Here is a 57,671-nt window from a genome sequence, read left to right as displayed (position 1 = left end):
AAAAAACGCTGGCGGCATACGTTGTTCCTCAGGGCGAGGCTTTTTGCGTTACCGATCATCGGAACCCGGCACTGCCGCAGGCGTGGCACACGCTTGCGGGAACGTTGCCCTGTTGCGCCATCTCGCCAGAGATCTCCGCAGAACAGGTAGCCGATTTCCTTCAGCATCGCCTGCTAAAACTGAAGCCGGGTCACACCGCTGGCGCCGATCCTCTCCCCCTGATGAACTCACTCGCTATCCAGCCGCGCTGGCAGGCCGTGGTGGAACGCTGGTTAGCATTTCTGGTGACACAACGGCGACTGAAGCCCGCTGCTGAAGGTTATCAGGTCTGCGCTGGTGAAGAACGCGAGGATGAGCACCCGCACTTCAGCGGACATGATTTAACGTTATCGCAAATTCTTCGCGGTGCCCGTAACGAACTGTCGTTACTGAACGACGCGCAGTGGTCGCCGGAAAGCCTGGCCTTTAACCATCCGGCCAGCGCCCCGTATATTCAGGAACTGGCGACAATTTGCCAACAGCTTGCACAGCGCTTACAGCGCCCGGTGCGCCTGCTTGAGGTGGGAACCCGCACTGGCCGCGCCGCAGAATCGCTGTTAGCACAGCTCAACGCCGGACAGATTGAGTATGTCGGGCTTGAGCAGAGCCAGGAGATGCTGCTGAGCGCCCGGCAGAGGCTCGCCCCCTGGCCTGGCGCCCGTCTGTCCCTCTGGAATGCAGACACGCTGGCGGCGCACGCTCACTCGGCGGACATTATCTGGCTTAATAACGCCCTGCATCGTCTGCTGCCGGAAGATCCCGGGCTCCTTGCGACATTACAACAGCTTGCCGTTCCCGGCGCGCTGCTCTACGTGATGGAGTTTCGCCAGTTAACGCCGTCCGCCCTACTCAGCACGCTCCTGTTAACCAATGGGCAGCCGGAGGCCTTGCTGCATAACAGCGCCGACTGGGCGGCATTATTTAGCGCGGCCGGCTTCAACTGTCAGCATGGCGATGAGGTCGCGGGGTTACAACGCTTCCTCGTACAATGTCCTGACAGGCAGGTGCGCCGCGATCCCCGTCAACTTCAGGCCGCCCTCGCCGGGCGTCTGCCGGGGTGGATGGTGCCGCAACGGATCGTCTTCCTCGACGCCTTACCGCTGACGGCTAACGGGAAAATTGACTACCAGGCGCTGAAGCGTCGTCATACCCCTGAAGCGGAAAACCCGGCCGAAGCGGATTTACCCCAGGGCGACATTGAAAAACAGGTTGCCGCCCTCTGGCAGCAACTCTTATCAACTGGCAATGTCACCAGAGAAACCGACTTCTTCCAGCAAGGCGGCGATAGCCTGCTGGCGACCCGTCTGACCGGGCAACTTCATCAGGCAGGTTATGAAGCGCAATTAAGCGACCTGTTTAATCATCCCCGGCTGGCGGATTTTGCCGCCACGCTGCGGAAAACCGACGTCCCGGTCGAACAACCATTCGTCCACTCCCCTGAAGATCGCTACCAGCCCTTTGCGCTTACCGACGTGCAGCAGGCTTACCTAGTGGGGCGTCAGCCGGGCTTTGCCCTGGGCGGCGTCGGCTCACATTTCTTTGTTGAATTTGAAATTGCCGATCTGGATCTCACCCGGTTGGAGACGGTCTGGAACCGATTAATCGCCCGCCACGATATGCTACGCGCCGTCGTGCGTGATGGACAGCAACAGGTGCTCGAACAGACGCCTCGCTGGGTAATACCCGCACACATCCTCCATACGCCTGAAGAGGCGTTGCAGGTGCGCGAAAAACTGGCCCATCAGGTACTCAACCCCGAAGTCTGGCCGGTATTCGATCTCCAGGTCGGTTACGTTGACGGGATGCCCGCCCGCCTGTGGCTGTGTCTGGATAACCTGTTACTTGACGGGCTGAGCATGCAGATTCTGTTGGCGGAGCTGGAGCACGGCTACCGCTACCCGCAACAGCTGCTTCCGCCGCTGCCCGTCACCTTCAGGGATTATCTGCAACAACCCTCGCTACAGTCGCCCAATCCAGATTCTCTGGCATGGTGGCAGGCGCAGCTTGATGATATTCCTCCGGCGCCTGCGTTGCCGCTGCGCTGCTTGCCTCAGGAGGTTGAAACACCGCGCTTCGCCCGCCTGAACGGCGCACTGGACAGCACGCGCTGGCATCGGCTGAAAAAACGGGCGGCTGACGCCCATCTCACCCCGTCGGCCGTACTGTTGTCGGTGTGGTCAACGGTTCTCTCTGCATGGAGTGCACAGCCTGAGTTCACGCTTAACCTTACGCTTTTCGACAGGCGACCGCTGCACCCGCAAATCAACCAGATTCTGGGCGATTTCACCTCGCTGATGCTGCTGAGCTGGCATCCCGGCGAAAGCTGGCTGCACAGCGCGCAGTCACTACAGCAGCGGCTGAGCCAGAACCTCAACCACCGCGATGTGTCAGCCATCCGCGTGATGCGTCAACTGGCGCAACGGCAAAACGTGCCAGCCGTTCCGATGCCCGTCGTCTTTACCAGCGCGCTGGGCTTTGAGCAGGATAACTTCCTCGCCCGGCGTAATCTGCTCAAACCGGTCTGGGGCATCTCCCAGACGCCGCAGGTCTGGCTCGATCACCAGATTTATGAATCCGAAGGCGAACTGCGCTTTAACTGGGATTTTGTCGCCGCGCTGTTTCCTGCCGGGCAGGTGGAGCGCCAGTTTGAACAGTATTGCGCATTGCTAAACCGAATGGCCGAGGATGAAAGCGGCTGGCAACTGCCGCTCGCCGCGCTGGTGCCTCCCGTTAAACACGCAGGGCAATGCGCAGAGCGCTCACCGCGCGTATGCCCTGAGCACTCTCAGCCACACATTGCGGCGGACGAGAGCACCGTCAGCCTGATTTGCGACGCCTTCCGCGAGGTGGTTGGCGAGTCTGTCACGCCCGCAGAAAACTTCTTTGAGGCGGGCGCAACGTCGCTGAATCTGGTGCAACTGCACGTTTTGTTACAACGTCACGAATTTTCCACCCTGACGTTGCTTGACCTCTTCACCCACCCTTCTCCTGCTGCCCTGGCCGATTATCTGGCCGGCGTCGCCACGGTGGAGAAAACAAAACGACCTCGCCCTGTTCGCCGTCGTCAGCGGCGGATATAGCGCGAAGCAAACTGATTTTCCCCGGAACGCCATCGCGAACGCATGGCGTTCCATTGACTTTGTGAATCTTAGGAAACGGGACCGATTATGGATAACTTGCGCTTCTCTTCTGCGCCGACAGCAGATTCCATTGATGCATCGATCGCTCAACACTACCCGGACTGCGAACCTGTCGCGGTTATCGGCTACGCCTGCCATTTTCCTGAATCGCCGGATGGCGAAACGTTCTGGCAAAATCTGCTGGAAGGTCGTGAATGCAGCCGACGCTTTACGCGCGAAGAGCTTCTGGCCGTCGGTCTGGATGCCGCCATCATTGACGATCCTCATTATGTCAATATCGGTACGGTGTTAGACAACGCCGACTGCTTCGACGCCACCCTGTTTGGCTATTCGCGACAGGAAGCGGAGTCGATGGACCCGCAGCAGCGCCTGTTTTTGCAGGCGGTCTGGCATGCGCTGGAACATGCCGGTTATGCCCCGGCGCCGTCCCCCATAAGACCGGCGTTTTCGCCTCTTCCCGGATGAGTACCTACCCCGGTCGCGAAGCATTGAACGTGACAGAAGTCGCGCAGGTAAAAGGTCTGCAATCTCTGATGGGCAATGATAAAGACTATATTGCCACCCGCGCCGCGTACAAACTCAACCTGCACGGCCCGGCGTTATCGGTACAGACCGCCTGCTCCAGCTCGCTGGTTGCCGTGCATCTGGCCTGTGAAAGCCTGCGCGCAGGCGAATCCGATATGGCGGTTGCCGGCGGCGTGGCGCTCTCTTTCCCCCAGCAGGCAGGCTACCGCTACCAGCCCGGAATGATTTTCTCTCCTGATGGTCACTGTCGTCCCTTTGACGCCTCGGCTGAGGGCACCTGGGCCGGTAACGGTCTCGGCTGCGTGGTGCTGCGTCGCCTGAGAGACGCGCTGCTGTCAGGCGATCCGATTATCTCGGTGATCCTCTCCAGCGCGGTCAACAACGACGGCAACAGAAAGGTCGGCTATACCGCCCCTTCCGTCGCAGGGCAACAAGCAGTCATCGAAGAGGCGTTAATGCTGGCGGCCATCGACGACAGGCAGGTAGGTTACATTGAAACCCACGGCACCGGCACACCGCTGGGCGACGCGATTGAAATTGAAGCGTTACGCAACGTCTATGCGCCTCGCCCGCAGGATCAGCGCTGTGCGCTCGGTTCCGTGAAAAGTAACATGGGCCATCTGGATACCGCGGCGGGCATTGCCGGACTGCTGAAAACCGTTCTGGCAGTCAGTCGCGGGCAAATTCCTCCCTTACTGAATTTTCACACCCCCAACCCGGCGCTGAAACTTGAAGAGAGCCCCTTTACCATACCGGTGTCGGCACAGGCATGGCAGGACGAAATGCGCTATGCGGGCGTCTCCTCCTTTGGTATTGGCGGCACCAACTGCCATATGATCGTCGCCTCGCTGCCCGACGCGCTCAACGCGCGCCTCCCCAATACGGATAGCGGCAGAAAAAGTACCGCGCTGCTGCTCAGCGCCGCCAGCGACAGCGCGTTGCGGCGGCTGGCGACGGATTATGCCGGGGCGCTGAGAGAGAATGCGGATGCCAGCTCTCTGGCCTTCACAGCCCTGCACGCGCGCCGTCTCGATCTCCCCTTCCGCCTGGCGGCGCCATTAAACCGTGAAACCGCCGAGGCGCTCAGCGCCTGGGCCGGTGAGAAATCGGGGGCGCTGGTTTACAGCGGCCACGGCGCCAGCGGCAAGCAGGTGTGGCTGTTTACCGGCCAGGGCTCGCACTGGCGCACTATGGGTCAAACGATGTACCAGCACTCAACGGCGTTTGCCGACACGCTGGATCGCTGTTTTTCCGCCTGTAGCGAAATGCTCACGCCGTCACTGCGCGAAGCGATGTTTAACCCCGATTCGGCGCAGCTGGACAATATGGCCTGGGCGCAGCCGGCGATTGTCGCGTTTGAAATCGCGATGGCGGCGCACTGGCGTGCTGAAGGACTGAAGCCAGACTTCGCCATTGGGCATTCCGTCGGTGAATTTGCCGCTGCCGTTGTCTGCGGACACTATACGATTGAACAGGTCATGCCACTGGTTTGTCGGCGCGGCGCGCTAATGCAGCAGTGCGCAAGCGGCGCGATGGTGGCGGTATTTGCAGACGAAGACACGCTGATGCCGCTGGCTCGCCAGTTTGAGCTGGATCTCGCCGCCAACAACGGTACGCAACATACGGTATTTTCCGGGCCGGAAGCCCGTCTCGCGGTATTTTGCGCCACGCTCTCGCAGCATGACATTAACTATCGTCGCCTGAGCGTAACCGGTGCGGCGCACTCCGCTTTACTGGAGCCGATACTCGATCGGTTCCAGGACGCCTGCGCGGGACTGCACGCGGAGCCGGGGCAAATACCGATTATTTCCACGCTCACCGCCGACGTCATTGATGAGTCAACGCTCAACCAGGCGGATTACTGGCGCCGACACATGCGCCAGCCGGTGCGTTTTATCCAGAGTATTCAGGTGGCGCATCAGCTCGGCGCCCGCGTTTTTCTGGAGATGGGGCCCGATGCCCAGTTGGTTGCTTGCGGGCAGCGCGAATACCGCGATAACGCATACTGGATAGCCAGCGCCCGGCGTAACAAAGAGGCGAGCGATGTCCTCAATCAGGCCCTGCTCCAGCTTTACGCTGCCGGCGTCGCCCTACCGTGGGCCGACCTGCTGGCGGGCGATGGACAACGTATCGCTGCGCCATGTTATCCGTTTGATACTGAACGTTACTGGAAAGAGCGCGTCTCCCCGGCCTGCGAGCCTGCCGACGCAGCGCTGTCTGCCGGGCTGGAGGTGGCGAGTCGCGCCGCGACAGCGCTCGATCTCCCTCGCCTGGATGCGCTTAAACAGTGCGCCACGCGACTGCACGCCATCTACGTCGATCAACTGGTACAACGCTGTACCGGCGATGCCATTGAGAACGGCGTGGACGCCATGACCATCATGCGCCGTGGACGTCTGCTGCCCCGCTACCAGCAGCTACTCCAGCGCCTGCTGAATAACTGCGTGGTCGACGGCGATTACCGCTGCACCGACGGGCGATACGTCCGCGCCCGCCCCATTGAACATCAACAGCGGGAATCACTGCTGACGGAACTTGCCGGTTATTGTGAAGGTTTTCAGGCTATTCCCGACACCATCGCCCGTGCCGGCGATCGGTTATATGAAATGATGAGCGGCGCGGAAGAACCGGTGGCGATTATCTTCCCGCAAAGCGCCTCCGACGGCGTGGAAGTGCTGTATCAGGAATTCAGCTTTGGCCGCTATTTCAACCAAATCGCCGCCGGGGTATTACGCGGCATTGTCCAGACGCGTCAGCCCCGCCAGCCGTTGCGTATTCTTGAAGTTGGCGGCGGAACCGGCGGCACCACCGCGTGGCTGCTGCCGGAACTCAACGGCGTTCCGGCACTGGAGTACCATTTCACCGATATCTCGGCGCTGTTCACCCGTCGCGCCCAGCAGAAATTCGCCGACTATGATTTTGTGAAGTATAGCGAGCTGGATCTCGAAAAAGAGGCGCAGTCTCAGGGTTTCCAGGCACAGTCTTACGATCTTATCGTGGCAGCGAACGTGATTCACGCCACCCGCCATATTGGCCGCACGCTCGATAATCTGCGCCCCCTGCTCAAGCCGGGCGGGCGCCTGCTGATGCGCGAAATCACCCAGCCAATGCGTCTGTTTGACTTCGTTTTCGGCCCGCTGGTTCTTCCGCTACAGGATCTCGACGCCCGCGAAGGTGAGTTATTCCTCACCACCGCTCAGTGGCAACAACAGTGCCGCCACGCCGGATTCAGCAAAGTGGCGTGGCTACCGCAGGATGGCAGCCCGACCGCCGGGATGAGCGAACATATCATTCTCGCCACGCTGCCCGGTCAGGCGGTTAGCGCCGTAACATTCACCGCGCCATCAGAACCCGTGTTGGGGCAGGCGCTGACGGATAACGGTGATTATCTCGCCGACTGGTCTGATTGCGCAGGTCAGCCCGAACGGTTTAACGCCCGCTGGCAGGAGGCATGGCGTCTGCTTTCACAGCGTCATGGCGACGCTCTGCCTGTGGAACCGCCCCCCGTCGCCGCCCCGGAGTGGCTGGGGAAGGTTCGCTTAAGCTGGCAAAACGAAGCCTTTTCCCGCGGTCAGATGCGCGTTGAAGCCCGTCATCCTGCTGGCGAGTGGCTGCCGCTATCGCCCGCCGCGCCTCTTCCTGCGCCGCAAACGCATTATCAATGGCGCTGGACGCCCCTCAACGTCGCCAGCATTGACCATCCGCTTACCTTTAGCTTCAGCGCCGGTACGCTTGCGCGCAGCGACGAGCTGGCGCAATACGGCATCATTCACGATCCGCACGCCTCTTCACGACTGATGATTGTTGAGGAGAGCGAGGATACGCTGGCCTTAGCGGAGAAAGTGATAGCAGCGCTCACCGCCAGCGCAGCCGGATTGATTGTGGTTACTCGCCGCGCGTGGCGAGTCGAGGAAAATGAAGCACTCTCTGCATCCCATCACGCGCTATGGGCCTTGCTTCGCGTCGCGGCCAACGAACAGCCGGAACGGTTGCTTGCCGCCATCGATCTCGCCGAAAACACCCCGTGGGAAACGCTGCATCAAGGGTTGAGCGCAGTCTCACTATCACAGCGCTGGCTCGCCGCACGGGGTGACACCCTTTGGCTCCCTTCACTGACGCCCAATACGGGATGCGCCGCTGAATTACCGGCAAACGTGTTTACCGGCGATAGCCGCTGGCATCTGGTGACCGGAGCGTTTGGCGGATTAGGCCGCCTTGCCGTGAACTGGCTCAGAGAAAAAGGGGCGCGACGCATCGCCCTGCTGGCACCGCGCGTGGATGAGTCATGGCTACGCGACGTGGAGGGCGGGCAGACGCGCGTCTGCCGTTGTGATGTGGGCGATGCCGGGCAACTGGCCACGGTTCTTGACGATCTGGCGGCCAACGGCGGCATTGCCGGAGCGATTCATGCCGCTGGCGTATTGGCTGACGCGCCCTTGCAGGAGCTTGATGACCACCAGCTGGCTGCCGTTTTCGCGGTAAAAGCGCAGGCGGCAAGCCAACTGTTGCAAACCCTGCGCAACCACGACGGACGCTATCTTATTCTCTACTCTTCCGCTGCCGCCACCCTCGGCGCGCCGGGTCAGAGCGCCCATGCGCTGGCCTGCGGCTACCTGGACGGGCTGGCCCAGCAGTTTTCCACCCTTGATGCGCCGAAAACGCTCTCTGTCGCCTGGGGCGCATGGGGAGAAAGCGGTCGGGCGGCCACGCCGGAAATGCTGGCGACGCTCGCCAGCCGAGGTATGGGCGCGTTAAGCGATGCCGAAGGCTGCTGGCACCTGGAACAGGCGGTGATGCGCGGCGCCCCGTGGCGACTGGCGATGCGCGTTTTTACCGACAAAATGCCCCCGTTACAACAGGCTCTGTTTAACATCAGCGCCACAGAAAAAGCCGCAACGCCGGTCATTCCTCCTGCTGATGACAACGCCTTTAACGGCAGCCTGAGCGATGAAACAGCGGTGATGGCATGGCTGAAAAAGCGGATTGCGGTTCAGCTAAGGCTGAGCGATCCGGCGTCACTGCATCCAAACCAGGATCTGTTGCAACTCGGCATGGACTCGCTGCTCTTCCTTGAACTCAGTAGCGATATTCAGCACTACCTGGGTGTACGCATCAATGCGGAACGGGCGTGGCAGGATCTGTCTCCTCATGGACTCACGCAGCTTATCTGTTCTAAGCCAGAGGCGACGCCTGCCGCTTCGCAGCCGGAAGTATTGCGGCACGACGCCGACGAGCGTTATGCGCCCTTCCCTTTGACGCCCATTCAGCACGCCTACTGGCTGGGGCGAACCCACCTCATTGGCTATGGCGGCGTCGCCTGTCACGTCCTGTTTGAGTGGGATAAACGCCACGATGAGTTCGATCTCGCCATACTGGAGAAAGCATGGAACCAGCTCATCGCACGCCACGATATGTTGCGTATGGTGGTTGATGCCGACGGGCAGCAGCGAATCCTGGCGACAACGCCGGAGTATCACATCCCGCGTGACGATCTGCGCGCGCTTTCCCCGGAAGAACAGCGCATCGCACTGGAAAAACGGCGGCATGAACTGAGCTATCGCGTTTTGCCTGCCGACCAGTGGCCTCTTTTTGAGCTGGTGGTCAGCGAAATCGACGATTGCCATTACCGTCTGCATATGAACCTCGACCTTTTGCAGTTTGATGTGCAGAGTTTTAAAGTCATGATGGACGACCTGGCGCAGGTCTGGCGCGGTGAAACGCTGGCGCCGCTCGCTATTACCTTCCGTGATTATGTGATGGCTGAACAGGCGCGCCGACAGACATCGGCATGGCACGATGCCTGGGATTACTGGCAGGAAAAACTGCCGCAACTGCCCTTAGCGCCAGAGCTGCCGGTGGTTGAGACGCCCCCGGAAACGCCACACTTCACCACCTTCAAATCGACGATCGGCAAGACAGAATGGCAGGCCGTGAAACAGCGCTGGCAGCAGCAAGGCGTCACACCGTCTGCCGCGCTGCTCACGCTGTTTGCCGCCACCCTTGAGCGCTGGAGCCGTACCACAACATTTACGCTGAACCTGACGTTCTTCAATCGCCAGCCGATCCATCCGCAAATCAACCAGTTGATTGGTGATTTTACCTCCGTCACGCTGGTTGATTTTAACTTCTCAGCGCCGGTGACGTTGCAAGAGCAGATGCAACAGACCCAACAGCGCCTCTGGCAAAACATGGCGCACAGTGAAATGAACGGTGTTGAGGTGATCCGTGAGCTGGGCCGCCTGCGCGGATCACAACGTCAACCGCTGATGCCGGTAGTGTTTACCAGTATGCTGGGGATGACGCTGGAAGGCATGACTATCGATCAGGCGATGAGCCATCTGTTCGGCGAACCCTGCTATGTATTCACGCAAACGCCGCAGGTCTGGCTGGATCATCAGGTCATGGAGAGCGACGGCGAGTTGATGTTTAGCTGGTACTGCATGGACAACGTGCTGGAACCCGGCGCTGCCGAGGCGATGTTTAATGACTATTGCGCCATCCTGCAAGCCGTCATCGCCGCCCCTGAAAGCCTGAAGACTCTCGCCAGCGGCATCGCCAGGCACATTCCCCGCCGACGCTGGCCGCTGAACGCGCAGGCGGACTACGACCTGCGGGATATTGAGCAGGCGACGCTCGAATACCCCGGCATCCGGCAGGCCAGAGCGGAAATAACCGAACAGGGCGCGTTGACGCTGGATATCGTGATGGCCGACGATCCTTCGCCATCAGCGGCGATGCCTGATGAGCACGAACTTACCCAACTGGCGCTGCCGTTGCCTGAGCAGGCGCAGCTTGATGAGCTGGAGGCGACCTGGCGCTGGCTGGAGGCGCGTGCGCTACAGGGGATCGCGGCTACGCTAAATCGTCACGGCCTGTTTACCACGCCGGAGATCGCCCATCGCTTTAGCGCAGTAGTACAGGCGCTGTCCGCGCAAGCGTCTCACCAGCGTCTGCTGCGCCAGTGGCTACAGTGTCTGACGGAAAGAGAGTGGTTAATCCGCGAAGGTGAAAGCTGGCGCTGCCGCATTCCGCTCAGCGAGATTCCTGAGCCTCAGGAAGCGTGCCCGCAAAGCCAATGGAGCCAGGCGCTGGCGCAGTATCTGGAAACCTGCATCGCCCGGCACGACGCCCTCTTCTCCGGGCAGTGTTCTCCGCTGGAATTGCTGTTCAACGAGCAGCATCGCGTTACCGACGCGCTGTATCGCGACAACCCCGCCAGCGCCTGTCTGAATCGCTATACCGCGCAGATTGCCGCCTTGTGCAGCGCAGAACGGATTCTGGAGGTTGGCGCCGGAACCGCAGCCACTACCGCGCCGGTGCTGAAGGCCACGCGGAACACGCGGCAGTCGTACCACTTCACGGACGTCTCCGCGCAGTTCCTCAATGACGCCAGAGCCCGTTTCCATGATGAATCGCAGGTGTCTTATGCCTTGTTCGACATCAACCAGCCGCTGGATTTCACCGCCCACCCGGAGGCGGGTTACGACCTGATCGTTGCCGTCAATGTGCTCCACGACGCCAGCCATGTCGTCCAGACGTTGCGCAGATTAAAACTGTTGCTGAAAGCCGGCGGACGTTTGCTGATCGTTGAAGCGACGGAGCGAAACAGCGTATTCCAGCTGGCGAGCGTGGGCTTTATTGAGGGATTAAGCGGATACCGCGATTTCCGCCGCCGGGATGAGAAACCGATGCTCACCCGCTCCGCATGGCAGGAGGTTCTCGTTCAGGCCGGGTTTGCAAACGAGCTGGCGTGGCCCGCGCAGGAATCGTCGCCGCTGCGCCAGCATCTGCTGGTAGCGCGTTCGCCTGGCGTAAATCGCCCGGATAAAAAAGCCGTGAGCCGCTATTTACAGCAGCGCTTTGGCACCGGTCTGCCCATTTTACAGATCCGGCAAAGAGAAGCGTTATTTACGCCGCTGCATGCCCCGTCTGATGCGCCGACTGAGCCAGCCAAACCCACGCCAGTTGCCGGGGGGAATCCGGCACTGGAAAAACAGGTGGCTGAACTCTGGCAATCGCTGCTGTCTCGCCCCGTGGCAAGGCATCACGACTTTTTCGAACTGGGCGGCGACAGCCTGATGGCGACAAGGATGGTCGCGCAGCTAAACCGGAGAGGGATTGCCAGGGCTAACCTTCAGGATCTGTTCAGCCATTCGACGCTGAGCGACTTCTGCGCCCATCTACAGGCGGCTACGTCAGGAGAGGACAACCCGATACCCCTTTGCCAGGGCGACGGTGAGGAAACCCTGTTTGTCTTCCACGCTTCAGACGGCGATATCAGCGCCTGGCTGCCGCTCGCTAGCGCGTTGAACAGGCGCGTTTTCGGCCTGCAAGCAAAATCGCCGCAGCGCTTTGCCACGCTCGACCAGATGATCGATGAGTATGTCGGGTGCATCCGTCGTCAGCAGCCTCACGGCCCTTATGTGCTGGCGGGTTGGTCGTATGGCGCGTTTCTTGCGGCGGGCGCCGCACAACGCCTGTACGCCAAAGGCGAGCAGGTTCGGATGGTGTTAATCGATCCCGTGTGCCGACAGGATTTCTGTTGCGAAAACCGGGCGGCCCTGCTGCGCCTGTTAGCCGAAGGACAAACGCCTCTGGCACTGCCCGAACATTTCGACCAGCAGACGCCCGACAGCCAGCTTGCCGACTTTATCAGCCTCGCTAAAACGGCCGGTATGGTGTCGCAAAACCTGACGCTGCAAGCGGCAGAAACGTGGCTCGACAACATCGCGCATCTGCTGCGTTTACTGACTGAGCATACGCCGGGCGAAAGCGTTCCGGTCCCCTGTCTCATGGTGTATGCCGCCGGGAGACCCGCGCACTGGACGCCAGCAGAAACCGAGTGGCAGGGCTGGATAAACAACGCCGACGACGCTGTGATTGAAGCCAGCCACTGGCAAATCATGATGGAAGCCCCCCACGTTCAGGCTTGTGCGCAACACATTACGCGCTGGCTTTGCGCAACCTCAACGCAACCGGAGAACACGTTATGATGCCGTCCGCCTCCCCAAAACAACGCGTACTGATTGTGGGCGCCAAATTTGGCGAAATGTACCTGAATGCCTTTATGCAGCCCCCGGAGGGGCTGGAACTGGTCGGCCTGCTGGCGCAGGGAAGCGCCCGTTCAAGAGAGCTGGCTCATGCGTTTGGCATTCCGCTGTATACCTCGCCGGAACAGATAACCAGGATGCCGGATATCGCCTGTATTGTCGTGCGTTCGACCGTCGCCGGAGGAACCGGTACGCAGCTTGCCAGACACTTTCTGACGCGCGGCGTACACGTCATTCAGGAGCATCCCCTCCACCCGGATGACATCAGTTCCTTACAAACGCTGGCGCAGGAACAGGGCTGCTGCTATTGGGTAAACACGTTTTATCCGCATACGCGCGCGGGACGCACATGGCTTCGCGATGCGCAGCAGCTGCGTCGCTGTCTGGCTAAGACGCCGCAGGTGGTCCACGCCACCACCAGCCGACAGTTGCTCTACTCCACTCTGGATTTGTTGTTGCTGGCTCTGGGCGTTGATGCCGCCGCCGTGGAGTGCGACGTGGTTGGCAGCTTTAGCGATTTTCACTGTCTGAGACTCTTCTGGCCGGAGGGAGAAGCCTGCCTGCTGCTTCAGCGCTATCTCGATCCTGACGATCCAGATATGCATAGCCTTATCATGCACCGCCTGCTGCTGGGCTGGCCGGAAGGTCATCTTTCGCTGGAGGCGAGCTACGGCCCCGTCATCTGGTCATCCAGCCTGTTTGTCGCAGACCATCAGGAGAACGCCCACAGCCTCTACCGCAGACCGGAGATCCTGCGCGATCTGCCGGGTCTGACGCGCAGCGCGGCGCCCCTGAGCTGGCGCGACTGCTGCGAAACCGTCGGGCCGGAGGGCGTCAGCTGGTTGCTACACCAGTTGCGCAGCCATCTGGCGGGCGAACATCCACCAGCGGCCTGCCAAAGCGTACATCAGATCGCGTTATCACGTTTATGGCAGCAGATTTTACGTAAGACCGGCAATGCGGAGATCAGACGCCTGACGCCGCCGCACCACGACCGGTTAGCCGGTTTCTACAACGATGATGATAAGGAGGCGCTGTGACGCAATCTGCAATGTGCATCCCGCTGTGGCCCGCCCGGAACGGCAATACTGCGCATCTGGTCATGTGCCCTTTCGCTGGCGGCAGCAGTAGCGCGTTTCGCCACTGGCAAGCTGAGCAACTGGCTGATTGCGCGCTTTCTCTGGTGACCTGGCCGGGGCGCGATCGCCTTCGCCATCTGGAACCGCTCAGAAACATTACACAACTGGCGGCACTGCTGGCGAACGAGCTGGAAGCATCCGTATCGCCTGACACGCCGCTTTTACTCGCCGGGCACAGCATGGGGGCGCAGGTGGCGTTTGAAACCTGCCGACTTCTGGAGCAACGGGGGCTTGCGCCACAAGGACTGATTATTTCCGGGTGCCATGCCCCGCATCTGCATTCTGAACGCCAGCTCAGCCATCGCGATGATGCCGACTTTATCGCTGAGCTGATAGACATTGGCGGATGTTCTCCTGAACTGCGGGAAAACCAGGAATTAATGTCGCTGTTTCTTCCTCTTCTGCGCGCTGATTTTTACGCCACCGAGAGCTATCACTACGACTCGCCCGACGTCTGTCCGCCGCTGCGCACGCCTGCGCTGTTATTGTGCGGCAGCCACGATCGCGAAGCCTCCTGGCAGCAGGTCGATGCCTGGCGTCAGTGGCTGAGCCACGTTACAGGCCCGGTGGTGATTGACGGCGATCATTTCTATCCCATTCAACAAGCCCGGTCCTTTTTTACGCAGATTGTCCGCCATTTTCCCCACGCATTTTCTGCAATGACCGCGTGGCAAAAACAGCCCAGTACTTCAGAAAGGTGACGCATGAATTCTTCCTTTGAATCTCTGATTGAACAGTATCCCTTACCCATTGCCGAACAGTTGCGCCACTGGGCGGCCCGTTATGCCTCGCGAATTGCCGTCGTTGATGCAAAGGGGTCGTTAACCTACAGCGCGCTTGATGCACAAGTTGACGAACTTGCCGCAGGTCTGTCATCACTGGGTTTGCGTTCGGGGGAGCATGTAATTGTGCAGCTTCCCAACGACAACGCGTTTGTTACCCTGCTGTTCGCCTTGTTAAGACTGGGCGTTATCCCCGTGCTGGCGATGCCCTCGCAACGGGCTCTGGATATCGACGCGCTGATTGAGCTGGCGCAACCCGTCGCTTACGTTATTCACGGGGAAAACCTCGCAGAGCTGGCCCGACAGATGGCGCACAAACACGCCTGCTTGCGTCATGTTCTGGTCGCTGGAGAGACCGTGAGCGACGATTTTACGCCGCTCTTCTCCCTTCACGGTGAGCGACAGGCATGGCCGCAGCCTGATGTTTCCGCCACCGCGTTGTTGTTGCTCTCAGGCGGCACAACCGGCACGCCCAAACTCATCCCGCGCCGACATGCCGACTATAGCTATAACTTCAGCGCTTCTGCTGAACTGTGCGGCATCAGCCAACAGAGCGTGTATCTCGCCGTCCTCCCGGTGGCGCATAACTTTCCGCTGGCCTGCCCCGGTATTCTGGGAACGCTTGCCTGCGGCGGAAAAGTGGTGCTGACCGACAGCGCCAGCTGTGATGAGGTGATGCCTTTAATCGCGCAGGAAAGAGTGACTCACGTCGCCCTGGTTCCGGCGCTGGCGCAATTATGGGTGCAGGCCAGGGAGTGGGAAGACAGCGACCTTTCGTCGCTGCGCGTCATTCAGGCAGGCGGCGCCCGGCTCGACCCGACGCTTGCTGAGCAGGTTATCGCCACCTTTGACTGTACCCTGCAACAGGTTTTCGGTATGGCGGAAGGCCTGCTCTGTTTTACCCGGCTGGACGATCCGCATGCCACCATTCTCCACAGCCAGGGGCGCCCGTTGTCCCCTCTGGATGAAATCCGCATCGTTGATCAAGACGAGAACGACGTCGCGCCGGGCGAAACCGGGCAATTGTTAACGCGCGGCCCTTATACCATTTCGGGCTATTACCGCGCCCCTGCCCACAACGCGCAGGCCTTTACCGCGCAAGGGTTTTACCGCACAGGCGACAATGTCAGGCTGGATGAGGTGGGGAACCTGCACGTTGAGGGACGCATAAAAGAGCAGATCAACCGCGCCGGAGAAAAAATAGCCGCGGCTGAAGTGGAATCGGCACTGCTGCGTTTAGCGGAAGTGCAAGATTGCGCGGTGGTCGCCGCGCCGGACACGCTGCTTGGCGAGCGGATTTGCGCGTTTATCATCGCGCAGCAGGTGCCAACTGACTATCAGCAGTTGCGTCAACAACTGACCCGTATGGGGCTCAGCGCGTGGAAAATTCCTGACCAAATCGAGTTTCTGGACCACTGGCCGCTCACCGCCGTCGGCAAGATAGACAAAAAACGCCTGACGGCTCTCGCCGTCGACCGTTATCGCCATTCTGCCCAATAAGCGCAAACCGACCCGAAACAGGTTGAAATAAACCCGTTTCGGGTAGCACCACTATTAGAAATAGTTATCATTTTCAATTCACCATTGTCGGTATTTTTGGCGTTTCGCCGTCTTACAGGGACTCACAACAATGAAAATGACACGGCTTTATCCTCTGGCCTTGGGGGGATTATTGCTCCCCGCCATTGCTAATGCCCAGACTTCACAGCAAGACGAAAGCACGCTGGTGGTTACCGCCAGTAAACAATCTTCCCGCTCGGCATCAGCCAACAACGTCTCATCTACTGTTGTCAGCGCGCCGGAATTAAGCGACGCCGGCGTCACCGCCAGCGACAAACTCCCCAGAGTCTTGCCCGGGCTCAATATTGAAAATAGCGGCAACATGCTTTTTTCGACGATCTCGCTACGCGGCGTCTCTTCAGCGCAGGACTTCTATAACCCCGCCGTCACCCTGTATGTCGATGGCGTCCCTCAGCTTTCCACCAACACCATCCAGGCGCTTACCGATGTGCAAAGCGTGGAGTTGCTGCGAGGCCCACAGGGAACGTTATATGGCAAAAGCGCTCAGGGCGGGATCATCAACATCGTCACCCAGCAGCCGGACAGCACGCCGCGCGGCTATATTGAAGGCGGCGTCAGTAGCCGCGACAGTTATCGAAGTAAGTTCAACCTGAGCGGCCCCATTCAGGATGGCCTGCTGTACGGCAGCGTCACCCTGTTACGCCAAGTTGATGACGGCGACATGATTAACCCCGCGACGGGAAGCGATGACTTAGGCGGCACCCGCGCCAGCATAGGGAATGTGAAACTGCGTCTGGCGCCGGACGATCAGCCCTGGGAAATGGGCTTTGCCGCCTCACGCGAATGTACCCGCGCCACCCAGGACGCCTATGTGGGATGGAATGATATTAAGGGCCGTAAGCTGTCGATCAGCGATGGTTCACCAGACCCGTACATGCGGCGCTGCACTGACAGCCAGACCCTGAGTGGGAAATACACCACCGATGACTGGGTTTTCAACCTGATCAGCGCCTGGCAGCAGCAGCATTATTCGCGCACCTTCCCTTCCGGTTCGTTAATCGTCAATATGCCTCAGCGCTGGAATCAGGATGTGCAGGAGCTGCGCGCTGCAACCCTGGGCGATGCGCGTACCGTTGATATGGTGTTTGGGCTGTACCGGCAGAACACCCGCGAGAAGTTAAATTCAGCCTACGACATGCCGACAATGCCTTATTTAAGCAGTACCGGCTATACCACCGCTGAAACGCTGGCCGCATACAGTGACCTGACCTGGCATTTAACCGATCGTTTTGATATCGGCGGCGGCGTGCGCTTCTCGCATGATAAATCCAGTACACAATATCACGGCAGCATGCTCGGCAACCCGTTTGGCGACCAGGGTAAGAGCAATGACGATCAGGTGCTCGGGCAGCTATCCGCAGGCTATATGCTGACCGATGACTGGAGAGTGTATACCCGTGTAGCCCAGGGATATAAACCTTCCGGGTACAACATCGTGCCTACTGCGGGTCTTGATGCCAAACCGTTCGTCGCCGAGAAATCCATCAACTATGAACTTGGCACCCGCTACGAAACCGCTGACGTCACGCTGCAAGCCGCGACGTTTTATACCCACACCAAAGACATGCAGCTTTACTCTGGCCCGGTCGGGATGCAGACATTAAGCAATGCGGGTAAAGCCGACGCCACCGGCGTTGAGCTTGAAGCGAAGTGGCGGTTTGCGCCAGGCTGGTCATGGGATATCAATGGCAACGTGATCCGTTCCGAATTCACCAATGACAGTGAGTTGTATCACGGTAACCGGGTGCCGTTCGTACCACGTTATGGCGCGGGAAGCAGCGTGAACGGCGTGATTGATACGCGCTATGGCGCACTGATGCCCCGACTGGCGGTTAATCTGGTCGGGCCGCATTATTTCGATGGCGACAACCAGTTGCGGCAAGGCACCTATGCCACCCTGGACAGCAGCCTGGGCTGGCAGGCGACTGAACGGATGAACATTTCCGTCTATGTCGATAACCTGTTCGACCGTCGTTACCGTACCTATGGCTACATGAACGGCAGCAGCGCCGTCGCGCAGGTCAATATGGGTCGCACCGTCGGTATCAATACGCGAATTGATTTCTTCTGATTATTGTAAAAGGGATACCGAAAAGGTATCCCTTTTACACCACTAGTTAAAACCAGTAACTCAGCAGAGTCGCAAAAATATTAATCCATAGTGATTATTTAAACAATGAAATTGCGATTAGGATAAATAGATTTAACTTTCTCGTTCCTTTCTCTCCTTATACTAAAGAAATAATCATATCAAAATAAAAATTCACAACAGTGCAACATTAAAAAATACAACCAACAAACAATCCTATATACAAGGCACATCTCCAGAATATAAAAGCACAGACAAACAACCTAAAAAAACAACCCCATACATATAAATTATTTTATAGGTAAAATAGATTATATATTCTCATAGCTACCATAAACTATACTAGCCTGAACTATATTTATTCTGCTACAATCAATGCATACATAACACAAATATCACTCAGGTACACTACTCAAACCACGCTGGGATTTTTCCTCAAGTTATAATCATCACCCCGAAAATCATTCGGCATTTACTCATTAAATAGTCACCCCATAGGCCTGTACATGTTTACTCAGAAATATACATCCTTTTCTCTGTCATAAACCCTCTGATTAATCATAAATAAATACTTGTGACACCAATCTTTTTCCTTAACGGAACGAATTGTTGTGTAGAAGGAGATAATATTATGTCAAAAAAATATCAGCCATTGCTTATAACTCATTATATGTCAACATGGGTCACTATAACGGAAGCAGTTGAGATCACTACCAAAGCCATAAAACAAAAAATTACTCCTAGCGATATTTATCGTCATGCCTTGAGTGGCAACATCCTACTATCGATCTATTTCCAGTCTCCTGTGATACTTAAGAAGATACAAACTTTTAATGGAAAAATAAAATTCAGGCAGTTTGTGGGAGACCTACTTGATAAACTATGCATGCTTGACAGTGACGGTTTTATTTATGGTCAAAATTTAAGACTCTGTACAGAAGCCAGATATATTTGTCCTGTGCAACAAATTATAGATACCCCCCTGTTACGCAAACTCAACCAGTTTCGTACGTTTGTTCGTAATGTCCGCCCGGGTGATGAACTGGATGTCCAGGCACAAGTTAGTGAAAAAAATTTAACCCCGCCGCCGGGTAACAGCAGTGGCAACCTTGAGCAACAGATAGCCAGTACTTCACAGCTAATTGGATCTCTGCTCGCCGAAGATATGAACAGCGAGCAAGCGGCAAACATAGCACGTGGATGGGCCTCTTCTCAGGCTTCAGGGGTAATGACAGACTGGTTAAGCCGCTTCGGTACCGCAAGAATCACGCTGGGCGTGGATGAAGATTTCAGCCTGAAGAACTCCCGTGACGGCAACCCTCGAAAATGGCGATTCGATGCAACAAACAGTGAACTATGTGCCGAACGTCACGAATGCTGAAATCACGCTGGCAGCCTCGAAGGATCCGGTGATTGCCGACAATAACGATCTCACGACACTAACAGCACCGTCGCTGATACAGAGGGCAATGCGATAGCCAACACTGAGGTAACATTTACTCTACCGGAAGATGTGAAGGCGAACTTCACGCTGAGCGATGGCGACAAAGCGGTTACTGATGCCGATGGCAAAGCGAAAGTCACGCTGAAAGGTACAAAAGCAGGCGCTCATACCGTGACAGCATCGATGGTTGGCGGTAAGAGTGAGCAGTTGGTGGTGAACTTTACTGCGGATACGCTCACTGCGCAGGTTAATCTTAACGTTACCGAGGACAATTTCATCGCCAATAACATTGGAATGACCAGGCTACAAGCAACAGTGACTGATGGAAACGGCAACCCAGTAGAAGGTATAAAAGTTAATTTCCGTGGAACCTCCGTCACGCTAAGCAGCACCAGCGTTGAAACGGATGATCAGGTTTTTGCTGAAATTCTTGTGACAAGCACCGAGGTCGGACTAAAAACAGTTTCAGCCTCTCTGGCAGATAAACCTACTGAAGTCATCTCGCGATTACTGAATGCCAAGGTAGATGTTAATTCTGCGACGATTACCAGTCAGGAGATACCTGAAGGTCAGGTCATGGTCGCACAAGACATAGCAGTTAAAGCTCACGTTAACGACCAGTTTGGCAACCCGGTGACGCATCAACCCGCGACATTCAGTGCAGCGCCATCCTCGCAAATGATCATCAGCCAGAACACGGTCTCTACTAATACGCAGGGAGTAGCCGAGGTCACCATGACGTCTGAAAGAAACGGCTCGTATACTGTAAAAGCATCCCTAGCGAATGGAGCTTCACTTGAGAAACAACTGGAGGCTATTGATGAAAAACTGACACTCACGTCCAGTCCGCTTATCGGTGTCAATGCTCCTAAAGGCGCTACTCTGACGGCAACGCTAACCTCTGCAAATGGCACTCCAGTGGAGGGTCAGGTCATCAACTTTAGCGTAACGCTAGAAGGTGCGACGTTAAGTGGCGGAAAAGTGAGAACCAACTCTTCAGATCAGGCTCCAGTCGTTCTGACCAGCAATAAAGTCGGTACATATACGGTGACTGCATCGTTCCATAACGGCGTCACAATACAGACACAGACAACCGTGAAGGTTACTGGCAACCCAAGCACCGCACATGTTGCTAGCTTTATCGCTGATCCGTCGACTATCGCCGCCACCAACAGTGATTTAAGTACCTTAAAGGCAACGGTTGAGGATGGCAGTGGTAACCTGATCGAAGGTCTCACTGTGTACTTCGCCTTAAAAAGCGGCTCCACCACATTAACGTCATTAACAGCCGTGACCGATCAAAACGGAATCGCGACAACAAACGTGAGATGAGCGATAACAGGGAGCGTCACTGTAAGCGCAGTCATAAGCGCAGGTGGAATGCAAACAGTAGATATATCGCTAGTGGCAGGCCCAGCAGACGCCTCGCAGTCCATCCTTAAGAACAACCAGTCATCACTGAAAGGGGACTTTACCGATAGTGCTGAGCTACATCTTGTTCTGCACGATATATCAGGCAATCCGATCAAAGTTTCTTAAGGGATAGAATTTGTGCAATCAGGTACAAACGTGCCCTATATGAAAATTAGCGCAATTGATTACAGTCAAAATATCAACGGTGATTACAAAGCTACTGTTACAGGAGGCGGAGAGGGTATCGCAACGCTGATCCCCGTATTGAATGGTGTTCATCAGGCGGGTCTGAGTACCACGATAGAATTCATTAGCGCGGAAACCAGACCAATGACGGGTACAGTGTCAGTGAATAGTGCAAACCTACCGACAGCTTCATTCCCTTCGCAGGGATTTACCGGGGCGTATTATCAGTTGAATAATGACAACTTTGCACCAGGAAAAACGGCGGCTGATTATTCGTTTTCAAGCTCGGCCTCCTGGGTAGGCGTTGATGCTACTGGTAAAGTGACATTCAAAAATGACGGTGATAGCAATACTGTAATAATCACAGCGCCCCCAAGATCCGGTGGTGCTATTTACCAAACAGTTCCTCCTGAATCGCGTTCGGTGTGACTATGATCATTTTCGGTGAGTATTGCTTTGATCCAAAGGCTGGTTTTCTGTGATGATTGACCAGCCTCAGAGTATTGATGACACCACCGTTCATAACAGATCGGCATTACTATGCATAAGTACTGCCTCAAATTCTCGCCAAAACACTTTTTAATGCCTTTGCGAATTCATCCAGACTTATATTGTCAATTTTTTGCCCAACGACGACTGACTCCGAAACATCGGCCATTGCGGGCCATCGCGTTTTGTAATCAGCATAAATTGCAACAACAGGGGTATTATAGGCACTTGCCATATGTAATATTGAGGTGTCAGGAGTTATTGCAATATAAGCATCTTTTATGATTGCTGCTGAACGTTTAATCGAGGGTGATAAGGATAAACGGTAGACATTATTATAACAATCCACTAATGCCCTGGCTTTATCTTCCCCTTTGGGTCCATAAACGATCACTATTGGAATATCTGTTTCACTTTGAATTTTTGCTATTAGATTTTCTGCAATCGATAATGAAAATGTACGTTCCTGCGAGCTACCTTCTAAATTGAGCGCAATGTAAGATCCTAACGATCGCATTTCCTCGCGTACCTCATCGAGTACATCATCGCTTAATGGCAATTCATATATTGACCTGACTGCCGGAAAACCCGCCTCACGCATCATAAATGCCCATGTCATGGGTACAGGAGCCCGGAGATTCTGATCCATCCGGGACGCGTTCTTACACAAAGGGGAATAGCACTTCATGGTTAAACCGACGACCTGGAAATTCGTTTTTGCTTTCAACTGACTGATAAATATCATCGTTTTCAGGTTCTTTTTACGCATCGCCTCTATACAAAGATCCGGCGTACCATATTGCAGTGTTATGTTCTTCGCTAAATCTTTTATTTCTTTTAATGTTGCGTGATCCTGCATAGTCATTGTGACTAATGTTAATTTAGTCTGTTCAAGTTTGAGCGCATTAAAGACTTCTAAATTAATTGTCGACGTAACAATTAATAGATGCTTAATTTTATGCAATTCAAGCGCCCGAATAACAGGAAAGATGGCCATAGCATCGCCAATCTGATCGGGAATATGTATGACAACAAAGTCTGTTTTTTCAATATTAAAATTATAAGTTTTATAATCGTAGTAACTAAATGCAATACGTCTCAACAATGATACTAAAAACATAACTAACCTCGCCTCCCTACTGGTTATAATGCAATGCAGTCTATCAGAATCATCAGGGTGCAATTTTGTGCATATGCGGACTTTTATGTTTCATATCTCGAACCTGTGGGCCCTCTGCTTAATCCTTAAACAACACCAGCAACTCCTGCGCTTTCATCTTCCATCGAATTTTTCATGTTGCCGCTAATCAGCCATAAAATCATTTGCAGATGCGCTCTGTCGAGGTAGTCTCATAAGGTTCGTTTATAGATCGACGGCAATGTGAGTTACCTTTTCCATACTAATTATAAAAAGACAGTACAAACAGGATCATTATGGACTCCACGCTCATCTCCACTCGTCCCGATGAAGGGACGCTTTCGTTAAGTCGCGCCCGACGAGCTGCGTTAGGCAGTTTCGCTGGTGCCGTCGTCGACTGGTATGATTTTCTACTCTATGGCATTACCGCCGCACTGGTGTTTAATCGCGAGTTTTTCCCGCAAGTAAGCCCGGCGATGGGAACGCTCGCCGCATTTGCCACCTTTGGTGTCGGCTTCCTTTTCCGACCGCTCGGCGGTGTCATTTTCGGTCACTTTGGCGACCGACTGGGACGTAAGCGCATGTTAATGCTGACCGTCTGGATGATGGGCATCGCGACAGCCTTAATTGGTATTCTTCCTTCATTCTCGACCATTGGGTGGTGGGCACCTATTTTGCTGGTGACACTGCGTGCCATTCAGGGATTTGCCGTCGGCGGCGAATGGGGAGGCGCAGCGTTGCTTTCCGTTGAAAGTGCGCCGAAAAATAAAAAAGCCTTTTACAGTAGCGGTGTACAAGTTGGCTACGGTGTAGGTTTACTGCTTTCAACCGGACTGGTTTCATTGATCAGTATGATGACGACTGACGAACAGTTTTTAAGCTGGGGCTGGCGCATTCCTTTCCTGTTTAGCATCGTACTGGTACTGGGAGCATTGTGGGTGCGCAATGGCATGGAGGAGTCCGCGGAATTTGAACAACAGCAACATAATCAAGCGGCCGCGAAAAAACGCATCCCGGTTATCGAAGCTCTGTTACGACATCCCGGTGCTTTCCTGAAGATTATTGCACTACGACTGTGCGAGTTGCTGACGATGTACATTGTTACTGCCTTTGCACTTAATTATTCAACCCAGAATATGGGGTTACCGCGCGAACTTTTCCTTAATATTGGTTTGCTGGTAGGTGGATTAAGCTGCCTGACAATTCCCTGTTTTGCCTGGCTTGCCGATCGTTTTGGTCGGCGCAGGGTTTATATTACAGGCGCGTTGATCGGAACGTTGAGCGCATTTCCTTTCTTTATGGCGCTTGAAGCACAATCTATTTTCTGGATAGTTTTCTTCTCCATAATGCTGGCAAACATTGCGCATGACATGGTGGTGTGTGTGCAACAACCGATGTTTACCGAAATGTTTGGTGCCAGTTATCGCTACAGTGGTGCTGGAGTCGGTTATCAGGTTGCCAGTGTGGTTGGCGGTGGATTTACACCTTTTATTGCCGCTGCACTCATCACTTACTTTGCCGGGAACTGGCATAGCGTCGCCATTTATTTGCTGGCTGGATGCCTGATTTCTGCAATGACCGCTTTATTGATGAAAGACAATCAACGCTCGTGATAGCCTGGCGAAGATCATCCGATCTTCGCCTTATACTTTTGTTTCACATTCCTGTGACATACTATCGGATGTGCGGTAATTGTATGGAACAGGAGACACACATGAATAATAAGGGCTCCGGTCTGACCCCAGCTCAGGCACTGGATAAACTCGACGCGCTGTATGAGCAATCTGTAGTTGCTTTACGCAACGCCATTGGCAAATATATTACAAGTGGCGAATTACCTGATGAAAACGCCCGCAAACAAGGTCTTTTTGTCTATCCATCACTGACCGTAACCTGGGACGGTAGCACAACTAATCCCCCCAAAACGCGCGCATTTGGTCGTTTTACCCACGCAGGCAGCTACACCACCACGATTACTCGCCCTACTCTCTTTCGTTCGTATCTCAATGAACAACTTACGTTGCTGTATCAGGATTATGGTGCGCATATCTCGGTGCAACCCTCGCAGCATGAAATCCCTTATCCTTATGTCATCGATGGCTCTGAATTGACACTTGATCGCTCAATGAGCGCTGGGTTAACTCGCTACTTCCCGACAACAGAACTGGCGCAAATTGGCGATGAAACTGCAGACGGCATTTATCATCCAACGGAATTCTCCCCGCTATCGCATTTTGATGCTCGCCGGGTTGATTTTTCCCTCGCACGGTTGCGCCATTATACCGGTACGCCAGTAGAACATTTTCAACCGTTCGTCTTGTTTACCAACTACACACGTTATGTGGATGAATTCGTTCGTTGGGGATGCAGCCAGATCCTCGATCCTGATAGTCCCTACATTGCCCTTTCTTGTGCTGGCGGGAACTGGATCACTGCCGAAACCGAAGCGCCAGAAGAAGCCATTTCCGACCTTGCATGGAAAAAACACCAGATGCCAGCATGGCATTTAATTACCGCTGATGGTCAGGGTATTACTCTGGTGAATATTGGCGTGGGACCGTCCAATGCTAAAACCATCTGCGATCATCTGGCAGTGCTACGCCCGGATGTCTGGTTGATGATTGGTCACTGTGGCGGATTACGTGAAAGCCAGGCCATTGGAGATTATGTCCTTGCACACGCTTATTTACGCGATGACCACGTTCTTGATGCGGTTCTGCCGCCCGATATTCCTATTCCGAGCATTGCTGAAGTGCAACGTGCGCTTTATGACGCTACCAAGTTAGTCAGCGGCAGGCCTGGTGAAGAAGTCAAACAGCGGTTACGTACTGGCACGGTGGTAACCACAGATGACAGGAACTGGGAGTTACGTTACTCAGCTTCTGCACTTCGTTTTAACTTAAGCCGGGCCGTAGCAATTGATATGGAAAGTGCAACCATTGCCGCGCAAGGATATCGTTTCCGCGTGCCATACGGGACACTACTGTGTGTTTCAGATAAACCGTTACATGGTGAGATTAAGCTTCCCGGCCAGGCTAACCGTTTTTATGAAGGCGCTATTTCCGAACACCTGCAAATTGGCATTCGGGCGATCGATTTGCTGCGCGCAGAAGGCGACCGACTGCATTCACGTAAATTACGAACCTTTAATGAGCCGCCGTTCCGATAATAAGTTATGAACCTTCTTATCAGAAATAGATGTGAAGGATTAAGTAAGACATCTGGCAAATAGCCTGCAATAAACGCGGGCTGTTTGCTTCCTTGGGCAGATGCGAGTTTTATTATCGTCTTAATGATTTCCACATATTAAAAGCAAGTATGCTTTCAAAACACAATTATAAAAAATCCCGCCAACAACATTAGTTTTTATAAAATTAAATATAAGATTATGGCTTTAGAATATTTTTATTTCTAATAGACGAGATTTTTCCTGTTATGATATAATATGCCGAATTAACACATGTTAACGATTTACCAGTAATGTAAATAAATTTTCGAGGAGATCATTCCAGTGGGACGTAAATGGGCCAATATTGTTGCTAAAAAAACGGCTAAAGACGGTGCAACGTCTAAAATTTATGCAAAATTCGGTGTAGAAATCTATGCTGCTGCCAAACAAGGTGAACCCGATCCAGAATTAAACACATCTTTAAAATTCGTTATTGAACGTGCAAAACAAGCACAAGTTCCAAAGCACGTTATTGATAAAGCAATTGATAAAGCCAAAGGCGGCGGAGATGAAACGTTCGTGCAGGGACGTTATGAAGGCTTTGGTCCTAATGGCTCAATGATTATCGCTGAGACATTAACTTCAAATGTTAACCGTACGATTGCTAACGTTCGCACAATTTTCAATAAAAAAGGCGGCAATATCGGAGCGGCAGGTTCTGTCAGCTATATGTTTGACAATACGGGTGTGATTGTATTTAAAGGAACAGACCCTGACCATATTTTTGAAATTTTGCTTGAAGCTGAAGTTGATGTTCGTGATGTAACTGAAGAAGAAGGTAATATTGTTATTTATACTGAACCTACTGACCTTCATAAAGGAATCGCGGCGCTAAAAGCAGCTGGAATCACTGAGTTCTCAACAACAGAATTAGAAATGATTGCTCAATCTGAAGTTGAGCTTTCCCCAGAAGATTTAGAAATCTTTGAAGGGCTTGTTGATGCCCTTGAAGATGACGACGATGTACAAAAAGTTTATCATAACGTCGCAAATCTCTAATTATATGTTAAAGAAATCTGTCTTTATGGCAGATTTCTTTAATCTCATATAATCCTTATAAAAATATAATGTTTAACTCGTCATATTGCTTATAAAAAATCCCCGTTCCCAGAGAAATAATATTTATTAAAATGGCAGGTCTTCTTTTTCTGATTACCGAAGACAAAGTGGCAATTACGTATAGTTTCCCGATAAAGACGCGACAGCTACATCCCGCATAAGGCATTTTTCTCTTTATCTTTGTACGGTACTTCATGGAACAGAATTTTTGACCTTGTGAATCGTGATGTCTGTTGGGGAGGGGCAATTTGCTCACTGAAGCGTGAGACTCGATTAAGCGCACGAAACACAGAAATCAAAAACCCGGCCACTTTTTTACAAAGTGACCGGGTAAAAATAATTTTTATTTTTTAACTGTCCTGAGACTCATAGAGATGTCTCAAAACTAAAATTTGGCTCCTCTGACTGGACTCGAACCAGTGACATACGGATTAACAGTCCGCCGTTCTACCGACTGAACTACAGAGGAATCGTGAGAACGAGGCGAATATTAGCGATGCCCACCCACAATGTCAAAGCCTGTTTTTTAAATTTGAAATCGTTTGCTGAAATAATCTGCATTTTGTCGTTTATTCCGACACAACTGGCTTTTTTTCACACTTTTGCGGCTCGGATCGAGGGTATTTCCATAGCCAACGTCCAGTAACCATTCGCCAGTAAAACAGCACGGCCCGCACAGCCCAGTCGGCAAACATTCCCATCCAGACACCAACCACACCCCAGCCAAGCATGATTCCCAGCACATAACCGACTACAACCCGACAACCCCACATGCTCAACATCGAAACCCACATGGCGTAACGGGCATCACGAGCACCTTTAAATCCAGCGGGTAGCACCCATGAGGCGGACCAAATAGGCATAAATAAAGCATTTAGCCAAATCAGAATCACAACGACGTGTTTAACCTGTGGATCCTGGGTGTAAAACGATGCCATAACCCCGGCAAAGGGAGCCGTTAGCCAGGCGATGGCCGTTAATCCAAGAGTGGACAGCCAGAACACATGCCGCAACTGAATCTCTGCTTGCGCTATCTGCCCTACCCCCAACCTTCGGCCTGTAATGATCGTAGAAGCAGAACCGAGCGCACTTCCGGGTAAGTTGATAAGAGCCGCAATTGAGAACGCGATAAAATTTCCGGCAATAACGCTGGTCCCCATCCCGGCAACGAACATTTGGGTTAATAACCGACCACTGGTAAATAACACTGATTCGACACTCGCTGGAATACCAATCCCCATGACTTCCCAGATAATGCTAAAATTCAGCGGTTTAAAATAGCTCTTTAACGAAATCCTTAGCGCAGGATTAAAACCAATCGCCAGCACCCACAAAATTGCAACTGCGCCAATATAACGAGAAATGGTTAAACCCAACCCAGCCCCGACAAATCCCAGTCCCGCCCAGGAGAAAAGGCCGTAAATCAATATGCCGCTAATAATAATATTAAGAATATTCAGGCTACCGTTAATCAGTAGCGGTATTTTCGTATTCCCTGCACCACGAAGTGCCCCGCTACCAATAAGAGTGATGGCAGCTGCTGGATAACTGAATACGGTCAGCTCCAGATAAGTCAACGCCAGTGCTTTAACGTCTGTCGTGGCATCACCCGCGACGAAATCAATAATTTGTTCGCCAAAATGATGAATTAGCGTTGCCAACAGTACGGCAAACAACGTCATGATCACCAATGACTGCCGCGTCGCCACCCTCGCTCGTCGTCGATCTCGCTTACCGAGACTAAATGCTACAACGACAGTAGTACCAAGATCGATAGCTGCAAAAAAAGCCATAATGACCATATTGAAGCTGTCCGCCAACCCCACGCCGGCCATCGCATCTTTTCCCAGCCAGCTGACCAGAAAAGTGCTCAGGACCCCCATCAACAGGACACAGGCGTTCTCCATGAAGATAGGAACAGCAAGCGGGGTTATCTCGCGCCAGAACAACACTTTGTAGCTCTTGCGTTTAGAGTGCCAGCGAGTGCCGTGAACAACCTGGCGTAAAGCAGAGGAGATATTCAAAGCCGACCTTAATTGCAGAAAGTGAAACCACATTTCAAATGATGAGGGAGAATCAGCAAAGCTGCAAAGATTTTCGCCAACAAATTGTCTGCAAATGCAACAAACTGTTGATAGAAACGGCAAACAGTTGGGAAATTTAAAAATCGGGTTTGACAAAATATTTTTCGCCGTTAAGATGTGCCTCAACAGCGATTCCTCTGTAGTTCAGTCGGTAGAACGGCGGACTGTTAATCCGTATGTCACTGGTTCGAGTCCAGTCAGAGGAGCCAAATTTCTGAAAAGCCCGCTTTTATAGCGGGCTTTTTGCTATATCTGATAATCAATTTCCTCTTCACTGTTTTCCATCACCTGGCGCTTGATATCCTCAACTGACAGTCCTGCATTACAAAGTTCCAGAAAGCGCCAGACATAGTTACGCTGAAGTTGCCCTCGCTTCAGTCCCAACCAGACAGTATTAGCATCGAAAAGATGCCGCGTATCCAGGCGGATTAAATTCTTTTCCTCTTGTTCGCCGCTGGATTGTTCGGCAACTAATCCGATCCCAAGCCCAAGAGCAACATAGGTTTTAATGACATCAGAATCCTGTGCACTTAATACAATATCTGCCGGCAAACCTTTGCGGGCAAATGCGTCATCAATGCGTGAGCGCCCCGTAATCCCCTGTCGGTAAGTAATTAACGGCCACTTCGCTATTGATTCCAGCGTCAACGGTGTAATTTGCGTCAAGGGATGATCGAGTGGAACAAGCAAACTATGGTGCCAACGAAACCACGGGAAGGCGACGAGCTGCGGGTCATTACTCAAACGCTCGCTGGCGATACCAATATCAGCTTCGCCATTTTGCAACAACGTCGCAATTTCCTGTGGTGTACCCTGGATTAGCTCCAGCCGAACCTCCGGGAAAAGTTCGCGAAAAGCTTTAATGACCTCAGGCAAGCTATAACGTGCCTGAGTATGCGTCGTTGCAATAGTGAGAACGCCAGACGTATCGTTGGTAAACAGGTCTGCGAGCCGACGAACATTACTGGCTTCATTCAGAATGCGTTCTGCAATGACCAGTAATGCTTTGCCCGGTTCAGTCATGCCCAGCAGTCGCTTACCTCGTCGAACAAATATTTCGATGCCAAGTTCATCCTCCAGTTCCCGAATATGACGGCTAACGCCTGACTGTGAGGTAAAAAGCATATTCGCAACCTCTGTCAGGTTGTAATCCTGACGTGCAGCCTCGCGGATTATCTTTAGTTGTTGGAAATTCACGGTAAACTCCGGGCAGTTCAGATATCCCGTTATTGTTAAAGTCTAATGCCCGGCATAACAAATAATAAAAACCCGCATCTTATTCCATCCCGATATAACGCTTAGCTCACCAATTGCCACTGCCTTTTTTCCATCACTGGAGAACTAATCACTGACATTAACAACTCTTTCACTGCCTGTGCCTGTGGTGACAAGTTTGCTCTGGCGGGTAAATTTAAGGACAAAGAGAGACTCATTGAAGGAGTGGTAATGCGTGACATCCACCCATTTACTGCGCCACATAACGAACGCGCAGCCGATTCAGGTAATACTGCAACGCCCATGCCGCTGGCAATCGCTGCGGTAAGCGTGGCAATAGACTCAATTTCACCAATGACTTTTGCCGTGAGCCGCCGTAGGGAAAAAGCCTCATCAACACGAAGTCTAACAGCGCTGTAATCACTGGGGAGAAAAAGGTTCATTTGCGCAATAGCATTAACATCAACGCTTTGCCCCGGGCAATCTTGAGTTCCTACCAGGAAAAGATCTTCTTTCAGCAAAGCCTGACTGGATACCCCAGCCACAGGGGAATGCTCATAAATCACCGCCATATCGAGTTGGTGATTTATCAGTTTTTCGTTAAGCACTGCACCACTATTTTCATGAAGATAGATAACGACCTCCGGGAATTCAGCGCGAACCGCCTGTAATAAGGGCATGGTGATGGATGACGCAGCGGTTCCTGGCGCAAAGCCAATCGAGACTTGCCCCGATAATGACTGACCAACGTTATGCACCGCCAGTTGGGCCTGCTCACACTGACGTAAAATGGCCCGTGCATGGGTATAGAGAATTTTTCCGGCGCCTGTTGGCGTAACGCCCCGTTTTGTGCGAATCAAAAGCTGTTGATTTAACTCACCTTCCAGTGTGGCAACCTGCTGGCTGAGCGCTGGTTGTGCGATATGCAATACTTCAGCAGCCTGGGTCAGGCTACCAATATCTACAATTTTTACGAAGTATTTCAGGCGTCTGAAGTTCATGTTGCCTCCGGTTTTTAAGAATCGGCCCAAGTGCCGCCATTACTTACAACCAGAATGCAAGATGCTTGCCAGTTCTATTTTAGCGTTGATGCGCAAGCTAACCAACTGTCAAATAAGAGATTATGATAGATTCGTCATTGGCCCTTTTTATCAGCAGTCGCATTCACCTGCCCTATAAAAGGGGGGTATGCACCACGATGGTTCATTACCCAATAAGATTGAAAGCTCACCACTTTGTTGAAATTGTCAGCAAACAAACAAAAAAATGCATTTCACCCTTTGACATCACCATGCACTGCCATTAATATGCGCCCCGTTCACACGATTCCTCTGTAGTTCAGTCGGTAGAACGGCGGACTGTTAATCCGTATGTCACTGGTTCGAGTCCAGTCAGAGGAGCCAAATTCAAAAAAGCCTGCTTTCGAGCAGGCTTTTTACTTTCTAATTACCAACGCTCTTAAAACATCTGTCTTGAACCAGAACTAATTTGCACAGGCATTCCCGATCGATGTTGCAACGCAGCATTTGCGCGATTTACATCAACTTCTTGCCCGTTGATAAACGCCCGCAAAGATGGGGTTACCGGCAATGGCACTTTTCGGTCAGACTCATATTCTGCACGATTGCGCGACAGCGGCTCATGAACTTCCAGCCACTTTGAACCATCCGGTTCCGTTGTGTATTTCACTGGCTGATCAATAATTTGTACACGAGTGCCTACAGGAACATTATCAAACAGATATTTGATATCGTCATTACGCAGACGAATACAGCCCTGACTTACGCGGAGCCCAATACCAAAATTGGCATTGGTACCGTGGATGGCATACAACTTGCCAATATAAATCGCGTACAGCCCCATGGGGTTATCGGGCCCCGCAGGAACAAATGCGGGCAAACTCTCCCCTCGTTTCGCATATTCGCGCCGGGTGTTCGGCGTTGGCGTCCAGGTTGGTGCTTCTTGTTTACGTTCAACGGTAGTCACCCAGTTACGCGGGGTTTCTCGCCCAGCCTGGCCGATACCAATAGGAAAGACTTCCACTGTATTACTGTCTGGCGGATAGTAATAAAGACGCATTTCAGCGACGTTAACCACAATCCCTTTACGAACAGTGGCGGGCAAAATCAGTTGCTGCGGAATGGTGAGTTGTGAGCCAGGCTTCGGCAAAAAAACATCAGCGCCCGGATTCGCTTCCAGCATATTACTTAACCCTTGCCCGTATTGTGCGGCAAAAGTCTCCAGCGGCTGAGTATTGTGATCAGGAACAGTTACAGTAAGCGACTGCCCCACTAAACGGCTACCCTCTGGAGGTAATGGATAAGTTACCGCCAGGCTATTTTGGCTGGCAAAAAGCAGAGCAAATGAGCAAAGAATATTTACACGACGCATCATGTCCCTTTCCTAAGTCGCGAATACTATCCGATAAGTATAGCTTTTATCAGACTTTTCGTTTTTAGCTGTTCAAATCAGAAGTCGTATTCCCCGGTAGAACAATATTACTGGCAGCAAGTTCGCCCATGTTGTTGTATATCGCACAAGCAGCTTCGATGATGGACATCGCCAGAGCTGCACCACTCCCCTCACCTAAACGCATATCCATATTGAGATAAGGCTCCAGCCCCAAATGCGAGAGCGCTATACGCGCGCCTTTTTCTGCCGACAAGTGAGAAGGAATGAGATACGGTTTGATTGCAGGAGACATCTGGCAGGCTGCGAGCGCAGCAGCATAAGAAAGAAATCCATCCAGCAACACGGGTAAACCGCAGGAAGCAGCACCTAACATCACTCCAGCTATTCCGACCAAATCAAATCCACCCACTTTTGCCAGGACATCAACACCATCCTGAGGATTTGGTTGATTCAACGTAATCGCCCGACGCACAACATCAATTTTATTAGCCAGTTTATCTGTCGGCAGGTTTGCGCCAATCCCAACCACTTCTTCAGGATCCCGGCCAGTGATTGTGCTGACTATTGCCGCTGCCGGTGTCGTGTTTGCCATCCCCAGTTCACCTACACCAAACAGCGTGACACCGTTTTTTGCCAGCTCCCGCGTATAACATATGACGTCCAAAAGCAACTTTTCAGCCTGACGGCGACTCATTGCCGGAGCTGAAGCAATATTGCCGCTACCTCGTGCGACACGCATGTTGATAAGCCCGGGGATAGGCTCAGCAGTATCAATACCAACATCAATTACGTGGACGTTAGCGCCCGCTTGTGCTGCCAGCACACACACGCCGGTTGTTCCACGGGTCATATTTTCAGCCTGTATGGCTGTCACTTCTTTTGGAGAAATAGCGACCCCTTCCTCCCAGACGCCGTGATCGGCACACATAACCAGTACTGCTTTTTTGCCCACATGCGGTATGCCATTCAACCCCGGCATTCCTGCCAGTTGTATGGCAAGCGCCTCCAGCTTTCCCAGGCTACCAACAGGTTTGAGTAACCCGTCAACATGCCGTTGTGCACGCGACATAGCGGCAGAATTGATGGCTGGGATCGTATTCAGTAAATCGGCAAGTATTTGCATGTCACGTCTCTTTATAGCAGTGCCAGCAGGAAAACCAGTTCACCAAACTCTATGGCTGCTCCCAGCGTATCGCCCGTTTGCCCGCCCAGCGTACGTTTGAGAAGCTGACCGAGGATGAAAATCGCCACCATCGTCACCACCATAGCAGCCACACCATGCATACCCGGCAATAATACGGCAGCAAAAATAGCGGCTAAGCCGAGTGTGACGCAGGTTTGTCGCCCATCAATTTTGCCAATGAACACATTGCCAAGCCCTTCTTCCCGCGCATAACGATGACGATACATCAATAATGCGGCAGTCCCGCGGCTGACCGCACATGCTGCCGCCAGCGATGCAAGGATCGGTTCGCCACGCAGAGCCAACTCGCTTAACACCAGAATCTTTGCCAGTACCACAAAAATCAATGCCAGACCGCCGTGGGTGCCTAAACGGCTATCACGCATGATTTCCAACATGCGATCGCGGCTACGTGCAGAAAATACGCCATCACAGGTATCAGCGAGGCCGTCCAGATGGAATCCCCCGGTCATCAGCGCCAGCACAAGTACGCTAAACAGTGCCGCCAGTGGTACGCCACACCATGCCTGCAGCACCATGAAGACCAGCCCGCTAATCGCGCCAAGCAATAATCCAATCAAAGGAAAAGTAATAATACCGCGAGAATAATGCTCGAAATCCAGTCCCTGGGACCAGCGACGCGGTACAGGCAGACGCGTAATAAATGAGAGCATCGCCCAAAATAATTTACTCATTTGATTTTTACTCCAATACCCGAAACCACCAGCCATACTTCATTTGCCGCAGCGGCCAACTGCTGATTTACCCGCCCGGCAATATCACGAAAATGTCGTGCCAGACGACTCTCCGGCACAATCCCCATTCCCACTTCGTTAGTCACTAATACAACCTTTGCGGGGCAACGTTGGCAGGCAGCAATCAACGACTGAATCTCAGCATTAATCGCCTGTTCCATCGCCTGATAATCCCATTCATCAGGGTCTTTATCGCCGCCATAATCAAACAACAGATTAGTCACCATTGTGGTAACGCATTCCAGCAACACAGCCTCATTCGGGTTAATGTCTGCATGAATTAATTCATCAAGATGTTGCCAGCGCTCCACTGTGCGCCAGTGCTCCGGGCGGCTTTGCCGATGATGTTCTATCCGTGCAGCCATCTCATCATCAAGGATTTGCGAGGTAGCGATATACAGAACCTGTGAAGAGTCCCCAATAAGCACCTCTGCGTGGCGACTCTTCCCGCTCCGTGCGCCTCCCGTCACCAAAATCATCATACCGACTCCTGATTCAAATGTATGATGGTATTCATTGAACAGAGCAATGGATCCCCCACCGTTGCTGACCGCAAAACATTTACGCGATTAATACTGCGCGTAATATAATTAAAAATCCAGCATTCTCAATCCATTACGAAATAAGATGGCATTACGGAATAGCCAGACTTTCTCGTGTTAACGTCCGACAAAATGCGTCATTGACAGCGGTTTCTGTGGATTGACACATTTCATTCAGATAATGAATTAATGCTACTGCCGGACCAACCAGCAAACGGGCATTGTGTTCTGAAATCCAGGCTATTGATTCAACGTCAGCGACAGATCTGCGCTGTAAAAGAAGTTGTAAAACAACGCAATAAAATTATCCGGAATGGTGGCGACTATGCACTAGAACACCACAATTTCGCTCTCTCGGTAAGGCACTGTCACAGCATTCAACAGAATGTGACTTGCCAGATTTATTAGCGCCACCAGATGTTTAACCGGGTAACCACGACCCAGTCGGGGATATATTCCATCTTCTCGCTGACATCATCAAGAATAAAAAGGTTTATCACACTCAGAGCAACGTTCTTCAGCAGGCGGGATAATTCTTCAACATTTAAAAGATGTGTTATTAAAGGCATACAAACTGGACGTATTGTATTTTCTTTTGGTGGTTGACCTAAGGTAGCAGTTTATCCTGATGCGCTGAGATTTCTGTAATATCTACGTCAACATTCTCCTCGAATAGAAAATGCAGCCTCGGCAAGTGATTCACATTTTTTAACAAAGCGTTGTTAGCGTGCCATTTTCAGAAGCTCTCCAAGAAAGCGAATTCTTTTCTCAAATTCTGCATTCTCAGACACAGCTTTCTACTCCATGGCAATGGCCCAAATACGAAGTTGCTCAGGATCATTAGTGGTGCTGAGAAGTTAAATAACCATGCGGAGTACAACTCGTCATCACGTATTTATATATCATGAAGCTATTGTTGTGTTTTGTACATCAGTAGATGTATTCTGATATACTCCTTTTTCTAGACATAACCTTTCACCTGCTTGCAAAGCTTCTGTGTTCTGACATTGCCAAATTGTTGCAATTCTGTATCCAGCCTTCTTTCAGTCATAGCTTCGGGCCGCGATAAGACTCACTGATCTGACCCTGATTCCTCTTGCAGACTTTATAGACCAATTAAAATGCAGTTTCTGCAGGTCAACGTCTGACCATCATTGTCATCACTCTGGCCATTAGAGTAACCTTCTGCATTCATCCTTTTGTAAAAAGTTTATGTCAGTATCAGCAATTAACCGGACCTGATACTGATATGAGTCTTACCGCATATACGGTCAATTTCAGCAATTAATTACATTATCCACGCCAAAGTGTTTGTCATCGCAATGATGGTACCTTCTTTCAGACACCATTTTTTCAACTCCGTTTTCCACGGACCGCACTCTTATGTCAAGAGTACGGTCCGTGGATACAACCAGAGACCGACTGACACGAGTCAGAGGAAACGACGGATATGTTCAGTCGTAAAATATCTATCAAAAAACATGATTAAGGTCAAAAATGTTTGATATTTACAATTTATGAAGATGACAATAATCACAGATACATGAGAACATAAATGATAATAATTATCATTACAGCAATCATTTGTACTTTGTATTAATGAGGGATGAAATGTTATATAATATACCTTGTCGAATTTATATCCTTTCCACTCTGTCATTATGCATTTCTGGGATAGTTTCTACTGCAACCGCAACTTCTTCAGAAACAAAAATCAGCAACGAAGAGACGCTCGTCGTGACCACGAATCGTTCGGCAAGCAACCTTTGGGAAAGCCCGGCGACTATACAGGTTATTGACCAACAAACATTGCAGAACTCCACCAATGCCTCCATAGCCGATAATTTGCAGGACATCCCCGGAGTAGAGATAACAGACAACTCCTTGGCAGGCCGTAAACAAATCCGCATTCGTGGCGAAGCATCCTCCCGTGTTTTAATTCTCATTGATGGTCAGGAGGTAACTTATCAGCGCGCCGGAGATAATTATGGTGTGGGACTGTTGATAGATGAGTCTGCGCTGGAGCGTGTTGAGGTAGTGAAAGGTCCATATTCCGTACTGTACGGTTCACAGGCAATTGGCGGTATTGTTAACTTCATAACCAAAAAGGGAGGTGACAAACTTGCATCTGGAGTTGTGAAAGCTGTTTATAATTCCGCAACAGCAGGCTGGGAAGAATCAATCGCGGTCCAGGGGAGCATCGGTGGATTTGATTATCGCATCAACGGTAGTTATTCTGATCAGGGCAATCGTGATACGCCGGATGGACGTCTGCCGAATACCAACTATCGTAACAATAGTCAGGGTGTATGGTTGGGTTATAACTCCGGAAACCATCGTTTTGGCCTCTCGCTTGATCGCTACAGACTCGCGACGCAAACTTACTATGAGGATCCAGACGGAAGCTATGAGGCATTTAGTGTCAAAATACCTAAACTTGAACGAGAGAAAGTTGGGGTATTCTATGACACAGACGTGGACGGTGACTATCTAAAAAAAATTCATTTCGACGCGTATGAGCAGACCATCCAGCGCCAATTTGCCAACGAAGTAAAAACGACACAGCCTGTTCCCAGTCCGATGATTCAGGCTCTGACCGTTCATAACAAGACTGACACCCATGATAAGCAATACACTCAGGCGGTCACATTGCAGAGTCACTTTTCGCTGCCTGCTAATAATGAACTTGTTACCGGTGCACAGTACAAACAAGACAGGGTCAGCCAAAGGTCCGGTGGCATGACCTCAAGCAAATCTCTGACCGGCTTCATTAATAAGGAAACACGAACTCGCTCCTATTATGAGTCAGAGCAAAGTACAGTCTCACTATTCGCACAAAATGACTGGCGATTCGCCGATCACTGGACATGGACAATGGGAGTTCGCCAATACTGGCTTTCTTCAAAGTTGACGCGTGGTGACGGAGTATCATATACCGCAGGCATTATAAGCGATACCTCTCTTGCCAGAGAGTCTGCGAGTGATCACGAAATGGTAACATCTACAAGCCTGCGCTATTCAGGTTTCGATAACTTGGAGTTACGCGCTGCGTTCGCGCAAGGCTACGTATTTCCCACACTCTCCCAGCTTTTTATGCAGACATCTGCGGGCGGCAGTGTCACATACGGAAATCCTGATCTTAAGGCTGAACACTCCAATAACTTTGAATTAGGTGCACGATATAATGGTAATCAGTGGCTGATTGACAGCGCAGTTTACTACTCAGAAGCTAAAGATTATATTGCAAGTCTGATCTGTGATGGCAGTATAGTTTGCAATGGTAACACCAACTCCTCCCGTAGTAGCTACTATTATTATGACAATATTGATCGGGCAAAAACATGGGGACTGGAAATAAGCGCGGAATATAATGGCTGGGTTTTCTCGCCATATATCAGTGGCAATTTAATTCGTCGGCAATATGAAACTTCAACATTAAAAACAACTAATACAGGAGAACCAGCGATAAACGGACGTATAGGGCTGAAACATACTCTTGTGATGGGTCAGGCCAACATAATCTCTGATGTTTTTATTCGTGCTGCCTCTAGTGCAAAAGATGACAGTAACGGTACCGAAACAAATGTTCCGGGCTGGGCCACTCTCAACTTTGCAGTAAATACAGAATTCGGTAACGAGGATCAGTACCGGATTAACCTAGCACTCAATAACCTGACAGACAAACGCTACCGTACAGCACATGAAACTATTCCTGCAGCAGGTTTTAATGCAGCTATAGGTTTTGTATGGAATTTCTGATGACAAAAACAATCGTTATGGAATTCTTTGTCCTGATCTGCCCGCTTTGCGGGCAGGCTAACGAACGTATTGTGTTTGTTGAAGGTTTTTCGACGTTGTTTTCCATCTGGGGGTGAATATTTATTCTTCCCGCCAGCATGACTCTATAGTCATTGCTACGACAATGACTTATAAAGCTGGTTACTGAGCCTATACCTTTGTAATTCAAAAGTGATATCAGTTCACAACGCAATACTATTTTTAGATTATTTACTCTCACCCAGATACTGAATCAATGGATAATACCTTTTGATTTATCCCGACTCGGAAGAAGGTGGGATAAATATTCTCCTTCTATTGCCCCTTACTCCAACTATCATATTTTACAATATCAACGAACCGTCCATGAAGGGCTGAAATTCTCTTCCTGAAACAGCTCTGTCAGCCCGCTAATCTGTTTCAGCCTCAGCACTTCATCCTGGTCCATGCCCAACTCTGTGCCAATACGCTCATCTGTCCAGCCCAGACGCGAAAGGTCCCTGACAATGTCAGACATTGACGTTATCTGGTGTTTTCCCCTGGCACGGTTATGCCGTATGGTTGCGGCAATACGTGATGCCTGTCCCTTTCTTTCCGGATTAATACAGGTCACTGGCAGCCAACCCTTCAGACGTTTTCTCGTATCCGCTTTCCTGCCCAGCAACTGACGATGAAAACCATCCACGACCAGATAATGCTCCTTCTCTTCCGAAACCACCACAGGCTGCGTGAATCCATCCTGCTCCAGTGAATGTTTAAGCAGTTTTTTTTCACTGGAAGACATGACATTGGGATTGTAATCGTTGGCCACCACCTCATCCGCTTTCACCCACAACACACAGTCCACAGGCTCCTGTGCAAAAGGGCTGACCTCATGCAACACCCTGCGCAGATGATTAAGGGCTCGTATGGTCTCTTCTTCAGATCGTTCCTGACTGAAGTACTGTCGAATCATGTTGCTCAATACTTCCACCTCAGGTGTCACAGAATCCCCCATTCCTTCCTCCTTTCTTTCATACGCTGCAGATAACGTTCATAGTGCCGGGGTTTGTTCGGACTGAAGGAGAGGGTCCGGCACCAGAAATCATTCTTTATGAGTGTCTTACAGATACGTCGCCAAGACGGGATATCCCGGCTCCCCAGGTCATTCTCCTGTTCATCCGGGATGTCATCCGGGAAGCCCCGCGTCTGATACCAGCGCAGGTAGACAGCAATTTTATTACGGTAATGTTCTGCCGTTCTTTCCGGCATCACATCCAGCAGGAACATCGCATAGCTACGCCAGGTATGATGAGGTGGCTTCGTGATACGCTTACGCAGGGCAAAATAGGCACCGCTCTCATTGGCATAAAGCGCCCCGCTGGCAGCACCCGACACCCGCTCACACATCCTGGCCCAAGTTTCCGGCTCCAGAACATGGTAAAGCCACAGTCCCTTACGCTGTTCCGGGCCAAAAGGCTCACAGACCCGCATGTTGCGTAACGGCACGCCGGCACGGTACATCAGGTCATACAGGGGATTGTAGATAGCTCGGGTTCTGGCGTTATATATCCATATATCACGGGCTTTCCAGTCATACAACGGATACAAGGTGTAATAAAACCCTTCAGGTGACGCTGTGGTCCAGGGTTTATCATCTGCATATCTCAGTTTGCGCTGAGACACCAGTCCCATAAAGCGATTGAGCGATTCATCAGCACGAACACCAGTCAGTATTGCCACTCCACACCGGTTACCGGCAAACCAGGAAGAAAATGCCGGAACAAATTCTTCAAACGTCATGGCATACCGATAAAATGGGAAATACGACATATCTGTAATAGCGTCATCTGGTGGCTGACGAACCCACTCCACACCTGGTTCCCAGCATATCCATTCCGGCTGAAACTGAGAGACACCGTTTACCGTAGTCAGGGGGAGTGCCACCCAGTAAAAAGTCTCCGTCACATCCCGATACATCTCCCTCATCTTCAGAATGTGTGCAATTGTGCACTGGTACTGAGCTTCCCAGTCAATGAATAATACAGAGAAACGACGTTTCTTCCTGCGAGCCACATCGGCCGTAAGATGGAGCAGCACAGTAGAGTCTTTTCCTCCAGAAAAAGACAAACAAACAGATGAAAATGTCTCAAACAACCACTCAATACGGTGAATGGCCGCATATAATACATTAACATCTGTTCTTATCTTCTGTATGGTTCCCATACATATCCTAGTATAAACTATCTTGGCAGTAATATTCTGAACTACAAACTTAAACCTTCTCATCAAGAAAAAGTTCTACCTTAAGGGTATATTGTTACTATCACGAGTTCATGATAGTTAAGTTTTTAGTAAAACACGACATATGACGATACATATATTAGCAAAATTATGACAAATGAGGCTACCTTAACAAAAATTCATTAATAGCAAACACATAAATAAAGACTCTCCTACCAAAAAAACAGACTCTTCACTCCTTCTTAACTATTTTCATGAGAAATAATAAACAAGGAATTTATTACCTTTGAATACAAACTTATATATACAATGAACTTAAACTCTTGAATCATTATCCAGAGAATATCATTAATTGGTGATGACCTAGCTATGCATGGCAGCATTCATGATAATGAGTATATACTAGCCAGAATGACACAAAGAGATATTTAACTAACTAATATATTGATAGTCAATGATGACAGATCGTAGTAATATATTAATACTTAGCCCTCTGAAATATCAAGTCATGTACGATGCTCCCGTTATTTTAATTTCGTTCTAGCTGTACTTTTGAATACAACCATAACTGATTATTGCCAACTAACTGAATGAAAAATATCAATAAATACAACAAACTTACTGCCTTTTCGTTTTATTTATAAGACGTTCCAACTACAAGAACAATATAGGCACATGATTATTCCAACAATACTGGACAAAAACTCCCGTATCTGAAGATACAATAGGTGATAATTCTTTCAGGATTTTGCTCAACTATGGCCTGATGGGAGAGTCATGACGGAACTAAGGCCTTTACAAGCCAGAAGATTAGTCTTAATGCGATCACAGTTCAACTTGCTACGACTGAAATCCGTAATAGCATATAAACTCTGTTTTTTTAACAGAAATGAAGATCTTCTTGTTGCATAAATGATGCTTCTCTGCCTCTGAAAAAGTAAATATAAAGTATATTTAATAAGATTAATTTTTATGATAGTGATAATTTATGATGGGGATTCATATGGCATATCTAAAAGGATAGATTACATGTTGAATTCTACAACATCTTCGGGAAAAAGAACCGGCATTTTAGCAATTGGTGCCCATCCTGATGATATAGAATTAGGATGTGGTGCATCTCTTTCATATTATTCTAATGAAAAAGTATATATTATATCTGTTGTCATGACACCTGGTTGCTGTGGCGCAGAGTATATTGATCGTCACAAGGAATCACAAGAAGCATTAAATATGTTAGGATGCAATAAACTAATCCCTCTAAATTTTGAAGATACCAGATTATATTTGCAAATAAAAGAGATGATATCATCTCTGGAATACATAATTGAGAATGAAACGCCCCAGGATGTGGAAATTACTCGAGTTTACACCATGAATAATACTGACAGGCATCAGGATCACATTGCTGTTTATCAGGCATCAATGGTTGCCTGTCGTTATATTCCTCAAATACTAGGATACGAAACACCAAGTACATGTCTGTCATTTTTACCTCAAGTTTTTGAATCTGTAGATGAGGTCCATTTTAATAAAAAAATATTAGCATTACAAAAGCATAAAAGCCAGATCCATCGAAGATACATACAGCCAGAATACATAATTGCTCAAGCCAAATTCCGAGGACAACAGGTTAGTCATTCTATGTGTGAAGGTTTTGTTGTCCATAAGATGGTGTTGTAACGGAGTAATAGAAATGAAAACTTTGTTATTTATCTTCATGACCATAGCAATGTTGCTATGGTTTTTAAGTACGCTAAGACGTAAACCCTGTCAAAAGAAAGGCTGTATTGACGCCATTATACCAGCTTATAACGAAGGCCCGTGTCTGGCGCAGTCACTGGATAATCTGCTGCGTAACCCTTATTTTTGCCGGGTAATTTGCGTTAACGACGGATCCACGGACAATACCGAAGCGGTCATGGCGGAAGTCAAACGCAAATGGGGCGACCGCTTTGTTGCCGTCACGCAAAAAAACACCGGTAAAGGTGGCGCACTAATGCATGGACTAAAATACGCCACGTGTGATCAAGTATTTTTAAGTGATGCAGATACTTTCGTTCCACCTGATAATGATGGAATGGGCTATATGCTGGCAGAAATTGAGCGCGGCGCTGATGCCGTTGGCGGAATTCCCTCCACCGCGTTAAAAGGGGCAGGTCTGCTGCCACATATCCGCGCCACCGTAAAGTTGCCGATGATTGTTATGAAGCGCACGCTACAGCAGTTTCTGGGCGGTGCACCGTTTATTATCAGCGGTGCCTGCGGGATGTTCCGTACTGATGTATTGCGTAAGTTCGGTTTCTCTGATCGTACTAAAGTCGAAGACCTTGATCTCACCTGGACGTTGGTGGCAAACGGCTACCGTATTCGGCAGGCGAATCGCTGCATCGTATACCCACAGGAATGTAACAGTCCGCGTGAGGAGTGGCGCCGCTGGCGGCGTTGGATTGTGGGCTACGCGGTCTGTATGCGCCTGCATAAAAGACTTTTATTTAGCCGCTTCGGTATCTTCAGTATATTTCCTATGCTGTTGGTTGTGCTTTATGGCGTTGGTATTTATCTCACTACCTGGTTTAATGAATTCATCACCACCGGGCCACATGGTGTGGTGTTGGCAATGTTCCCGCTTATCTGGGTCGGCGTAGTTTGTGTTATTGGTGCATTTAGCGCCTGGTTTCATCGTTGCTGGTTGTTGGTGCCTTTAGCACCGCTTTCCGTTGTGTATGTATTATTAGCTTATGCCATCTGGATTATTTATGGACTTATTGCCTTTTTTACTGGACGCGAACCTCAGCGCGACAAACCCACCCGCTATTCCGCACTGGTGGAAGCGTCAACCGCTTATTCCCAACCTTCTGTCACAGGAACTGAAAAACTATCTGAAGCTTAATGCTAAAGAGAAAAATGTTCAGATTGCAGACCAGGTGATTATTGATGAAAGTGCCGGTGAGGTTGTTATCGGCGCGAATACCCGTATTTGCCACGGTGCCGTTATTCAGGGGCCGGTAGTGATTGGCGCAAACTGCCTGATAGGTAATTATGCGTTTATTCGTCCTGGCACAATAATCAGCAATGGCGTAAAAATTGGTTTTGCCACCGAAATTAAAAATGCGGTTATTGAAGCGGAAGCAACGATTGGTCCGCAATGCTTTATTGCCGACTCGGTAGTTGCAAACCAGGCATATTTGGGCGCACAAGTACGTACCAGTAATCATCGTCTGGATGAACAACCCGTGTCTGTTCGAACTCCAGAGGGAATTATCGCTACCGGATGCGATAAATTAGGTTGTTATATCGGGAAGCGTTCACGCCTTGGCGTACAAGTTATTATTTTGCCTGGGCGAATTATTTCTCCGAACACACAACTTGGCCCGCGCGTGATTGTAGAACGTAATTTACCTAGTGGAACTTACTCACTCCGACAAGAACTTATCCGTACAGGAGATTAAAATGATAAAGCATACGTTATTAGTGCCGTTTTTTTTTAGTGCATTGCCCGCTTATGCCGGGTTAACTTCCATTACCGCGGGCTACGATTTTACCGATTATTCTGGCGAACATGGCAACCGTAATTTAGCGTATGCTGAACTGGTAGCAAAAGTTGAAAACGCAACGCTGCTTTTTAATCTTTCCCAGGGGCGTCGTGATTATGAAACTGAACATTTCAATGCCACTCGCGGCCAGGGTGCAGTCTGGTACAAATGGAATAACTGGCTGACAACCCGAACGGGTATTGCCTTTGCGGATAATACGCCGGTCTTTGCCCGCCAGGATTTTCGACAGGATATTAACCTAGCCCTGTTGCCAAAAACGCTTTTCACGACCGGTTATCGCTACACTAAATATTACGATGATGTCGAAGTCAATGCCTGGCAAGGCGGCGTATCACTCTATACTGGCCCGGTGATCACCAGTTACCGCTATACCCATTATGACTCCAGCGATGCAGGTAGTAGTTATAGCAATATGATTTCCGTGCGTCTGAAGGACCCGCGCGGTGCTGGTTATACGCAACTATGGCTAAGCCGCGGAACAGGTGCTTACACCTACGACTGGACGCCAGAAACACGCTACGGCAGCATGAAGAGCATCAGTTTGCAACGAATTCAACCGCTGACTGAGCAACTTAATCTCGGGTTGACGGCAGGTAAAGTGTGGTTCAACACCCCAACCGATGATTATAACGGTCTGCAACTTGCAGCCCACCTGATCTGGAAATTCTAGGCAGCAGTCTATCAGTATATTTTATTCGGTAGTTTTCAGAGAAAAGCTATAACTCGGTTTGATAATAAACAATATAATTAATTTCGGGCAATAACTTATTCGTATAGAGCACCAGAGAAAAGGTGCTCTATACGAATAAGTTATTGCCCGAATCGTACATCAGTTTAATAGCTGAGATACTTTTATTTTATCATCACCGGGGTGAAGGTATCTTTATATCTCTCTAGACAGGCCCCCTGAATCTCCAGACAACCAATATCACTTAAATAAGTGATAGTCCTGATACAAGTTTTTAGAGTAGTCATTAGTGAACAGATAATTGTTAACTTAGAACCAGTAAAATGCAAACGACGCACCACGCTGGGAAAATCGCTGCTATTCAGCAGAGTTTTGTACCGAGAATTGTGGCCAGCCACTTATTGCTCTCGCGTAAGCAGGTATCCCCATCGTTTACCAGTCCAGCACATCTTGTGGTCAGGCAGAAGAAGAGCAAACTGTTACTGGACTCACTGCATGCATGGTGGAGAAAAATGCCACGCTATCCAAAAATCCAGACTGGGTGAATGGTTCAGCTGTGTACTGAATCAGTGGGGCGCACTCTGTTATTACAGTGTTGACGGTCAGGCGGAGGCAGACATAATGCCGCGGAAAAAGCCCTTTGTGCCATCTGTCTCGGAAATAAAAACTTTATGTTCTTCGGCGGCGAGCGCAGTGCACTGTTGTATGGGCTTATCGGCACTTGCCTTCTGAACGACATTGATCCGGAAGCGTATCTGCGCCATATCCTGAGCGTACTGCCGGAATAACCTTCCAACCGTATTGATGAACTCCTGCCATGGAACGTAGTTCTCACCAATAAATAAGCATCAATATGATTCTCCATTAACGCTTACCTTTTCTCAGGCTATTTTTGCTTTTTTTTGCTTTTCCCCGCCACTTTATGGTGATTATCACATCAATATACATCGATAGATATTAACGTAACTGAAGTGAGGTGAAGCATGAAATTTGAACGCCATCATGAAATATTGAAACGACTCAGTAAATTCGGTTCTGTAAAAGTATCCGATCTGTCCAATAGCCTCAATGTAACGAAAGAAACTATTCGATCAGATCTTAATGAACTTGCCAGGCTTGGCTATCTGACTCGATGTCATGGCGGTGCTTTTATCGTCCTAGACTCGCTTGATACTATTGCGAAAAATGAAATCGCTTATGCGCTTGAAAATTATGATACAGCCCAGGGAATAAAAAAAGGCCACTCAACTATGAAAAGTCAAGTATGCGTTATTGGTTCGTTTAATGTTGATATCATCAGTTATTTGCCGAGGCTTCCCACTATCGGAGAATCGCTTCTGGCAAGTAATTTTATATTTTCACCGGGGGGAAAAGGCTGTAACCAAGCGCTGGCAGCAAGCTTTGCCGATACTGATGTTTATTTCATAACAAAAGTAGGTACAGATCACTTTAGTGATTATGCGATCAACTTTATGAATTCGTCTAAGATTTATAAAAGTATAATTTATCAAACGAAAGAAACGCAAACCGGAACTGCCACGATCCTTGTTAATGAAGGTACTGGCGATAATGTTATTGCGATCTATCCCGGTGCCAACATGACAATGTCGTCCGATGAAATAACTATTCAGAAAGAAGCGATTATTAATTCTGATGTCATACTTCTGCAGCTCGAAACAAATTATACCGCTCTGCAACAAGCGATCACATTGGCGCAAAAAAACAGTATCCCGGTCATTATTAACCCGGCACCCTATAATGATATCGTCAACGAACTTATTCAGGATGTTGATTATATCACCCCCAATGAAACAGAAGCTGGTTTACTGTCCGGCATAGACGTACACGATCTTGAATCAGCTAAACGAGCTGCAGAAGCTATCCACAATAAAGGGGTAAAAAACACGGTTATCACGCTCGGTAGCAAGGGCTCGCTCGCATTTGATGGCAAAAAATTCATTCATTCGCCAGCGTTTCCAGCGGTCGTTAAAAATACGGCAGGAGCCGGGGATGCTTTTAACGGCGCTCTGGCATCAGGACTTGCGAAAGGAAAATCACTGGAATCAGCACTGTGTTATGCCAGCGCCTTTGCATCCCTAGCGGTGGAGACAAGCAATGCTTCCGACATGCCTGAACATGAATCTGTGATACATCGAATTCAGAGTATACATTATCAGCAAACTATTTTTACGCATTAAGAAGGGACAGAGAATGAATAACACCAAAAAATCACTAAAAGTGCTCTTTATTGGGGAATCCTGGCATATTCATATGATTCATTCAAAAGGATATGACAGTTTTACCTCAAGTAAATATGAAGAAGGTGCGACCTGGTTACTCCAATGTCTGAAAAATAGTCAGGTAGATGTCACCTATATGCCGGCACATACGGTACAAATTGCCTTCCCTGAAGATGTGGCACAGTTAGAACAATATGATGCCATCGTTATTAGTGATATTGGTAGTAATACTTTCCTGCTACAAAATGATACTTTTTATCAACTTCGCATAAAACCAAACGCTCTCGAACTGATTAAAGAATATGTGAATAACGGTGGTGGGTTATTGATGATTGGCGGCTATCTCTCATTCATGGGAATTGAAGCAAAAGCCAATTATAAAAATACAGTTCTGGCTGATGTGCTCCCGGTTACGATGTTAGATGGTGACGATCGTGTCGAAAAACCAGAGGGTGTTATTGCACAGCCATCACAACCTGAACATCCAGTTATTAAAGGGTTCTCTGAATATCCTTTTTTCCTAGGTTATAACCGGGCGATCGCTAAAGAAAATGCTGAGGTGGTATTAACAATAAACAACGATCCATTACTGGTCTTTGGTAACTATCACAACGGGAAAATAGCCTGCTTTATGAGTGACTGTTCACCGCACTGGGGTACACAGCAGTTTATGTCCTGGCCGTTCTATACCGCGTTGTGGGTAAATATACTGACTCATATTGCAAGATAATAATAATGGGGTAACTCCAGTTACCCCATTTACTATAATAGAAGGATTGATGTATGAAAAAGAATAAGTACTCAACTCCCTTATGGATGCTTGCCACGATTCTTGCGGGTATGCTCTCCCCTATGCAATCAGCGGTGAATGGTCAATTAGGTCACTGGTTACAGGATGGTAATGCATGCGCAGTTATCTCCTTTGCCAGTGGTTTAGTCGTGATGTTTTTTATTATTATGGCGCGAAAAGAAACCCGGCAACAATTTGCGGCAATTCCTTCTCTGATTAAAAACCGAAAAGTTCCTCTCTGGAACTGGTTTGCCGGTCTCTGTGGAGCGATGGTGGTATTTTCTGAAGGCGCATCAGCCAGCGCACTCGGGGTCGCAACGTTTCAAACCGCACTGATCTCCGCGCTATTGCTGTCTGGTTTACTTTGCGATCGCTTTGGTATCGGTGTCGACGAGAAAAAATACTTTACCCCTTATCGCATCATCGGTGCATTATTTGCGGTTATTGCTACGATTTTTGTTGTGTCACCGCAGTGGCATTCTACCTCTTTCATCTTACTTGCCATTCTTCCGTTCTTAGCTGGTTTGCTTGCAGGATGGCAGCCCGCTGGAAATGCAAAAGTAGCTGAAGCTACGGGATCCATGCTGGTTTCAATCACCTGGAATTTCATCGTTGGATTTTGTGTTTTAGGCACAGCGCTAGCTATTCGTGTCGCATTAGGGCACGTCACTGTTCAATTACCAGATGTCTGGTGGATGTATCTTGGCGGCCCGCTTGGACTAATGTCTATCGGTTTAATGGCCATTTTGGTCAGAGGTCTGGGGTTACTGATGCTGGGGGTTGCTTCAACGGCGGGCCAGTTACTGGGATCAGTATTGATTGACGTATTAATTCCATCGCTGGGCAATACCGTTTATCTGGTCACGATCATCGGAACACTGTTTGCACTGGTCGGTGCAATTGTTACCACTATTCCGGAATACAGAACCTCGAAAACAATGAAGAAAATGGAGGTATAATCATGAAAGATTATCTACAAACTGTGACGGGCCCCGTCGCCCGTGAAGATATGGGGCTAACACTTCCTCATGAACATCTGTTCAACGATCTTTCCTCTGTTGTGGATGCTCCTTGCTATCCTTTTTCACAACGGCTTGTTGATAAAAAAGTCACGGCAGAAATCCAGTGGGCATTAAAACACGATCCTTATTGCTGCGCTGATAATATGGACCGCAAACCTATTGAAGATGTGATCTTCGAAATTAATAACTTTATCTCGCTCGGTGGTCGCACCATTGTTGATGCCACAGGGTCTGAGTCTATCGGACGAGATGCGCAGGCATTACGAGAAGTCGCATTAAAAACAGGTCTGAATATTGTTGCTTCCTCCGGTCCCTACCTGGAAAAATTTGAAAGCCAGAGAATTCATAAAACGGTTGATGAACTGGCGGCAACGATCGATAAAGAATTGAATCAAGGGATTGGCGATACGGATATTCGTGCCGGAATGATCGGTGAAATAGGTGTCTCACCGACATTTACCGAAGCCGAGCATAACAGCTTGCGGGCTGCCTCGCTGGCACAGATTAACAATCCTCATGTGGCGATGAATATTCACATGCCGGGCTGGCTTCGTCGCGGTGATGAAGTACTCGACATTGTGTTAGGTGAAATGGGCGTCTCGCCAAATAAAGTCTCTCTCGCACACTCGGATCCGTCAGGAAAAGACGTGGCGTATCAGCGGAAAATGCTTGATAAGGGTGTCTGGCTGGAATTCGACATGATTGGCCTAGACATTACCTTCCCGAAAGAGGGAATAGCGCCAGGGGTGCAGGAGACTGCCGATGCCGTCGCTCATCTCATTGAGTTGGGATACGCCGATCAGCTTGTTCTCAGCCACGATGTCTTCCTTAAACAAATGTGGGCTAAAAATGGCGGTAATGGCTGGGGATTTGTTCCAGATGTTTTTCTGGCCTATCTGGCGGAGCGCGGCGTCGATAAAACGATCCTCAAAAAACTCTGTATCGATAATCCCGGACGATTATTGACCGCATAAAACCATTATCCCCCGGCACACTGCGCCGGGGGATGTCAATTAATACCCCGCCGTTAAATCATCCACCAAGCGCGAGTCGGATGCGCCGTACAACTCACCATCCGACCCAACCATAATGCTTTGCGTGCTGCCCATCGCCTCATTCAGCGCCACTTTCTGACCTTTTGCTTCCAGCAGCTTGAGCGTATCCGGACTAAACCCTTTTCAACACGCAGCTAGTCCGGCAACCACTGATGGTGGAAACGAGGCGCATTGGTCGCTTCGGCAACATTCATTCCACAATTGATGCTGTTCACCACCATTTGCAGCACGGTAGTGATGATTCAGCTACCGGTAACAAAGTGAGTACATAAAGGCCATACTGTCACGAACAGTGCAAAAGTGGCTCTTCCGCAACCTAGGTGAAGATTTTCATGCCAGTGGACTCATTACCCTCCGCCTAAGTAGTTCAAATCCGGCTCGACCATACATCTGGCGTATCAGCACCTTCAGGCGATTTACATGACCTTCGACAACACCATTACTCCAGCGACTGCTGATTGCCTCACATATAGCCGCAGCATCAGCTTCCATCCCCGCAGCTACGCACCGAAGTTCTGCTGAGCCGCTTTCGTGAACTCGAGTGAACCAGCTGCTTAGCTGTGATTTATTTTAGGTTTTCAGAATACGGTAGAACTCGAGTACCAGTTGCTGTGCTATTTTCAACTCCGGTTCTTTTTCACACATCAGACTAATAAATCGGGATGCATAATTTTCTTCGCCCCTGATTATTCTCCAGGGCATCAACCAGCGGCTTACCCGGGACACTGAAGGAAGTCTTGCGGCAGTAGTAACCGGTGGGTTCCAGCCTTTACGCCATTTGGCAACAGTATCCCTGACGATGGTTTCACTGCCTGTCCCCCCCTGGGCCACCATTTCCCGCCATATCCGGCTGGCATTATAATTACCACTTTCTCGTTGCTCTTTTAACCACTCCCTCCATGGGTCCAGAAGCCCTCGCTTTGGAGGCCGGGTTGACATTTCAGGGAATGTTCCTGAACGCACCCAGCGACTGACTGTCACTCGCGACAGGCCTGTAATACGGGATATTTCCCTGAAACTACATCCCTTGTTATGCAGGGCCATAACCTCTGTCCAATGCTGATGCCGTTTTTTGCGGGTTTGCTGTTTAAGGCGTTCCGGACGACGGAGCGATGCTACAGGCACAGATATTTCTGGCTCAGGTGATTTCTTCAGTGATAACTCTCTGACAACAAGACGTATCAGAGGCATATGTCTGTACATCATTCGTTCAGGCTCATCACCAATACTTTTTAGCAGGTGCCATCGATCGGCCACCTGTCTGGCCTGAGGTGCACCTTCACGTGCTGCTGTCGCATAGACTCCACTGCGATCACGCGAGACAACCTGTATTTCCGGATATTTTCTGAACCAGGTCGCCAGCGTACGCTGATCACGGCCGGGAAGCAGGACGAGGGGACGGTGAGTATCAAGATTGACTATTAACATACCGCAGCAGTGGCCCCGATGCCACGCCCACTCATCAATACCGACATGAGGCGCGCCTGACTGTTTCGTCTCCGGGGTATTGATAACCCTGCGAAGAAGAGTATCAGCACTGCAACGGAGACCCGCTGCCGTTGCAGCCCGTTTTCCAGCCTCACCTCCAGCTATTAATCCCAGTTGACGTTGTAAATTTTGTAACGCCTGTGAAGACTGCTGGTGTGAACCGGCGAAGGGAGCAAGCGACTCGGCAAAAATTTTACGTTAACAAGCCGGGTTACGGCAGTACCAGTGGCGGACGGAAAATACAAGCCATAGCGTCTGCCCTGAGCAGGGTAGATGCTGTATCCGGCGCCGACGACAACTATGAACAGAGTCGCTACGCTTAAAGCATTCAGGACATTGTGCTGTTTTGCGTTTTCCGTGGAGATGGAGGGTTATACCGTCAGAGCTAATAATTTGTCGACTGCATCGCCATCCGCAAGGTAACTGTAGAAGTGTCTTAAGAGAGTGCATTGCGTTGCCCATAACTTAAAACAGCTTAGATCCTTGTTCGCCAGAAAGTTTCATCCATTTTCTTCCACCCAGGTTGCGGAAGAACCACTTTTCATCCGTCGTTGACAGATGTGAAGTATGCGGGAGAAAAAGTGAATATCTAACTGTAATAACTCAGACCGGTACGAGTACCCGGGACGTCTACAATCATTCAGGGCAAAGTGCTAAAATTTCTCTATCCCGGGATGCCCCTACCAACGCAGCACTCCCGGAGATATCATTACAGCTCTACAACTGATTTCCGCGACTGAACCGCTCAGTTCCTATCCTTCCAGTTGCCTTCCTGCAGCCCCCCCTCCCTGCTGTATACCCCGGTACCACAACTCGGGCAGCACTTTTCTCCTTCATAATCTTCGTCACACATCACACAAAACCACTTTCTCACCTTCACCGTATAATCCGGAACCGTCATACCCTGCAGATGCAAACGACGGGCCTCTTTCTCTGCCGGGTCAAGCCAGGTGCATCGCAGCAGGATTTTCTCAGCGACAGTCATCTGGTCATGTTCAAACCACGGTGGTTGTCCGTCATTGCCCCGCTGAAGTGTTAACGGGCATCCACAGGACACACAGCACAAAACGTCCTGGCGGTTGTGCTTCGCTGCTTCTTTCGCCGTAACAAAATGGCCTTTGCTGTCATTCGCCATATAACAGTTCAGAATTCGCATATTTCCTCCTGAGTTGTCCGGGGAATACTGAATCCTCCGGTCTGGCAGTGTGTGCAGTACCGCTCCCCATAATAATCGTGGTGACATTGTCTGCAGTGCCAGCTGGCTTTACGCACCACGGGTAAGGCATCCGGTACGAATTGCTGCAGACGTTTAATCAACTGTATTTCTCTGCGCTCCGGCCTGACATAAGGGCACTGTTGACCGTGCTCTGTCAGCCTGTCGTCAGTGTGTTCAAACCAGGGAAGTTCAGTGTCGTATTGCGGATGGTATCTGAGTGCACTGCCACACAAGTGGCAGGTGTAGTGAGCATAAGGTGCGGCCTGTACAGTACGGGCGCCCGTCAGACGTCCGTTGCTATCAAGAGCGAGAAAGGATTTTGCGTACATAGTATATGTTCCTTACCGTCAGACGACACGCAGGCAACAGCCGTCCCGGTACGGGCAGCGTGGTCAGGTGTGAATGGCGGTTTCAGTTCAGTCTCATAAGGGAAAATCAGTGTGGTGGCCATGAACACGTCATCACACTGAAGTCAGATAACTCGTCTGTCTGGCTCAGCCACGACTGCAGCCAAAGTTGCGCTCACCGGTGCAGTGAGCTTTGGTATGCTCCTTCGCCAGATAGTCAGCACGTTCCAGCACTTGCTGAAAGCCGGTGTCATCATTACGCGCCAGCCACACCGCCGGCCAGGCCGGAAAATGCACCAGCGTGGCATGGCATCCGGCATCCACCCCCAGGGCACTGCACCAGGCCTGTTCAATCATTCCGGCCAGTGATCCCGGAGCGCGGTAATCACCGGCACGACACCAGGTATCCCGGTTGACCAGCAGCATCAGATGATAGTGTTTTTTACCTTTGCACTCCCCAAACTCCCGGGCCCAGACGTAATGCAGAGTGGTGGGATGCACGCGTTTACCTTCCCGATGCTTACGTTTCTGGTAAGCGTCGATTCGGGCTTTCAGGGCATTGATGAAGCGGGATATCACAGCTGCGTCCGTTGCTGCCGGTACATCCGGGAAACGCAGGTCAACCCGCAATGCCGTCAGGCGGGGATGAACATTCAGTGCGTGCCGCACTGTCTCACGAATACGTTGCTGCCAGAAGGGGTTGTATTTGTAGGTCATGGTTAAATCTCCGTATGGTTCATACGGAATAGCCACGTCGTAAAAAATGCGCAGAGTCCCTGAAGTGACCTCCGGCAGGGCACTGTCTCAGGCACTCTGTGATAACCCGAACGGTCGTCTCCGGACTGACGGTTGAATTTTCAGCGTTGTTTTTTTAATGTAAAAAACCGGTTACGGGTAAGGCTGTGAGGAGGGAGTGATGGTGATACGCAAAAAGAAGTGCAGGGACTGTGGAAACGCGATTACTCATAATACAGTGTGTTGCCCGTATTGTGGTTCTGTCGACCCCTTCGGCTATTACCGGAATACAGACCGTATCGTTACCATACTGCTGGCACTGATTATTGTGGTCCTGCTGACTACTGTCAGCGTCAGTGTGTATATACTGTGTAGCTGGTGAGATAACGGTTCATGTATCCCCTGAGCTGACAGTGTACCGGGTATATTAAGCGTAACCGACAGGTTCTCCTTCATACCATATTAAATTTTTCCAGGTATTGCCGCTGCCTTATTTCGTCCCATACAGGAAAACTCGTCTGGGTTTCTGACAAATACGCGAAACTCACAGCCCCTCAATATCAACCACACGCCGTAAGCCGGTAATACCTGAAAATCAGTCTATTACCGCCCGCGCCTCCGTTACCGAACGCTCAGGTGACAAGACTGAAGCCAGCACGCACTCGTAAAATTTGCGGTCAGTTCTGCCAGCCGGTTGTCAACGGCAGAGTTAAAGGCTTCCAGCTCCGCAAGGGTAAGTTTATAACGCGTGTGGGAATTCACTTTTCCCGCGTCTCCTGACGTATTACGGGCTGCCACTTACCTGGTGTCCCGCAATACAGCCTTAGTGTTCCGTTATCGGGGATCCGGACGCACCGCAACAACCGGGGAAGTATTTCTGGTTAGAGCAGTGTCAAGAGGGATTTCTCAGCCCCTCACTCACCGGCTCAGTCTCAGGGCAGGAGCATTAATACGCTCAGTTCATGTCTTATACAGGAATGGGCATAGGGGGAGCTGGCGTGTCACTGCTGATTTTACGCATCAGCGTTCATGTATTTGCACTCTGATACAGAATGCTTCACAGCGCTCTGTTACCGGAGAGATTTACTCTCTTAGGTTATTCTGGCAAATCCTTTACGTTACTCTCTGATGACTTCTTATATTTATAATACCAATCAGACAACCTTATCCCATCGGTGATATCAGTCTCCTGCTCGCCAGGAACGGGCTGACTCACTGTAACCACCTCCGAAAACAACTCTGCAATTATCAGAACGCCTGCTTCTCTCCCTGTCCTCACGAAAACTATCCCCTCTTTATCGCGCGTGCGTGCGGAAGCATCTTTTCGCACCCCCGTTACTTTATTCGTACCCCTTATAATGGGGTGTTAGCCAGCCAGACCCGGCATGATTACTGCCCCCAGTCGTCCATGATCCGGGGGGTGATGTCACCGGGTCTGGTGGGGCGCTGGTAACCGCTAATAGGGGTCAGGTCAGGCACTTTTGCCGGGACCGTCTGTAACGTGGATGCCGGTACCTGCTCCCCGTGGTTATCTGCTTAACCCATATACAAGGGAGACAGAATGACCGAATCCAGCGATTACGAATCCGTCCAGGTCTTTATCGGCGTTGATGTCGGTAAAGATACGCATCACGCTGTAGCCATTAATCGTTCAGGTAAACGCCTGTTCGATAAAGCATTACCCAACGACGAAAACAAACTCAGGTCGCTAATATCTGACCTGAAACAACATGGTCAGATACTGCTGGTTGTTGATCAGCCAGCTACCATCGGTGCGTTACCTGTCGCCGTTGCCCGCTCAGAAGGAGTCCTTGTCGGATACCTCCCTGGACTGGCCATGCGCCGCATAGCCGACTTACACGCCGGTGAAGCTAAAACTGATGCTCGTGACGCTGCCATCATTGCCGAAGCTGCCCGTACCCTGCCTCACGCGCTACGCACGCTGAAACTGGCTGACGAGCAAATCGCCGAACTCTCCATGCTCTGCGGCTTCGATGATGATCTTGCCGCACAGACAACGCAGGCCAGCAACCGTATCCGCGGCCTTCTGACCCAGATACATCCGGCACTGGAGCGCGTTCTCGGTCCGAGACTTGATCACCCGGCGGTACTCGATCTTCTCCAGCGATATCCCTCACCAGAAAAACTCGCTTCGCTGGGTGAGAAGAAGCTGGCAGCCCAGCTCTGCAAACTTGCGCCTCGTCTGGGTAAACGCCTTGCAGCAGACATAGCTCAGGCACTGGCCGAACAAACCGTCGTCGTTCCCGGCACGAATGCCGCTGCCGTAGTACTGCCACGTCTGGCACTCCAGCTCATCACGCTGCGTAAGCAAAGAGACGAGGTGGCGCTTGCGGTAGAACAGCGAGTTCTTGCTCACCCTCTTTACCCGGTCCTGACCAGTATGCCCGGAGTCGGTGTCAGGACCGCAGCCAGACTCCTCACCGAGGTCGCCTGCCGCGCCTTCGCCTCTGTCGCACATCTCGCTGCTTATGCTGGCCTTGCGCCGGTAACTCGGCGATCCGGCTCGTCAATACGCGGTGAGCATCCCTCGCGACGGGGTAATAAAGCTCTCAAACGGGCGTTGTTCCTGTCGGCCTTCGCCGCGCTCAGGGATCCGCTCTCCAGGGCTTACTACACCCGCAAAATGAGTCAGGGAAAACGACACAATCAGGCGCTTATCGCCCTGGCGAGACGACGCTGCGACGTTCTGTTCGCCATGATGCGCGACGGGACTTTTTATACCCCGCAGGCGTCATAACATGCTTGACAACTTAATAGGGGCACCCCCCGGGATTCCGCTACGGCTCTGCCATCGCAATCCCCCCGTTTATCTCCGGACAGCCAGATTCCCGATTATTTTTTACGTTTCTCCCCGGTTGTTATGCCGGTGAAGGTGGCGCGCTGTTTTCATGACCACACCGGCTGGTTTAACAACATCCGGAGGAACATTCTCATGGCTACCCCAGTTTCGCTGATGGATGACCAGATGGTCGACATGGCGTTTATCACTCAACTGACCGGCTTAACCGATAAGTGGTT

General features: G+C 50.6%; 35 protein-coding genes, 3 tRNA genes and 8 pseudogenes (2 of these 46 cut by a window edge). 26 read left to right on the top strand and 20 right to left on the bottom strand.

The window, feature by feature from the left end:
• From irp2 to ACJHX4_RS06825, 8 genes and pseudogenes are all read left to right on the top strand, one after another.
• Positions 1 to 3,119, top strand: the 3' portion of a protein-coding gene (gene irp2, locus ACJHX4_RS06860; protein WP_000623045.1) for a yersiniabactin non-ribosomal peptide synthetase HMWP2. 2,989 nt of this gene lie to the left of the window's left edge; only the last 3,119 of its 6,108 coding nucleotides appear in the window; its start codon lies off the left edge, out of view; it ends in the stop codon at positions 3,117 to 3,119.
• Between the two features lie 87 nt (positions 3,120 to 3,206).
• Positions 3,207 to 12,697, top strand: a pseudogene (gene irp1 / locus ACJHX4_RS06855) (yersiniabactin polyketide synthase HMWP1).
• Positions 12,694 to 13,794 (top strand): yersiniabactin biosynthesis oxidoreductase YbtU, encoded by a 1,101-nt coding sequence (ybtU, locus tag ACJHX4_RS06850; protein ID WP_000982870.1) that lies wholly within the window; start codon positions 12,694 to 12,696, stop codon positions 13,792 to 13,794. The pseudogene irp1 and the gene ybtU overlap by 4 nt, the downstream one beginning before the upstream one ends.
• On the top strand, positions 13,791 to 14,594 hold the full coding sequence (gene ybtT, locus ACJHX4_RS06845; protein WP_000194278.1) for a yersiniabactin biosynthesis thioesterase YbtT: 804 nt from the start codon (positions 13,791 to 13,793) through the stop codon (positions 14,592 to 14,594). The genes ybtU and ybtT overlap by 4 nt, the downstream gene beginning before the upstream one ends.
• Before the next feature lie 3 nt (positions 14,595 to 14,597).
• Positions 14,598 to 16,175 (top strand): yersiniabactin biosynthesis salycil-AMP ligase YbtE, encoded by a 1,578-nt coding sequence (gene ybtE / locus ACJHX4_RS06840; RefSeq protein ID WP_001088830.1) that lies wholly within the window; start codon positions 14,598 to 14,600, stop codon positions 16,173 to 16,175.
• Between the two features lie 130 nt (positions 16,176 to 16,305).
• Entirely contained in the window at positions 16,306 to 18,327 is a 2,022-nt protein-coding gene (gene fyuA, locus ACJHX4_RS06835; protein ID WP_000784549.1) for a siderophore yersiniabactin receptor FyuA, read from the top strand.
• A gap of 649 nt (positions 18,328 to 18,976) precedes the next feature.
• Positions 18,977 to 19,726, top strand: coding sequence for an inverse autotransporter beta domain-containing protein (locus tag ACJHX4_RS06830; RefSeq protein ID WP_000039780.1), 750 nt, complete (start codon positions 18,977 to 18,979; stop codon positions 19,724 to 19,726).
• A pseudogene (locus ACJHX4_RS06825) lies at positions 19,653 to 21,784 on the top strand (Ig-like domain-containing protein); the annotation flags it as partial. The gene ACJHX4_RS06830 and the pseudogene ACJHX4_RS06825, both read left to right, overlap by 74 nt.
• A 160-nt stretch (positions 21,785 to 21,944) precedes the next feature.
• Here the strand turns inward: ACJHX4_RS06825 and ACJHX4_RS06820 are convergent.
• Positions 21,945 to 22,997: a glycosyltransferase family 9 protein gene (locus ACJHX4_RS06820; protein WP_000480517.1), complete on the bottom strand. Its 1,053-nt coding sequence runs from the start codon at positions 22,995 to 22,997 to the stop codon at positions 21,945 to 21,947.
• Between the two features lie 314 nt (positions 22,998 to 23,311).
• On the opposite strand from ACJHX4_RS06820, the gene shiA reads away from it, so the two are divergent.
• The 3 genes from shiA to ACJHX4_RS06805 all read left to right on the top strand — a co-directional run bounded on the left by shiA (position 23,312) and on the right by ACJHX4_RS06805 (position 27,243).
• Positions 23,312 to 24,628 (top strand): shikimate transporter, encoded by a 1,317-nt coding sequence (gene shiA, locus ACJHX4_RS06815; protein WP_000378563.1) that lies wholly within the window; start codon positions 23,312 to 23,314, stop codon positions 24,626 to 24,628.
• Between the two features lie 101 nt (positions 24,629 to 24,729).
• Positions 24,730 to 26,184 carry an AMP nucleosidase gene (amn, locus tag ACJHX4_RS06810; protein WP_001060231.1) on the top strand — a complete coding sequence of 485 codons (1,455 nt, stop codon included), beginning with the start codon at positions 24,730 to 24,732 and terminating at the stop codon, positions 26,182 to 26,184.
• Between the two features lie 342 nt (positions 26,185 to 26,526).
• Complete coding sequence (locus tag ACJHX4_RS06805) at positions 26,527 to 27,243, top strand: YebC/PmpR family DNA-binding transcriptional regulator (protein ID WP_000532923.1); 717 nt, start codon at positions 26,527 to 26,529, stop codon at positions 27,241 to 27,243.
• A gap of 453 nt (positions 27,244 to 27,696) precedes the next feature.
• Here the strand turns inward: ACJHX4_RS06805 and ACJHX4_RS06800 are convergent.
• Together ACJHX4_RS06800 and yeeO are read right to left on the bottom strand one after the other, a co-directional pair.
• Positions 27,697 to 27,772, bottom strand: a tRNA-Asn gene (locus tag ACJHX4_RS06800).
• 100 nt (positions 27,773 to 27,872) lie between these two features.
• Positions 27,873 to 29,360, bottom strand: coding sequence for a toxic metabolite efflux MATE transporter YeeO (gene yeeO, locus ACJHX4_RS06795; protein WP_023142341.1), 1,488 nt, complete (start codon positions 29,358 to 29,360; stop codon positions 27,873 to 27,875).
• 160 nt (positions 29,361 to 29,520) lie between these two features.
• Between yeeO and ACJHX4_RS06790 the strand changes: the two genes are divergently transcribed.
• Positions 29,521 to 29,596, top strand: a tRNA-Asn gene (locus ACJHX4_RS06790).
• A 37-nt stretch (positions 29,597 to 29,633) separates the two neighbouring features.
• Here ACJHX4_RS06790 and cbl read toward each other — a convergent pair.
• Complete coding sequence (cbl, locus tag ACJHX4_RS06785) at positions 29,634 to 30,584, bottom strand: HTH-type transcriptional regulator Cbl (RefSeq protein ID WP_001011024.1); 951 nt, start codon at positions 30,582 to 30,584, stop codon at positions 29,634 to 29,636.
• Positions 30,585 to 30,685: 101 nt separating this feature from the next.
• Positions 30,686 to 31,603, bottom strand: a complete 918-nt coding sequence (nac, locus tag ACJHX4_RS06780) for a nitrogen assimilation transcriptional regulator NAC (protein WP_001011491.1) — start codon at positions 31,601 to 31,603, stop codon at positions 30,686 to 30,688.
• Positions 31,604 to 31,929: 326 nt separating this feature from the next.
• On the opposite strand from nac, the gene ACJHX4_RS06775 reads away from it, so the two are divergent.
• A tRNA-Asn gene (locus ACJHX4_RS06775) sits at positions 31,930 to 32,005 on the top strand.
• A 55-nt stretch (positions 32,006 to 32,060) separates the two neighbouring features.
• Here ACJHX4_RS06775 and ldtA read toward each other — a convergent pair.
• The 6 genes and pseudogenes from ldtA to ACJHX4_RS06745 all read right to left on the bottom strand — a co-directional run.
• Positions 32,061 to 32,996, bottom strand: a complete 936-nt coding sequence (gene ldtA, locus ACJHX4_RS06770; RefSeq protein ID WP_000986344.1) for a L,D-transpeptidase — start codon at positions 32,994 to 32,996, stop codon at positions 32,061 to 32,063.
• A gap of 61 nt (positions 32,997 to 33,057) precedes the next feature.
• Positions 33,058 to 34,137 carry a nicotinate-nucleotide--dimethylbenzimidazole phosphoribosyltransferase gene (gene cobT / locus ACJHX4_RS06765; RefSeq protein ID WP_001166163.1) on the bottom strand — a complete coding sequence of 360 codons (1,080 nt, stop codon included), beginning with the start codon at positions 34,135 to 34,137 and terminating at the stop codon, positions 33,058 to 33,060.
• 11 nt (positions 34,138 to 34,148) lie between these two features.
• Positions 34,149 to 34,892: an adenosylcobinamide-GDP ribazoletransferase gene (gene cobS / locus ACJHX4_RS06760; RefSeq protein ID WP_001296197.1), complete on the bottom strand. Its 744-nt coding sequence runs from the start codon at positions 34,890 to 34,892 to the stop codon at positions 34,149 to 34,151.
• Complete coding sequence (gene cobU / locus ACJHX4_RS06755; RefSeq protein WP_000973199.1) at positions 34,889 to 35,434, bottom strand: bifunctional adenosylcobinamide kinase/adenosylcobinamide-phosphate guanylyltransferase; 546 nt, start codon at positions 35,432 to 35,434, stop codon at positions 34,889 to 34,891. Before cobU ends, cobS begins: the two co-directional genes overlap by 4 nt.
• 151 nt (positions 35,435 to 35,585) lie before the next feature.
• A pseudogene (locus tag ACJHX4_RS06750) lies at positions 35,586 to 35,729 on the bottom strand (cobalamin biosynthesis protein); the annotation flags it as partial.
• An 8-nt stretch (positions 35,730 to 35,737) separates the two neighbouring features.
• Positions 35,738 to 35,926 (bottom strand): annotated as a pseudogene (locus ACJHX4_RS06745) (IS4 family transposase); the annotation flags it as partial.
• Between the two features lie 1,179 nt (positions 35,927 to 37,105).
• Between ACJHX4_RS06745 and ACJHX4_RS06740 the strand changes: the two are divergent.
• On the top strand, positions 37,106 to 39,253 hold the full coding sequence (locus tag ACJHX4_RS06740) for a TonB-dependent receptor plug domain-containing protein (protein ID WP_000966628.1): 2,148 nt from the start codon (positions 37,106 to 37,108) through the stop codon (positions 39,251 to 39,253).
• Between the two features lie 370 nt (positions 39,254 to 39,623).
• Here ACJHX4_RS06740 and ACJHX4_RS06735 read toward each other — a convergent pair whose 3' ends face one another.
• Both ACJHX4_RS06735 and ACJHX4_RS06730 read right to left on the bottom strand, forming a co-directional pair.
• A complete protein-coding gene (locus tag ACJHX4_RS06735; RefSeq protein WP_000502870.1) occupies positions 39,624 to 40,268 on the bottom strand; it encodes an IbrB-like domain-containing protein in 645 nt (214 codons plus the stop codon).
• Entirely contained in the window at positions 40,253 to 41,476 is a 1,224-nt protein-coding gene (locus tag ACJHX4_RS06730; protein WP_001542270.1) for a phosphoadenosine phosphosulfate reductase, read from the bottom strand. Before ACJHX4_RS06730 ends, ACJHX4_RS06735 begins: the two co-directional genes overlap by 16 nt.
• A gap of 1,038 nt (positions 41,477 to 42,514) precedes the next feature.
• Here ACJHX4_RS06730 and ACJHX4_RS06725 point away from each other — a divergent pair.
• From ACJHX4_RS06725 to ACJHX4_RS06685, 9 genes and pseudogenes are all read left to right on the top strand, one after another.
• Positions 42,515 to 43,177, top strand: coding sequence for a PIG-L deacetylase family protein (locus tag ACJHX4_RS06725; RefSeq protein ID WP_024174324.1), 663 nt, complete (start codon positions 42,515 to 42,517; stop codon positions 43,175 to 43,177).
• A 13-nt stretch (positions 43,178 to 43,190) separates the two neighbouring features.
• Positions 43,191 to 44,387, top strand: a complete 1,197-nt coding sequence (locus ACJHX4_RS06720) for a glycosyltransferase (RefSeq protein WP_000854360.1) — start codon at positions 43,191 to 43,193, stop codon at positions 44,385 to 44,387.
• On the top strand, positions 44,353 to 44,946 hold the full coding sequence (locus ACJHX4_RS06715) for an acetyltransferase (RefSeq protein WP_002430650.1): 594 nt from the start codon (positions 44,353 to 44,355) through the stop codon (positions 44,944 to 44,946). Before ACJHX4_RS06720 ends, ACJHX4_RS06715 begins: the two co-directional genes overlap by 35 nt.
• 1 nt (position 44,947) lies before the next feature.
• Positions 44,948 to 45,721 carry a YaiO family outer membrane beta-barrel protein gene (locus ACJHX4_RS06710; protein ID WP_000589885.1) on the top strand — a complete coding sequence of 258 codons (774 nt, stop codon included), beginning with the start codon at positions 44,948 to 44,950 and terminating at the stop codon, positions 45,719 to 45,721.
• Positions 45,722 to 46,188: 467 nt separating this feature from the next.
• Positions 46,189 to 46,527 (top strand): annotated as a pseudogene (locus tag ACJHX4_RS06705) (transposase); the annotation flags it as partial.
• A gap of 195 nt (positions 46,528 to 46,722) precedes the next feature.
• Positions 46,723 to 47,937, top strand: a complete 1,215-nt coding sequence (locus ACJHX4_RS06700) for a PfkB family carbohydrate kinase (RefSeq protein ID WP_000667429.1) — start codon at positions 46,723 to 46,725, stop codon at positions 47,935 to 47,937.
• Between the two features lie 13 nt (positions 47,938 to 47,950).
• Complete coding sequence (locus ACJHX4_RS06695; RefSeq protein WP_001066372.1) at positions 47,951 to 48,709, top strand: glutamine amidotransferase; 759 nt, start codon at positions 47,951 to 47,953, stop codon at positions 48,707 to 48,709.
• A 53-nt stretch (positions 48,710 to 48,762) separates the two neighbouring features.
• Positions 48,763 to 49,728, top strand: coding sequence for a DMT family transporter (locus tag ACJHX4_RS06690; protein WP_000739817.1), 966 nt, complete (start codon positions 48,763 to 48,765; stop codon positions 49,726 to 49,728).
• Positions 49,729 to 49,730: 2 nt separating this feature from the next.
• Positions 49,731 to 50,765 carry a phosphotriesterase-related protein gene (locus ACJHX4_RS06685; RefSeq protein WP_000656349.1) on the top strand — a complete coding sequence of 345 codons (1,035 nt, stop codon included), beginning with the start codon at positions 49,731 to 49,733 and terminating at the stop codon, positions 50,763 to 50,765.
• Positions 50,766 to 50,804: 39 nt separating this feature from the next.
• On the opposite strand, the pseudogene ACJHX4_RS06680 reads toward ACJHX4_RS06685, so the two are convergent.
• The 5 genes and pseudogenes from ACJHX4_RS06680 to ACJHX4_RS06660 form a co-directional block, all read right to left on the bottom strand.
• A pseudogene (locus ACJHX4_RS06680) lies at positions 50,805 to 51,088 on the bottom strand (gamma-glutamyltransferase); the annotation flags it as partial.
• A gap of 88 nt (positions 51,089 to 51,176) precedes the next feature.
• A pseudogene (locus ACJHX4_RS06675) lies at positions 51,177 to 52,796 on the bottom strand (ISL3 family transposase).
• A gap of 283 nt (positions 52,797 to 53,079) precedes the next feature.
• Entirely contained in the window at positions 53,080 to 53,490 is a 411-nt protein-coding gene (locus tag ACJHX4_RS06670; RefSeq protein ID WP_001221618.1) for a zinc-ribbon domain-containing protein, read from the bottom strand.
• Positions 53,478 to 53,879 (bottom strand): putative zinc ribbon protein, encoded by a 402-nt coding sequence (locus tag ACJHX4_RS06665; protein ID WP_000271042.1) that lies wholly within the window; start codon positions 53,877 to 53,879, stop codon positions 53,478 to 53,480. The genes ACJHX4_RS06670 and ACJHX4_RS06665 overlap by 13 nt, the downstream gene beginning before the upstream one ends.
• 165 nt (positions 53,880 to 54,044) lie before the next feature.
• On the bottom strand, positions 54,045 to 54,614 hold the full coding sequence (locus ACJHX4_RS06660) for an inovirus Gp2 family protein (protein WP_000221519.1): 570 nt from the start codon (positions 54,612 to 54,614) through the stop codon (positions 54,045 to 54,047).
• 199 nt (positions 54,615 to 54,813) lie between these two features.
• Between ACJHX4_RS06660 and ACJHX4_RS06655 the strand changes: the two genes are divergently transcribed.
• Positions 54,814 to 55,014: a hypothetical protein gene (locus ACJHX4_RS06655; RefSeq protein ID WP_001297900.1), complete on the top strand. Its 201-nt coding sequence runs from the start codon at positions 54,814 to 54,816 to the stop codon at positions 55,012 to 55,014.
• Between the two features lie 239 nt (positions 55,015 to 55,253).
• Here the strand turns inward: ACJHX4_RS06655 and ACJHX4_RS06650 are convergent.
• A pseudogene (locus tag ACJHX4_RS06650) lies at positions 55,254 to 55,397 on the bottom strand (Hha/YmoA family nucleoid-associated regulatory protein); the annotation flags it as partial.
• Between the two features lie 331 nt (positions 55,398 to 55,728).
• The gene (locus ACJHX4_RS06645; protein ID WP_001224230.1) at positions 55,729 to 55,962 is read right to left on the bottom strand and encodes a hypothetical protein; all 234 of its coding nucleotides are present in this window, start codon (positions 55,960 to 55,962) and stop codon (positions 55,729 to 55,731) included.
• Positions 55,963 to 56,193: 231 nt separating this feature from the next.
• On the opposite strand from ACJHX4_RS06645, the gene ACJHX4_RS06640 reads away from it, so the two are divergent.
• Together ACJHX4_RS06640 and ACJHX4_RS06635 are read left to right on the top strand one after the other, a co-directional pair.
• Positions 56,194 to 57,390, top strand: coding sequence for an IS110-like element ISEc20 family transposase (locus ACJHX4_RS06640; RefSeq protein WP_001296203.1), 1,197 nt, complete (start codon positions 56,194 to 56,196; stop codon positions 57,388 to 57,390).
• 195 nt (positions 57,391 to 57,585) lie between these two features.
• Positions 57,586 to 57,671: the 5' end (the start) of a helix-turn-helix transcriptional regulator gene (locus ACJHX4_RS06635; protein ID WP_000235219.1), read on the top strand. Its footprint extends 121 nt past the window's final position; 86 of the gene's 207 nt are visible here — the first part of the coding sequence; the start codon lies at positions 57,586 to 57,588; the stop codon falls past the right edge of the window.

The sequence above is a fragment of the Escherichia sp. WS2035 genome, from assembly GCF_046487065.1.
Lineage (GTDB): Bacteria > Pseudomonadota > Gammaproteobacteria > Enterobacterales > Enterobacteriaceae > Escherichia > Escherichia coli.
Note: the sequence above shows the minus strand (reverse complement) of the source record. Positions and strands in the feature narration are given on the sequence as shown.

What these genes read in the sequence shown, in the direction of transcription:
- ybtU (WP_000982870.1), top strand. Translation starts at nt 12,694, where the DNA reads ATGATGCCGTCCGCCTCCCCAAAACAACGCGTACTGATTGTGGGCGCC.
- ybtE (WP_001088830.1), top strand. Translation starts at nt 14,598, where the DNA reads ATGAATTCTTCCTTTGAATCTCTGATTGAACAGTATCCCTTACCCATT.
- fyuA (WP_000784549.1), top strand. Translation starts at nt 16,306, where the DNA reads ATGAAAATGACACGGCTTTATCCTCTGGCCTTGGGGGGATTATTGCTC.
- ACJHX4_RS06830 (WP_000039780.1), top strand. Translation starts at nt 18,977, where the DNA reads ATGTCAAAAAAATATCAGCCATTGCTTATAACTCATTATATGTCAACA.
- ACJHX4_RS06820 (WP_000480517.1), bottom strand. Translation starts at nt 22,997, where the DNA reads ATGTTTTTAGTATCATTGTTGAGACGTATTGCATTTAGTTACTACGAT.
- shiA (WP_000378563.1), top strand. Translation starts at nt 23,312, where the DNA reads ATGGACTCCACGCTCATCTCCACTCGTCCCGATGAAGGGACGCTTTCG.
- amn (WP_001060231.1), top strand. Translation starts at nt 24,730, where the DNA reads ATGAATAATAAGGGCTCCGGTCTGACCCCAGCTCAGGCACTGGATAAA.
- yeeO (WP_023142341.1), bottom strand. Translation starts at nt 29,360, where the DNA reads ATGTGGTTTCACTTTCTGCAATTAAGGTCGGCTTTGAATATCTCCTCT.
- nac (WP_001011491.1), bottom strand. Translation starts at nt 31,603, where the DNA reads ATGAACTTCAGACGCCTGAAATACTTCGTAAAAATTGTAGATATTGGT.
- ldtA (WP_000986344.1), bottom strand. Translation starts at nt 32,996, where the DNA reads ATGATGCGTCGTGTAAATATTCTTTGCTCATTTGCTCTGCTTTTTGCC.
- cobT (WP_001166163.1), bottom strand. Translation starts at nt 34,137, where the DNA reads ATGCAAATACTTGCCGATTTACTGAATACGATCCCAGCCATCAATTCT.
- cobS (WP_001296197.1), bottom strand. Translation starts at nt 34,892, where the DNA reads ATGAGTAAATTATTTTGGGCGATGCTCTCATTTATTACGCGTCTGCCT.
- cobU (WP_000973199.1), bottom strand. Translation starts at nt 35,434, where the DNA reads ATGATGATTTTGGTGACGGGAGGCGCACGGAGCGGGAAGAGTCGCCAC.
- ACJHX4_RS06740 (WP_000966628.1), top strand. Translation starts at nt 37,106, where the DNA reads ATGTTATATAATATACCTTGTCGAATTTATATCCTTTCCACTCTGTCA.
- ACJHX4_RS06735 (WP_000502870.1), bottom strand. Translation starts at nt 40,268, where the DNA reads ATGGGGGATTCTGTGACACCTGAGGTGGAAGTATTGAGCAACATGATT.
- ACJHX4_RS06730 (WP_001542270.1), bottom strand. Translation starts at nt 41,476, where the DNA reads ATGGGAACCATACAGAAGATAAGAACAGATGTTAATGTATTATATGCG.
- ACJHX4_RS06720 (WP_000854360.1), top strand. Translation starts at nt 43,191, where the DNA reads ATGAAAACTTTGTTATTTATCTTCATGACCATAGCAATGTTGCTATGG.
- ACJHX4_RS06710 (WP_000589885.1), top strand. Translation starts at nt 44,948, where the DNA reads ATGATAAAGCATACGTTATTAGTGCCGTTTTTTTTTAGTGCATTGCCC.
- ACJHX4_RS06700 (WP_000667429.1), top strand. Translation starts at nt 46,723, where the DNA reads ATGAAATTTGAACGCCATCATGAAATATTGAAACGACTCAGTAAATTC.
- ACJHX4_RS06695 (WP_001066372.1), top strand. Translation starts at nt 47,951, where the DNA reads ATGAATAACACCAAAAAATCACTAAAAGTGCTCTTTATTGGGGAATCC.
- ACJHX4_RS06690 (WP_000739817.1), top strand. Translation starts at nt 48,763, where the DNA reads ATGAAAAAGAATAAGTACTCAACTCCCTTATGGATGCTTGCCACGATT.
- ACJHX4_RS06685 (WP_000656349.1), top strand. Translation starts at nt 49,731, where the DNA reads ATGAAAGATTATCTACAAACTGTGACGGGCCCCGTCGCCCGTGAAGAT.
- ACJHX4_RS06670 (WP_001221618.1), bottom strand. Translation starts at nt 53,490, where the DNA reads ATGCGAATTCTGAACTGTTATATGGCGAATGACAGCAAAGGCCATTTT.
- ACJHX4_RS06665 (WP_000271042.1), bottom strand. Translation starts at nt 53,879, where the DNA reads ATGTACGCAAAATCCTTTCTCGCTCTTGATAGCAACGGACGTCTGACG.
- ACJHX4_RS06660 (WP_000221519.1), bottom strand. Translation starts at nt 54,614, where the DNA reads ATGACCTACAAATACAACCCCTTCTGGCAGCAACGTATTCGTGAGACA.
- ACJHX4_RS06655 (WP_001297900.1), top strand. Translation starts at nt 54,814, where the DNA reads ATGGTGATACGCAAAAAGAAGTGCAGGGACTGTGGAAACGCGATTACT.
- ACJHX4_RS06640 (WP_001296203.1), top strand. Translation starts at nt 56,194, where the DNA reads ATGACCGAATCCAGCGATTACGAATCCGTCCAGGTCTTTATCGGCGTT.